The organism is Pelagibacterium sp. (assembly GCF_048264985.1).
GTDB lineage: Bacteria > Pseudomonadota > Alphaproteobacteria > Rhizobiales > Devosiaceae > Pelagibacterium.
This window is the reverse complement of record NZ_JBLXCL010000006.1, coordinates 57214-113807: the sequence shown is the minus strand read 5'-3', so window position 1 is coordinate 113807 and position 56594 is coordinate 57214. Positions and strand designations below refer to the sequence as shown.

The 56594-nt window shown below is 59.0% G+C and carries 56 protein-coding genes and 2 tRNA genes (2 of these 58 only partly in view); 28 read left to right on the top strand and 30 right to left on the bottom strand.

The window, feature by feature from the left end:
- Nucleotides 1-595, bottom strand: the start of a protein-coding gene (locus ACN0TA_RS15045) for a peroxidase family protein (RefSeq protein ID WP_417584377.1). 6521 nt of this gene lie to the left of the window's left edge; 595 of the gene's 7116 nt are visible here — the first part of the coding sequence; its start codon is at nt 593-595; its stop codon lies off the left edge, out of view.
- Nucleotides 596-890: 295 nt separating this feature from the next.
- Between ACN0TA_RS15045 and ACN0TA_RS15040 the strand changes: the two genes are divergently transcribed.
- Both ACN0TA_RS15040 and ACN0TA_RS15035 read left to right on the top strand, forming a co-directional pair.
- Nucleotides 891-2309 (top strand): sensor histidine kinase, encoded by a 1419-nt coding sequence (locus tag ACN0TA_RS15040; RefSeq protein ID WP_417584375.1) that lies wholly within the window; start codon nt 891-893, stop codon nt 2307-2309.
- Nucleotides 2302-2952, top strand: a complete 651-nt coding sequence (locus ACN0TA_RS15035; RefSeq protein ID WP_417584373.1) for a response regulator — start codon at nt 2302-2304, stop codon at nt 2950-2952. Before ACN0TA_RS15040 ends, ACN0TA_RS15035 begins: the two co-directional genes overlap by 8 nt.
- 263 nt (nt 2953-3215) lie before the next feature.
- Here ACN0TA_RS15035 and ACN0TA_RS15030 read toward each other — a convergent pair whose 3' ends face one another.
- Nucleotides 3216-3935: an alpha/beta fold hydrolase gene (locus ACN0TA_RS15030; RefSeq protein ID WP_417584407.1), complete on the bottom strand. Its 720-nt coding sequence runs from the start codon at nt 3933-3935 to the stop codon at nt 3216-3218.
- 107 nt (nt 3936-4042) lie between these two features.
- On the opposite strand from ACN0TA_RS15030, the gene ACN0TA_RS15025 reads away from it, so the two are divergent.
- A complete protein-coding gene (locus ACN0TA_RS15025; protein ID WP_417584371.1) occupies nt 4043-4837 on the top strand; it encodes a LysR family transcriptional regulator in 795 nt (264 codons plus the stop codon).
- A gap of 515 nt (nt 4838-5352) precedes the next feature.
- Complete coding sequence (locus ACN0TA_RS15020; RefSeq protein WP_417584369.1) at nt 5353-6927, top strand: methyl-accepting chemotaxis protein; 1575 nt, start codon at nt 5353-5355, stop codon at nt 6925-6927.
- A 1026-nt stretch (nt 6928-7953) separates the two neighbouring features.
- Here ACN0TA_RS15020 and ACN0TA_RS15015 read toward each other — a convergent pair.
- On the bottom strand, nt 7954-8325 hold the full coding sequence (locus ACN0TA_RS15015; RefSeq protein ID WP_417584367.1) for a hypothetical protein: 372 nt from the start codon (nt 8323-8325) through the stop codon (nt 7954-7956).
- A 600-nt stretch (nt 8326-8925) separates the two neighbouring features.
- On the opposite strand from ACN0TA_RS15015, the gene ACN0TA_RS15010 reads away from it, so the two are divergent.
- The gene (locus tag ACN0TA_RS15010) at nt 8926-9732 is read left to right on the top strand and encodes a hypothetical protein (RefSeq protein ID WP_417584365.1); all 807 of its coding nucleotides are present in this window, start codon (nt 8926-8928) and stop codon (nt 9730-9732) included.
- Between the two features lie 75 nt (nt 9733-9807).
- On the top strand, nt 9808-10035 hold the full coding sequence (locus ACN0TA_RS15005) for a hypothetical protein (protein ID WP_332715895.1): 228 nt from the start codon (nt 9808-9810) through the stop codon (nt 10033-10035).
- Nucleotides 10036-10066: 31 nt separating this feature from the next.
- Here ACN0TA_RS15005 and ACN0TA_RS15000 read toward each other — a convergent pair whose 3' ends face one another.
- Nucleotides 10067-10579, bottom strand: coding sequence for a hypothetical protein (locus ACN0TA_RS15000; protein ID WP_417584363.1), 513 nt, complete (start codon nt 10577-10579; stop codon nt 10067-10069).
- Nucleotides 10580-10953: 374 nt separating this feature from the next.
- On the opposite strand from ACN0TA_RS15000, the gene ACN0TA_RS14995 reads away from it, so the two are divergent.
- Entirely contained in the window at nt 10954-11256 is a 303-nt protein-coding gene (locus tag ACN0TA_RS14995; RefSeq protein WP_417584361.1) for a hypothetical protein, read from the top strand.
- Between the two features lie 12 nt (nt 11257-11268).
- Nucleotides 11269-11844, top strand: coding sequence for a metallophosphoesterase family protein (locus tag ACN0TA_RS14990; RefSeq protein WP_417584359.1), 576 nt, complete (start codon nt 11269-11271; stop codon nt 11842-11844).
- 386 nt (nt 11845-12230) lie between these two features.
- Here the strand turns inward: ACN0TA_RS14990 and ACN0TA_RS14985 are convergent, their stop codons facing one another.
- On the bottom strand, nt 12231-12353 hold the full coding sequence (locus tag ACN0TA_RS14985) for a hypothetical protein (RefSeq protein ID WP_417584357.1): 123 nt from the start codon (nt 12351-12353) through the stop codon (nt 12231-12233).
- A gap of 145 nt (nt 12354-12498) precedes the next feature.
- On the opposite strand from ACN0TA_RS14985, the gene ACN0TA_RS14980 reads away from it, so the two are divergent.
- On the top strand, nt 12499-12762 hold the full coding sequence (locus ACN0TA_RS14980; protein WP_417584355.1) for a hypothetical protein: 264 nt from the start codon (nt 12499-12501) through the stop codon (nt 12760-12762).
- Nucleotides 12763-12836: 74 nt separating this feature from the next.
- Here ACN0TA_RS14980 and ACN0TA_RS14975 read toward each other — a convergent pair whose 3' ends face one another.
- The 4 genes from ACN0TA_RS14975 to cpdR all read right to left on the bottom strand — a co-directional run bounded on the left by ACN0TA_RS14975 (nt 12837) and on the right by cpdR (nt 14546).
- Nucleotides 12837-13451 carry an endonuclease gene (locus ACN0TA_RS14975; RefSeq protein WP_417584353.1) on the bottom strand — a complete coding sequence of 205 codons (615 nt, stop codon included), beginning with the start codon at nt 13449-13451 and terminating at the stop codon, nt 12837-12839.
- Between the two features lie 223 nt (nt 13452-13674).
- Nucleotides 13675-13749: transfer RNA gene (locus tag ACN0TA_RS14970), tRNA-Val, on the bottom strand.
- 212 nt (nt 13750-13961) lie between these two features.
- A tRNA-Val gene (locus tag ACN0TA_RS14965) sits at nt 13962-14036 on the bottom strand.
- 138 nt (nt 14037-14174) lie between these two features.
- Nucleotides 14175-14546, bottom strand: a complete 372-nt coding sequence (gene cpdR / locus ACN0TA_RS14960) for a cell cycle two-component system response regulator CpdR (RefSeq protein WP_014131860.1) — start codon at nt 14544-14546, stop codon at nt 14175-14177.
- Between the two features lie 244 nt (nt 14547-14790).
- On the opposite strand from cpdR, the gene ACN0TA_RS14955 reads away from it, so the two are divergent.
- Nucleotides 14791-15711, top strand: a complete 921-nt coding sequence (locus ACN0TA_RS14955) for an N-formylglutamate amidohydrolase (protein WP_417584350.1) — start codon at nt 14791-14793, stop codon at nt 15709-15711.
- A 277-nt stretch (nt 15712-15988) separates the two neighbouring features.
- The gene (hisN, locus tag ACN0TA_RS14950) at nt 15989-16810 is read left to right on the top strand and encodes a histidinol-phosphatase (protein ID WP_417584348.1); all 822 of its coding nucleotides are present in this window, start codon (nt 15989-15991) and stop codon (nt 16808-16810) included.
- A gap of 91 nt (nt 16811-16901) precedes the next feature.
- Here hisN and ACN0TA_RS14945 read toward each other — a convergent pair whose 3' ends face one another.
- Nucleotides 16902-17870: an alpha/beta fold hydrolase gene (locus ACN0TA_RS14945; RefSeq protein WP_417584346.1), complete on the bottom strand. Its 969-nt coding sequence runs from the start codon at nt 17868-17870 to the stop codon at nt 16902-16904.
- Nucleotides 17871-18232: 362 nt separating this feature from the next.
- On the opposite strand from ACN0TA_RS14945, the gene ACN0TA_RS14940 reads away from it, so the two are divergent.
- From ACN0TA_RS14940 to ACN0TA_RS14925, 4 genes are all read left to right on the top strand, one after another.
- Complete coding sequence (locus ACN0TA_RS14940; protein WP_417584344.1) at nt 18233-18685, top strand: Hsp20 family protein; 453 nt, start codon at nt 18233-18235, stop codon at nt 18683-18685.
- Between the two features lie 124 nt (nt 18686-18809).
- On the top strand, nt 18810-19289 hold the full coding sequence (gene dps, locus ACN0TA_RS14935) for a DNA starvation/stationary phase protection protein Dps (protein WP_417584342.1): 480 nt from the start codon (nt 18810-18812) through the stop codon (nt 19287-19289).
- A 461-nt stretch (nt 19290-19750) separates the two neighbouring features.
- Nucleotides 19751-24460, top strand: a complete 4710-nt coding sequence (gene gltB, locus ACN0TA_RS14930; RefSeq protein WP_417584340.1) for a glutamate synthase large subunit — start codon at nt 19751-19753, stop codon at nt 24458-24460.
- 12 nt (nt 24461-24472) lie between these two features.
- Complete coding sequence (locus ACN0TA_RS14925) at nt 24473-25897, top strand: glutamate synthase subunit beta (RefSeq protein WP_417584338.1); 1425 nt, start codon at nt 24473-24475, stop codon at nt 25895-25897.
- 56 nt (nt 25898-25953) lie between these two features.
- Here ACN0TA_RS14925 and ACN0TA_RS14920 read toward each other — a convergent pair whose 3' ends face one another.
- From ACN0TA_RS14920 to galE, 3 genes are read right to left on the bottom strand one after another with little or no spacing between them, the layout of a single operon-like run.
- A complete protein-coding gene (locus tag ACN0TA_RS14920; RefSeq protein WP_417584336.1) occupies nt 25954-27126 on the bottom strand; it encodes a DUF459 domain-containing protein in 1173 nt (390 codons plus the stop codon).
- A gap of 48 nt (nt 27127-27174) precedes the next feature.
- On the bottom strand, nt 27175-28419 hold the full coding sequence (locus ACN0TA_RS14915) for a lytic murein transglycosylase (protein ID WP_417584334.1): 1245 nt from the start codon (nt 28417-28419) through the stop codon (nt 27175-27177).
- Nucleotides 28371-29369: a UDP-glucose 4-epimerase GalE gene (gene galE / locus ACN0TA_RS14910; protein WP_417584332.1), complete on the bottom strand. Its 999-nt coding sequence runs from the start codon at nt 29367-29369 to the stop codon at nt 28371-28373. Before galE ends, ACN0TA_RS14915 begins: the two co-directional genes overlap by 49 nt.
- Nucleotides 29370-29491: 122 nt before the next feature.
- Here galE and galU point away from each other — a divergent pair, with 122 nt between their 5' ends.
- Entirely contained in the window at nt 29492-30388 is an 897-nt protein-coding gene (gene galU / locus ACN0TA_RS14905; protein WP_417584330.1) for a UTP--glucose-1-phosphate uridylyltransferase GalU, read from the top strand.
- Here galU and ACN0TA_RS14900 read toward each other — a convergent pair.
- Nucleotides 30372-31754 (bottom strand): outer membrane beta-barrel protein, encoded by a 1383-nt coding sequence (locus ACN0TA_RS14900; RefSeq protein ID WP_417584328.1) that lies wholly within the window; start codon nt 31752-31754, stop codon nt 30372-30374. The genes galU and ACN0TA_RS14900 overlap by 17 nt on opposite strands.
- 245 nt (nt 31755-31999) lie before the next feature.
- On the opposite strand from ACN0TA_RS14900, the gene ACN0TA_RS14895 reads away from it, so the two are divergent.
- The gene (locus ACN0TA_RS14895) at nt 32000-32779 is read left to right on the top strand and encodes a motility protein A (RefSeq protein WP_417584326.1); all 780 of its coding nucleotides are present in this window, start codon (nt 32000-32002) and stop codon (nt 32777-32779) included.
- A gap of 2 nt (nt 32780-32781) precedes the next feature.
- The gene (locus ACN0TA_RS14890) at nt 32782-33651 is read left to right on the top strand and encodes a flagellar motor protein MotB (RefSeq protein ID WP_417584324.1); all 870 of its coding nucleotides are present in this window, start codon (nt 32782-32784) and stop codon (nt 33649-33651) included.
- A gap of 6 nt (nt 33652-33657) precedes the next feature.
- Here ACN0TA_RS14890 and ACN0TA_RS14885 read toward each other — a convergent pair whose 3' ends face one another.
- The 6 genes from ACN0TA_RS14885 to ACN0TA_RS14860 all read right to left on the bottom strand — a co-directional run bounded on the left by ACN0TA_RS14885 (nt 33658) and on the right by ACN0TA_RS14860 (nt 39662).
- Nucleotides 33658-34119, bottom strand: coding sequence for an NfeD family protein (locus ACN0TA_RS14885; protein WP_417584322.1), 462 nt, complete (start codon nt 34117-34119; stop codon nt 33658-33660).
- A gap of 10 nt (nt 34120-34129) precedes the next feature.
- Nucleotides 34130-35098, bottom strand: coding sequence for an SPFH domain-containing protein (locus tag ACN0TA_RS14880; RefSeq protein ID WP_417584320.1), 969 nt, complete (start codon nt 35096-35098; stop codon nt 34130-34132).
- Between the two features lie 81 nt (nt 35099-35179).
- Nucleotides 35180-36202 carry a ferrochelatase gene (hemH, locus tag ACN0TA_RS14875; RefSeq protein WP_417584318.1) on the bottom strand — a complete coding sequence of 341 codons (1023 nt, stop codon included), beginning with the start codon at nt 36200-36202 and terminating at the stop codon, nt 35180-35182.
- A gap of 133 nt (nt 36203-36335) precedes the next feature.
- Nucleotides 36336-37952 (bottom strand): DUF1007 family protein, encoded by a 1617-nt coding sequence (locus tag ACN0TA_RS14870; protein ID WP_417584316.1) that lies wholly within the window; start codon nt 37950-37952, stop codon nt 36336-36338.
- A gap of 4 nt (nt 37953-37956) precedes the next feature.
- Nucleotides 37957-38859: a LysR family transcriptional regulator gene (locus tag ACN0TA_RS14865; RefSeq protein ID WP_417584314.1), complete on the bottom strand. Its 903-nt coding sequence runs from the start codon at nt 38857-38859 to the stop codon at nt 37957-37959.
- Nucleotides 38856-39662: a creatininase family protein gene (locus ACN0TA_RS14860; protein ID WP_417584312.1), complete on the bottom strand. Its 807-nt coding sequence runs from the start codon at nt 39660-39662 to the stop codon at nt 38856-38858. The genes ACN0TA_RS14865 and ACN0TA_RS14860 overlap by 4 nt, the downstream gene beginning before the upstream one ends.
- A gap of 178 nt (nt 39663-39840) precedes the next feature.
- Here ACN0TA_RS14860 and ACN0TA_RS14855 point away from each other — a divergent pair, with 178 nt between their 5' ends.
- The gene (locus ACN0TA_RS14855; RefSeq protein WP_417584310.1) at nt 39841-40266 is read left to right on the top strand and encodes a hypothetical protein; all 426 of its coding nucleotides are present in this window, start codon (nt 39841-39843) and stop codon (nt 40264-40266) included.
- On the opposite strand, the gene ACN0TA_RS14850 is transcribed toward ACN0TA_RS14855, so the two are convergent.
- Together ACN0TA_RS14850 and nadA are read right to left on the bottom strand one after the other, a co-directional pair.
- Nucleotides 40267-41856 (bottom strand): L-aspartate oxidase, encoded by a 1590-nt coding sequence (locus ACN0TA_RS14850; RefSeq protein WP_417584308.1) that lies wholly within the window; start codon nt 41854-41856, stop codon nt 40267-40269.
- Between the two features lie 36 nt (nt 41857-41892).
- Nucleotides 41893-42960, bottom strand: a complete 1068-nt coding sequence (gene nadA, locus ACN0TA_RS14845; RefSeq protein WP_417584306.1) for a quinolinate synthase NadA — start codon at nt 42958-42960, stop codon at nt 41893-41895.
- 138 nt (nt 42961-43098) lie between these two features.
- Here nadA and eda point away from each other — a divergent pair, with 138 nt between their 5' ends.
- The 4 genes from eda to modB all read left to right on the top strand — a co-directional run bounded on the left by eda (nt 43099) and on the right by modB (nt 45589).
- The gene (eda, locus tag ACN0TA_RS14840; RefSeq protein ID WP_417584304.1) at nt 43099-43734 is read left to right on the top strand and encodes a bifunctional 4-hydroxy-2-oxoglutarate aldolase/2-dehydro-3-deoxy-phosphogluconate aldolase; all 636 of its coding nucleotides are present in this window, start codon (nt 43099-43101) and stop codon (nt 43732-43734) included.
- Nucleotides 43735-44109 (top strand): winged helix-turn-helix domain-containing protein, encoded by a 375-nt coding sequence (locus ACN0TA_RS14835; RefSeq protein ID WP_417584302.1) that lies wholly within the window; start codon nt 43735-43737, stop codon nt 44107-44109.
- A 65-nt stretch (nt 44110-44174) separates the two neighbouring features.
- Entirely contained in the window at nt 44175-44909 is a 735-nt protein-coding gene (modA, locus tag ACN0TA_RS14830) for a molybdate ABC transporter substrate-binding protein (RefSeq protein WP_417584300.1), read from the top strand.
- Complete coding sequence (gene modB / locus ACN0TA_RS14825; protein ID WP_417584298.1) at nt 44906-45589, top strand: molybdate ABC transporter permease subunit; 684 nt, start codon at nt 44906-44908, stop codon at nt 45587-45589. The genes modA and modB overlap by 4 nt, the downstream gene beginning before the upstream one ends.
- A 4-nt stretch (nt 45590-45593) precedes the next feature.
- Here modB and ACN0TA_RS14820 read toward each other — a convergent pair whose 3' ends face one another.
- The 3 genes from ACN0TA_RS14820 to ACN0TA_RS14810 all read right to left on the bottom strand — a co-directional run bounded on the left by ACN0TA_RS14820 (nt 45594) and on the right by ACN0TA_RS14810 (nt 48703).
- Nucleotides 45594-46934 carry an MFS transporter gene (locus ACN0TA_RS14820; protein ID WP_417584296.1) on the bottom strand — a complete coding sequence of 447 codons (1341 nt, stop codon included), beginning with the start codon at nt 46932-46934 and terminating at the stop codon, nt 45594-45596.
- A gap of 174 nt (nt 46935-47108) precedes the next feature.
- Nucleotides 47109-47678 (bottom strand): hypothetical protein, encoded by a 570-nt coding sequence (locus ACN0TA_RS14815; RefSeq protein ID WP_417584294.1) that lies wholly within the window; start codon nt 47676-47678, stop codon nt 47109-47111.
- 68 nt (nt 47679-47746) lie between these two features.
- Nucleotides 47747-48703: a carbohydrate kinase family protein gene (locus ACN0TA_RS14810; RefSeq protein ID WP_417584292.1), complete on the bottom strand. Its 957-nt coding sequence runs from the start codon at nt 48701-48703 to the stop codon at nt 47747-47749.
- A gap of 187 nt (nt 48704-48890) precedes the next feature.
- Here ACN0TA_RS14810 and ACN0TA_RS14805 point away from each other — a divergent pair, with 187 nt between their 5' ends.
- Nucleotides 48891-49283 carry a GNAT family N-acetyltransferase gene (locus ACN0TA_RS14805; RefSeq protein WP_417584290.1) on the top strand — a complete coding sequence of 131 codons (393 nt, stop codon included), beginning with the start codon at nt 48891-48893 and terminating at the stop codon, nt 49281-49283.
- A 13-nt stretch (nt 49284-49296) separates the two neighbouring features.
- A complete protein-coding gene (locus ACN0TA_RS14800) occupies nt 49297-49509 on the top strand; it encodes a SlyX family protein (RefSeq protein ID WP_417584288.1) in 213 nt (70 codons plus the stop codon).
- Nucleotides 49510-49559: 50 nt separating this feature from the next.
- Here ACN0TA_RS14800 and ACN0TA_RS14795 read toward each other — a convergent pair whose 3' ends face one another.
- Nucleotides 49560-50042: a thermonuclease family protein gene (locus ACN0TA_RS14795; protein WP_417584286.1), complete on the bottom strand. Its 483-nt coding sequence runs from the start codon at nt 50040-50042 to the stop codon at nt 49560-49562.
- A gap of 149 nt (nt 50043-50191) precedes the next feature.
- Entirely contained in the window at nt 50192-51667 is a 1476-nt protein-coding gene (locus tag ACN0TA_RS14790) for an NAD-dependent succinate-semialdehyde dehydrogenase (RefSeq protein ID WP_417584284.1), read from the bottom strand.
- A gap of 145 nt (nt 51668-51812) precedes the next feature.
- Here ACN0TA_RS14790 and ACN0TA_RS14785 point away from each other — a divergent pair, with 145 nt between their 5' ends.
- Together ACN0TA_RS14785 and ACN0TA_RS14780 are read left to right on the top strand one after the other, a co-directional pair.
- A complete protein-coding gene (locus ACN0TA_RS14785; protein WP_417584282.1) occupies nt 51813-52595 on the top strand; it encodes a GntR family transcriptional regulator in 783 nt (260 codons plus the stop codon).
- A gap of 77 nt (nt 52596-52672) precedes the next feature.
- Nucleotides 52673-53581 (top strand): VOC family protein, encoded by a 909-nt coding sequence (locus ACN0TA_RS14780; protein WP_417584280.1) that lies wholly within the window; start codon nt 52673-52675, stop codon nt 53579-53581.
- A gap of 47 nt (nt 53582-53628) precedes the next feature.
- Here the strand turns inward: ACN0TA_RS14780 and ACN0TA_RS14775 are convergent, their stop codons facing one another.
- Nucleotides 53629-54006, bottom strand: a complete 378-nt coding sequence (locus tag ACN0TA_RS14775; protein WP_417584405.1) for a RidA family protein — start codon at nt 54004-54006, stop codon at nt 53629-53631.
- Nucleotides 54007-54135: 129 nt separating this feature from the next.
- On the opposite strand from ACN0TA_RS14775, the gene ACN0TA_RS14770 reads away from it, so the two are divergent.
- Nucleotides 54136-54429 (top strand): GNAT family N-acetyltransferase, encoded by a 294-nt coding sequence (locus ACN0TA_RS14770; RefSeq protein WP_417584278.1) that lies wholly within the window; start codon nt 54136-54138, stop codon nt 54427-54429.
- Nucleotides 54430-54459: 30 nt separating this feature from the next.
- Here ACN0TA_RS14770 and ACN0TA_RS14765 read toward each other — a convergent pair whose 3' ends face one another.
- Both ACN0TA_RS14765 and ACN0TA_RS14760 read right to left on the bottom strand, forming a co-directional pair.
- A complete protein-coding gene (locus ACN0TA_RS14765) occupies nt 54460-56253 on the bottom strand; it encodes a GGDEF domain-containing protein (protein ID WP_417584276.1) in 1794 nt (597 codons plus the stop codon).
- Between the two features lie 82 nt (nt 56254-56335).
- On the bottom strand, nt 56336-56594 hold the final stretch of the coding sequence (locus tag ACN0TA_RS14760) for an alpha/beta hydrolase (RefSeq protein ID WP_417584274.1). The gene runs 350 nt beyond the window's last position; only the last 259 of its 609 coding nucleotides appear in the window; the start codon falls outside the window, past its right edge — the gene reads right to left on this strand; it ends in the stop codon at nt 56336-56338.

Below are 56594 nucleotides of genomic sequence, written 5' to 3'. Positions count from 1 at the left end.
AGGCGAGGGCTAGATCATGAGCCGACTGCGCGTTGACCTGGGTCTCAAGCGCGGCAGTGAGGGCGGTGTCTGCCGCATCGAAGGCAGTTTGCGCATCGATCTGTGCATCGTCGATGGCGGCGCGCAGCGAGAGGGCCTCCGCGCGTAGCGCCATGACCGCACCGGTGATTTCCAGGGCCTGGGTGCCGGTGATGCCGACCGAGGCGAGCGCTGCGGCGATGGCGGCGGGGTTGTCGATCGACTGATCGGCAATGAGGTTGGAAATGATGCGCGGCTGACTGTCATAGACCGAGCCGTCGAACTGTTCGTAGCTGGTGGGCTGGCCGGTGCGCGGATTGGCTTCGGCAGGACTGTAATCGGGCGTCAGCAGCCGTGTCATGGCTTCGTCGCCCGCACCGAAGTGAATCATGTCAGGCTGGAAATTGTTGAAGCTGCCATCAACCGTGCGTAGTCCGAAGGGGAGCAACGGGCTGGAGATCAGTTGCTCAAGAGCTTCACGCGGATCGACACCTTGTGCGATCAGCGCCGAATGTTCTTCCGCGAGCTTGATTTGCTTAAGAATGAAGTCGAGGTCGTTCCGATCGAGCTTAGCCATTTCAGTTCCCTGTCCTTAGTCGTGGTTGCACCACGCCCAAATTGTCCATCTTGGACTGGATGTTCGCTGAAATGGCCGCTGCTGGTAATGACAGATGGTCTGATGAGTTTGGGGGGCTTAGGTCCGAAATAATACTGGACCTTGGTCTAGCGAGCCGGGTTTCACTTGCGCTTTGTCAAGTAATGTTTGCCTGTGGCGGCAAAACTGAAGTAATTCTGCAACTGGAGGATGCGCCATTCAGACGGCATCGAGCGGCCTGCCGGGAGTGGGGGAGAATATGGGCCAGGTACAAAGATTGGCGAGACCGCCGGGCTCTTGGCACCGGCTTTGGCTAGGTTTGTGGGGCCGCCGCAGTCTGATCGAGCAGTTCAGCCTGGCGGGCGGCGCGGTAATGATCGTGGTCATGATCGTCACCGGAACGGTCATTTCGAACTTCGTGCGCTCAAACGCGCTCTATCATCGGGCAGTGGCGACTGCTTTGTTTGTCGATAGTTCCATTGTCAGTCATCTGGGGGCGTTGCGGAGCGGGGGAGACATTACTGACGAGGCGCATGTCCAATTGGACAGCCTATTCGACACTAGCGCATTTGCCGACCGAGTTCCCTATCTTGACATATGGCGCGCCGACGGGACGGTTCTCTACTCCAATTCCGAAGGTCTAATCGGCGAGCAGTTCGAATTGCCGCCCGGAGCCGTTCGGGCCTTCAATGGCATGGTTGTGGCGCTTGAGACCGACCTCTCAGCGCTAGAGCATATCTCGCGCGGGTTCCAGCGAACGTATACTGAAATCTATACGCCAATTCATGGAGCGGATGGAGAGATCATTGCCGTGTCGGAAGTCCACGAAGCCTCCAGTGACATTGGAGAGGCCCTAGTTGCCGCTTCGATCCGCAGCTGGGTTGCTGTTGGCCTTGCTTGTCTTGTCTTCTATCTAGCGCTGTTTGCCCTGGTCTGGCGCGCGTCGCAAAAGCTTGAGCGGCAGGAAAAATCCCTGTCTACGCAATTGTTGCAGACCCAGATTCTCGCCGACCGCAATAGTGCCCTGCGCGAACAAGCCCTTTCAGCCTCTCGACTGCTGACAGAACACAATGACCATTTCCTCAGCACCCTCGGGGCCGATCTTCACGATGGGCCCAGCCAGTTGATCAGCTACGCGGTACTAAAGGTCGAAATGGCACGACGAGCAAAAAGCGTGGCCGCACTTCATTCAGAACTAGGTGAAATCGAAACGAATTTGACATCTGCCCTCAACGATGTGCGCAACATTGCGCATGGTCTTGTGTTGCCACAGATCGAGGAAGGATCATTAACGGATGCAATTGCCCATGCGGTTCATATTCACAAGGACAGGACGGGCATGACCATAGATGCCGATCTGGCACTGGGCAATGCGCGGTTGGATCGATCGATCCGGTCGATCAATATCTGCGTATTTCGATTTGTTCAGGAGGGTCTCAACAATGCCTATCGTCATAGCGCAAGCGATAACGCAAGGGTAGAAGCGACTCTGGACTCCAAGGAAATGTTGGATATCCGGGTAATTTCGTATGGGCGGAAAACAATGTCAGGATCGGCTCCCTCGCCAGGCATCGGACTTGAAGGGCTAAAGGCTCGAATCAATGCGCTTGGCGGTGAACTGCACTTTTCGCGACTGGATGAGGTCAGTGTGCTCGAAATGTCGCTCAATTTGCACGAACAGGCGGCCCATGTCTAAGCAACGAATTGTCATCGTAGACGATCATCCTATTTTTCGGTCCGGCTTGACACAGACGCTTGAGCTTGAGCCGGATTTTGACGTGGTTGCCCAGGGAGAAAGTGGCACGGAGGCCATCGTACTCGCTGGGCGCCATCGGCCCGATATGCTGTTGCTGGACGTGGCGATGGCGACCGGTGGCGTTGATGTGATCCCCGACGTGCTCAAGGTCAGCCCCAACACGCTCGTTGTAATGCTTACGGCGTCGACGAAGGTCAATGACGTTTCGCGCTCACTTGATCTAGGGGCCGTCAGCTATTTGCTCAAGGGCACAACCGCGCGCGAGCTGCTCAATGCCGTCAAGGAGATTTTTGATGGCCGGGTGCAAATATCGCCGCGGCTGCTTGGGGACCTGATCAGCCAGCAACAGATCCATTCCCTCTCACCTGAACAAGAAGCGATTGCCAAACTCACCGATCAGGAGGCGCGGGTTCTACGACTTGTCAGTCAGGGGTTCAGCAACGCTGAAATCGGTAGAACCCTTGAAGTGCAGGAAAAGACGGTCAAGTTCCATCTCTCGAACATTTTCGAAAAGCTCGCAGTTCGCAATCGCGTGGAGGCGGCGCTGCTAGCCCAACGCGTTTGGCGCGACGCCGGTGGGTAATAGCGCCGCCACAAAGTCCCGACTCACAGTCCGGCGTCATCGCAGCGCAAGGAGACCATCTACGCCCGATCCGGTGTGGAGCTCGATCATTCGCTTCTGGAGCAGTGGATGGGCGAGGTCGGGTTCGAACTCGAACGGCTGGCTAATTCATACGAGTTCGTACCAAGGCCGGTGCTGCCGGCTGCCCGTGAAGAAATGCCGTGGCAGCTGTCGCACATGCCGAACATTCACATTTTCGGAGAAGAGCCCGCAACTTTTGCAGGCTACTGCGCAGCCATCAGGATGGCTCCCGCCGCTGCGGCAGGGTTGCTAAAGCAAACCTCATGACTGCCTGACGCCTGCACCAGGCGAAATAGACCGAGTTTTTCCGATAGGCGGGGATGCCACGGCATCGAGTGCGGCATCCCGGTGTCTTCGGTGAAGTTGATATAAGATTTTGGAACAGCGAACGCTGCCGGGGGGAGGGATAACGAAATCTTATCCGTAAAGGTGCGATAGGGTTGCGGGACGAGCTTTGCATAAGCCGCAGTTGACCTCTCGTCGGTCATGTCGTTGGTCAAAGCTTCCCTCCAGATTGGGAATGGCATCATGACCGAGCCGCCGCTTTCGGCCATCTTGTCAAAAAGATCGAGGAAGAAGGGTGGGACCAAGTCGTTAAGACATTCGCCATCGTTTGGAACGAACGCGCTCCAATATACTAGGCGGCGAATTGTGCCGGCTGGCATGCGGTCGGCCACCCCCGTGATGAGCATGCCACCATAGCTGTGCCCAACCAGAACAAAATCAGTCAGCGCCTCGCTCTCGATAAACTCAACGATCGACTGAATCGCTTCTTCCAGGCTCGTGTCAGCACTATCGCCAAGACGATTTCCGGCCGCTGTGGGCGTGTGAACCACGTGACCTCGAGATGCGATATGTTCGGCTACCGCCACCATCAGATCGCCGGTGTGCCACGCTCCGTGAACCAGAACAAAAGTCATAATTGGTTTTCTCCCATGCAGCGCTGTCTGTTGTTGCAGGCTTGGCTTGAGAATACTCGGGCACTCCTTCATGATGGAAATCCAATGATGGTATCGGGCCGATCCATGCCATGAATATTGCTTCGCTGGATCTCAATCTGCTGCGCGTGTTCAATGCCCTCATGCAGGAGCGCAGCGTTACGCGCGCCGGCGAGCGAATCGGCCTAAGTCAACCGGCGGTCAGCGCCGCCCTCAACCGTTTGCGACACCTTGTGGGAGATCAGCTCTTCGTGCGTGAGGGCAATACCATGGTCCCAACACCAAGAGCCATCACCCTTAGTGGAGCCGTCAGCGATGCGATGACCAGTATCGACGCCGTGTTCTCCGAGAACTCGACTTTCGACGCATCGACCGCACACAGGAACTTTCGGATCCTGGGTTCGGACTATTTTTCGACCATGTTGATGCCCGAGCTCTCCCATCGCGTGCGTGCGCAGGCGCCGAAGGTGCTCTTACAGTTCCTGGACGGCGGGCCTCGCGCCATGCCCCATGTATTGTCACAGGGAACAATCGACCTTGCGCTTTCACCCCCTGTCGATATTCCTGACTGGGCAGCATTCCAATTCCTCTTCAAGTCACGCCTTGTGATGGTCTCCAAGAAGGGAAATCCGACTTTCGCAGACGCTGGCATCCATGCAGGCGATATTGTGCCTCTGGACATCTTTTGTACGCTACCACACGCCATATGCTCGACAGACGGCGGGCTCTCCACCGCAACCGATGCAGCGCTGGCAGAAAATGGCCGTAAGCGAAACCTGTTTCTAACAATGCCCCACTTCCATGCGCTCGCACTGGCAGTTGCCAAGGGTCACGTCGTGGCGTCGTTGCCCGTGCAGTTTGCCGAAATCACCGCACAATCCCCTTGACCTGGAGCTCTTTGAATTGCCAGTGGGCGGCCAAGAGATGGAAATGGGCATGTATTGGCATCGACGATATGATCGCGATAGCGCTCATGTTTGGCTCCGTGAGCAGGTGCAGTCAGTTCTCGGGGAGCAAACACACGCACTTCGAGACAGGTGAAGGCGCAGTTCCCCATTACGGTCATTTGGTCGGAGAGACGCAGGGCCCGAAAGCGAACTTAGGTCACCTTCCGGCCCCGTTGCGGTCAGAACAACCTGCTTAAATACACATTTCGCCGAACGGCAGAGCTAAATGCGGACCGACCCTAAGCTATTCTGGAGCACAGGGCTGGGCCGCCGACCTGAAAAGACACCGAGCCGCTGCCCGCTCCAACCTTACGGGAAAACTGATTACCCCCACACGCGATAACCGATCCTTTACCAAGATTGTCCATGTTCACCAAGGACTGTGATCCAGATCAAGATTTGGGAATCTCGATTGGCATAGAACGTCACAGACGCCAATCTGGAAGCCTCTCGCCATGACCTCCGATACCGCCGATCTTCTCCAGTCCCGTCTCGACTTTATCGGTCTTGATGATGTTGCGCGAGACAGCATGGCCCGCGCCCAGCCGCTGATCGAGGCTCATCTCGAACCGGCCCTGACCCGGTTTTACGCCAAGATCGCCGAGATCCCGGCCGTAGCCCGCTTTTTTGATGGCACGCCACAGATGGATCGGGCCAAGTCCAAGCAGCTAGGCCATTGGTCGGCTATTGCGACGGGGCAGTTGGACCAAGCCTATATGGAGGCCAGCAGCAAGGTGGGGCTCCGCCATGCCAAGATCGAGCTGGAGCCGCGCTGGCATATCGGCGGTTATGGCCTGATCATGGAAACACTGGTGCGCGGGCTGGTGCACGACACCATGGCGGCAGCGCTCGAGCCGGAAAGAGGCCGCTTCGGCCGTTCCGTGCCGCGCACGTCCGAAGCCGTGCTGGCTGATGCCGATGCCATGGCAGACATGCTGGTGGCGGTGCTCAAATCCATGCTGCTCGATGTCGACATTGGCGTCTCCGCTTATTTCAACAAGCTGACGACCGATGCCCGAGAGGCCGATGACGCCGCGCGCGCAAAAATCGACAAGGCCGTCGCCGCGACCGGGGCGGTGCTCCGTGATGTGGCCCAGGGCAATCTCACCAGCCGGGTGACAGAGGCCCTCGACCCCGAATTCGACCAGATCAAGAAGGACACCAATGCGGTGGCGGAACGGCTCACCGAGATCGTCGGGCAATTGCAGCAGACTTCCCGCTCACTCAAGACGGCGACCGGAGAAATTCTGGCCGGCGCCAATGATCTGGCCGACCGCACCACGCGGCAGGCGGCGACAATTGAGCAAACCTCTGCATCGGTTGAACAGCTTTCCACGGCGGTGGTGGAAAATGCCAAACGGGCGGCAACCGCCAGCGACACGGCTCGCCAATTGTCCCGCAGCGCGACCGAAGGCGGCGCGGTGATGGGCGAAGCCAATCAGGCCATGAGCGCCATCGAAACCTCCTCGGCCAAGATCTCCAATATTATCGGCATGATCGACGACATCGCCTTCCAAACCAATCTGCTGGCGCTCAATGCTTCTGTGGAAGCGGCGCGCGCCGGCGAAGCCGGCAAGGGCTTTGCCGTGGTGGCAGTGGAAGTGCGACGCCTGGCGCAAAACGCGGCCCAGGCCTCCAGCGAGGTCAAGCAGTTGATCGACGCCAGCGCGGGCGAGGTGCGCAACGGCACCCAGTTGGTTGCGCGCGCAGCCGAGACCTTGCTCGATATCCAGACCCGTGCCGAGGAAAGCGCGGGGCTAATCGATGCCATTGCCAAGGCCAATGGCGAGCAGTCGCAGGCGCTTGAAGAGGTGAACGTGGCGGCGCGGACCATGGACGAGATGACCCAGCACAATGCAGCACTGGTGGAAGAAACCAATGCCGCCATCGAGCAGACCGAAGCCCAGGCAATCGAACTCGATCAGATTGTGGCGGTGTTCCGGCTGAACGGTCCCGAACAATCGGTGCCGCAGTTGCAGAAGTTGGCCAAACCCACCGGATATTCGACCCGCATCGCAGGTATCGGGTAATACCGCGCTCGCCGCGGATTGGGAGCAATTCTAGTCTATCCTCGTTATCCTCCTGCAGGAACCCCTTTACCGCTGCGACGGTGACGGTTGACGCCGCTGTGCACAGGGCCTCGCAGTTCTCGCGGTGGGACTGCAGCTGCTCCATGGAAGATCGGACCGAATTCGCCATTTTTTGCCAAGCTCGGTCGCACTCCTGGAAATGAACACCTGGAACGGGCGGGAACCGAAATCGCCAATGGGGCCCGAGAGAATGGCGACTAGCGCGACCTCACTCACCGATATTAAGTAAATGCCGAGTCGTGAGAGAAGGTGCCTTCCTCGGGCGGTATGACGACGATCTCGTAGACGAAGGCGCTGCCGAAGAGTTCTTGATTGTGACCTCGGCAATCCGGCTTGCATTCTCCGCGGTCCCGACGAACGTCCACAGCGATAGAACATGCCTGGGCAACTTATGATGGATAGGCGTTGCCCCTCTTTACGGTCCTGCATGCTCCCCCAGGCGCACTGCAAAAGACCACCGCTTGGCCAAAGCCCAGATGGCTACGCCGCCGCCCTTCCCATCTAGGCGAGTGTCCGCCTTTAGCTTTTCGACGCGGGATGGGGAACAGCCGGAACGGGGCGCGAAGCGGACCAGGAACCTGCTCGACGAATGGCCAGTTCTACGGTGTCGCCGTAAAACTGCAAATTGCCGGCATGGGGGTGGCATACTGATTGTCACCATTCTGAGCTTCGTCGGCGGAGGCAGACTGACTGGGTCCGGCAATACTCACGACTCTTTGTCTCCATTCCCAGTTTGAGAAAGGGGTTCTGCGCTGTAAGCTCATGGGAAAAGGTGGGCCGCCGAGGCTTGCACCCCTCAGCGGCCAATGTCGTGCGAAAGCACTACAGGACGGGGTCAAATATATGCTTTCCGCAAGCACGACACAATACCTTTGGCTGCGCGGAAAGTGTTTCTGGATTTCCGTTACCCGTCTGGAGGCGTCCTGAGGAGGTAACGGGGGTGAACACAGTGCCGATGACGACGCGTCACGATGCCGGGGCACCCGTGCGATATCGAGATGAACCGTCGGGCGACACACTGGGGATGTGGCCAGCAAGACGATGTGCATCGCGTGGAGCGAGGATATCGCGGACGGCCTTCCGGGTCTCGATTCCATTGTAGCCGCCGCGCTTCGAGAGAATGTCGACAGCGACAGCGATGATGAGGGCGGCGTTGATGGGTACGTTGCCGGGCTGGATGGATTTCCGGTCCAGGGTCAGAATCGCGAAGGAAAATGCTTCTGTAACCGCGTTCTGGACCGCCGAGGGCTCAGGGATGCCAGACGCGCGCCGACGCTCACGCTCCAGGCGCTTGCGGTCGCGGTCTTCTCGGCGGCGCTGGGCTGTTGTCTTGCTCATGTTCGCGAAGATGTGGCCAGGCGATGCAAGGGACAAGTCACGGAAAATGATGGGACGTGTCGGATGGAAACGTCCGTCACGAAGCCCGCTGAGGCCGCCGGATTTGGATGGATGAAGAACGGGACGCGGAAGCCTCCCGATGTGCCTCCAGCCTCACGCAAGCGGATCATGTGACGAAGGGAGAGGCGAGGCAGACGACCGGGGCCGAGGCAAAAGACTCTAACCACAGCTCCGCATTGAATGGGGGCTCACCGTTGCCCTTCCGGGATTCCGGATTCATCGCGCAGCAGAGCTGCGCAATATACGCGCGTCAGCGCGGGCGGCTCCTATTCTAAAACAATCGAGCCTCTGGATCGTCAGCGCATTGTTTTCAACGAACGGGATTTGGGAGACCAGACCCGATTCTCGATAAGCGAAGCGCGCCTCCCGCGCGCGGAGCATATGCGTTTGTTGCAACCGTAGGGGAAAGAAGGGATCCCCTATAAGGTAACCCAAGGGGTCAGACATTTATCACAACATGTCCCGAGAAAACCAGCGCTTGACATCAGCATCAGGCGGCCCCCATCTTCTGCCTAATGGATAATTTCACGGGTCTAAATCATGCGTAGCAGCCGTTTTCAGCCGACCGATGCGGTCATCGACATCCCTTTGCCGCTTGCGCAGACTTTGTATCCGTCAGGCCTTTCGGCTCCTCAGATGCGCGCCATGATCGTGCTGCTGTCGCGTGTGAATGCCGACGGCTATTTCGAGATCCTAAAGCCTCAGCTCGAAGAAGCCGCCGATCTGCGCATCGACAACGCGACGCGCTTTTTGATGCCTCTATTCGAATCCCTCGTCGGCAATATCGCCGAACCAGACCTCTGGTTCGATGACTTGCAGTACATTCCCGGCATCCGACGGACGACCGCAGGGGTCATTAAAGGAAAGCTATCGCCTGCAGGGGGCTATCACATGCAGCTTGATCGCGGCTTTGTCCCGATCCGCGTTGAAGAGTTCCGCTCGTATTCATCCGTGCACGCAATCCTGCTTCGGCTGCGCCTTGGCGCGTGGTTTCATCTCAACCCGGGGATGAAGCAAATGAAGATACGGATGACGGCCGAGGACGTGCACGACATGTTCGGCGACTATTGTCGCGCTGCCCGTCGGGAGCGACCAGATGGTGATTACGAAATCACGCTGGGCCGGTTGCTTGCTTCAGTCCTCACGCCGGGCGCAGAGCAGATCAACGCGATTTCGGACGAGTTTTCCGTCGGGCTGTCGGCGAAACGAAAGGCATCTGGCGCCGTCGGTCGCGCGCTCGAGTTCGTCGAGATATCTGCGAACCGGCTCGAAGACCGCGCAACGCTCAAGGACCTCGTGAAAGCGACCCGTTATCGGGAGCGGATGCAACGGCACCGAAGGGCCTGATAGCCGGCATTTTACCAATCGATTTCACCCAATTTTCGAGGATTCGTGCTATAAGCCGTAGACAAGGAGAAACACATGTTTTCAGGAGATAATACCGACTTCGTACTCGCGATGAACATGGCCACACGCGCGAAGAATGCCGAAACCGCACGCCGTCGCGCAGCCGCCGGTCAGGCCCGCCTTTCATCGGCACTGTCGGCATTGCAGCGCCGTGTCGCCGAGCTTGAGCAAGAGCTCGCCCGCGAGCGCGGTCTTCGCCTGCAGCTCGAGCTTGTTGCCAAGCGCCGCCGTCTGTTTTCCTGAAACGAAGAAGGCGGGATCGTTCCCGCCCATCTCACGCATACAGCTTGTCGAGGAATGCATCCGTCACCGGCCTTCGCCGCGTCCGCTGCTCCCGCTCACGTTCGATCGCGCGATCCTGTTCGACTGCTTGCTCGTACGCTGCAATGCTCTCATGATCGTACGCCAACAGCCCCCGGATCGAGCGCGTCTGACGCATATGCGCTGACAGCTGCTCATCGGACGCTTGCACGACGAGCGTCAGCATCGAGGCCGGCATCGCACTCAGCCATTTGACGTTATCCGACCCGATCGCATCCAAGACCTCAGCGTGGGGCACACGCCCCCGTGACAGCAGGTCTGCTGCCAGGCGCAGCTGATCGTATCCCCGGTCGGGGGCGACGCCGCGATCTTGCGCGACCTCGTCCTGAATTGTCGGCATCGGGGTCATGGGCATGCCACCGCCGACAAGCTTCATGACGAGCTTGCCGGTCTCATCCCGCACCCACCGCACTGCACTCATGATCGCCGCAAACATCGCGGCAAACGCTCTGAAAATCGCTCGCATCTTGGACCTCCTTGGCTGCGATCGATTCGTTATCCGTCGGATCGATGAAAGCGACCAGATCGGCCCTCAGAATGACACGCTCACGAACTTGTGATTAAGGGGTGAACGGGGCTACGATGCCGCCAGCCGTGAAATACGAAATCGAACGTTTCGATTTTCGAAGGGTTTCTAGGGGTCAACTAGAATCAATTACTAGCGTTCCGCATCGCGTCAGATGACGATTTTGATACGCAAGGATTCTGATCTTCGAGCATCCGCGCTTAACTCGGTAGCTGCAATGCAATCAAGCCCCCATATATAAAGAGCAACTGATTGCGTGTGACTTTCATCCCCCCAGGGCATCCTCCCTCCATCGTCACCAATGGAGAATATCGATGCCCCGCACTCATGCCGAAACCATGCAAATCGCCGCGCTTGCAGAGAGCATCGGCTACGCGCACCCAGCCGCCGAACTCGAGCCCGCTGGCCGCATGTACGAAGACGCGGCTTGGAACGATCTCGTCGATTGGTTTCGCGAGAATACCGACTCTTGGTCGGATGCCGTACGCGTGTATTGCGCGACCAGATTCGGCCAGTCGATCGAGGAGGTGAGCATCGCCGCCGAAGGATGGATCGTGAGCACGGCGAAGCGACTGGAGCGCGAAGACGAACCCGATGCCGTCGTGTGGTTCAATTGAGGGGATCGATTGATGTCGAGTACCTTTTTCACCGCAGACACCCATTTCGGTCACCGCTCGGTCTTGTCGATGTGCAACCGCCCCTTCGCTAACATCGATGATCACGACCGTGTCATGATCGAAAACTGGAACGCCGTCGTGCGACCGGGCGACACCATCTATCACCTTGGCGATTTCGCGTACCGGTGTGGTCCCCAACAGACGCGGACGGTTTTCGACCAGCTCAACGGCGAGAAGCACTTGGTTGTCGGAAATCATGACTTCAGGAACGAGACCCAGCACCTGCCATGGGCCAGCATCAACGAGCTGATCGAGGTTGAGGTCGAGGGCACGACGTTCGTCTTGTGTCATTATGGCCTGCGCAGCTGGCGGAACATGCGCCGGGGTGCCGTAAACCTCTTTGGGCATTCTCACGGACGGCTGCCGGGTACGAACCAGTGCATCGACGTTGGCGTCGACAATGTCGGCTACGTGCCTGTCGACGCCCAAACGATCCGTGCGCGGCTCGCAGAATTGCCGCAGCTTATCTTTCTCGACTATACCGACGACGAGCCCGCAATGATGCTGCCGACCAGCGCAAATGTATGATTTCGTACCCTTCCGCTGGTTTACCCACCGGGGCGTTGAATCGGGCTTGAGCGGCAAAACGGGGTTTACCCAGCTTTCCGCTTTTTTCCACCCTCGATGACAATTAATGCTCCGACTGCAGGCGGTAGATCCGGTGGCCTGGGGGCACCCTCGAGATCCGGAAAATAGAGGCCGCACCCCTTGCGATATTTTTGCGGCTTGAAATGCTCGCCGGCCCACGGACAATCGCCCGCGAGCAGCAATCTCATGCGCTCGACACCACATTCCGCGCCGTATTTCTCCGCGATGCGAGCAAGCCGGAATGCGCCGCGGCGACTGCAGTATGAGCAACTGACGCGGACAATTATCCACGGCCAATCGACGATGAATTCCGGCTTCGGACGCATTCATTTCGGCTGCTGAAAGATGATCGTATCGTCATCTGAGCGCCGAACCATTTCGTATGGAATGGAAAGCCGATACTCACCGTTTTCGCCGTAGATCGAGAACTCGAATCCCAGCTCAAACATCGCCCACGCTTCCTCCGCACTCAGTTTCACATCGGCTGGATCGCGACCTTCCAAACGTGTCGAAAAGCGGACTATGACGAATCTTCTTGCTCAATGTTCCGCTTTTGTTCTTATATGACTGAGGTGAGAATGGAGTCCAGATGGCATGGAAAAACGTGAACAGCTGAGCAAAGGGCCGCAAAAACTGATTGTGGCTTGGGCATTTCAGATCGATGACGATGGAGAGCTACAACCCGCATTCGATCCTCGAGAAATGAGATCAGAAGAGCAAGCTATCACTGCTGCGGCAGGGTATTTTGGCTCATACGATGGCGCGATTGCATGGGTCAGAGATGCCCAACCCGACATCGGCGAATACGGAGAAGCAAGGGTCATTTTCCAGGCTGGATTGGTCCCGGACCTAGAGTAGAGCTGAGAGTGAAAGGCCCAGTGAGAGCGCGAGACCGATGACACCGCACGCGAGCAATATGCGAACGGTCCAGCTCACGGGCAATCGAGCCACGAATTGATCGTGCCCTGCAGCTCGAGTATGACTGCTGCACGCGCACACTCGAGTTCAGTCGTCGGATACCTTTGATGCCAGTCCAGCGCCGTTTCGAGCTGCGTGATCGGAAGCTGGCCCCCATAGGTGTCCCGGACATGGAGTAGCGTCCGTGCGATCATCCCTTTGACTTCGTCTCGGGGTTCGACGAGTCCGTCCAGAGCGATGTCGCCCATGATCTGCTCGCCGCGTGACCGGAATGCGCATTCGCCACCGCGCCAGTCGTCGGCGGCCACGAGATCGGCGAACGCGCGATTGCCCCGTGCCGAATTCACGCTGTGTTCCGCCGGCCATAGATTGTGGAGGTCGTTATCGAAGACCCGATAAGCTGGATCGTTGTCGCAGTCCTCGCAACCCAGCGTCGTTCTCATCCAGCTTGAGGGGTACACGTGCTCGACCGAGTACGTGTCCGTCTCCAGCAGCTCGGCCACATCTGCCTCACAGTAAAGCGAGGGGCCTAAGGGAGCGAGGGTCGACCAGAATGCCGATTTCACCGCAGGATCGACGGCAAACGCCGGTGTCGAGAGCAGGACGAAAATGAGTGTGAGGATGCGCATGGGGCAACTATGCTGCATTCGCCGTCGGACGCAAGGATCGCAACCTTGATTCCGCGCCCGGCGTCCCAACGGCGTCCCAGCGCCCAGAATTGACTGGGACGCCCAGACAGGCGATTCCAAAACTTCCGCATTTCCGGGGGTTTGGATGGTGCCGGCAGCAGGACTTGAACCCGCGACCCTCTGATTACAAATCAGATGCATGCAACAGAGCGAGACTGGAGGATGGTGGGAGTAACTGGGATTGAACCAGTGACCCTTCGCGTGTGAAGCGAATGCTCTCCCGCTGAGCTATACTCCCATCCGGCGCTCTATTCGTACCAAAGTTCGTACCAGGTCGAAGCAAACCTGTTTATTTTCAATGTCTTAGCACACTACCAGCATTGCCGTGTGAAGGCAGTGCTCTCCCGCTGAGCTATACACCCGCTTGGCCTATCCGTCCCAAACATGCGACGGTGCCCGAAAATACGCCTTGTCATATAAGGCTGTCCCGGCTGGCCGGGGGAGAAAGAATGGTGGGCGTAACTGGGATTGAACCAGTGACCCCTACGATGTCAACGTAGTGCTCTCCCGCTGAGCTATACGCCCACTCTTTCTTTAAGCAGCGTTCCGCCAATGGCGAAGCGCAGGGCGGATACACCACAAAACGCCGGTGGTGGTCAATAGGTTTTTGCCGTTATTTGAAGCTCTTGTGACGCAACCTGCCTGCCAGAAACAAACGCGGCGCTAGGCCGCCAGCAACCGCTCCACTTCTCCTACCAGCTCGCGCAGATGGAAAGGCTTGGAAAGCACCGATGCACCCTTGGGCGCTTCACTGTCGGGGTTGAGCGCCACGGCGGCAAACCCGGTAATGAACATCACTTTGAGATCCGGGTCGAGTTCGGTGGCGCGCCGTGCCAGCTCGATCCCGTCCATTTCCGGCATCACGATATCGGACAGCAACAGCGTGAAAGGCTCCTCACGCAACCGCTCGTAAGCCGACTTGCCATTGTCGAACGCAACGACATCATAGCCGGCATTCTTGAGGGCACGGGTGAGAAACCGACGCATATCGGCGTCGTCCTCGGCCAGCAAAATCCGGTTCAACGATTGGCTCATGAAAGGTCCCAGTATCTTTTTCCCAGCTGCAGCTGGCGTGATTCGCATGTTTTACGAAAGCTTGGCCCCGTGCAACAGTCACATTCACCTCATCCCGGTTCCCTTTTGTGGACAAGTGCGCGCCGGCGTTGCAAACTTAAGCTTAAAGGTGCGTTCGGACCGGCAGTTGTTTGCTTGCAGGTCCGGATGCACCTTAGAGTGAAATCGATTTCGATCGCGTCCTTGATGGAGAACGCGGGAAAGCTTGAGCGGCGGGATCGGTCGTGCCATCGAGAGGTTGGGCGTGCAATCAGACTATTTCGATAGACCCGCTTTTGAAACCGTCCGCCCCCGGCGCCAGGTGGCGCCCATAATCGTCAATTCCTCTCATTCGGGCCGCGATTATCCAAAGCGCTTTCTCAAGCTGTCCCGCCTCAATGAAATGGCGATCCGTCAGTCCGAGGACGCCTGGGTCGACGAAATCTTCACGCGCGCGCCCCATATGGGCCTGCCGCTGCTGCGCGCCAATTTCCCGCGCGCCTATCTCGACGTCAATCGCGAGCCGTATGAGCTGGACCCCAAAATGTTTCGCGAGCGACTGCCCGAACACTTCAATACGAGCTCGCCCCGCATTGCCGCAGGCCTGGGCACAATCGCGCGCATCGTCTCAGAAAATCGCCCGATCTATCGCGAGCCGCTGGCGCTTGAAGACGCACTGATGCGGATCGAGGGCATCTACAAGCCGTACCACAAGACCTTGCAGTCCCTTCTGAGCGAAACGCTTGGGCATTTCGGGGTGGCAGTGCTTGTCGACTGCCATTCAATGCCGCGCCTCAGTCGCGGCAATGATCGCACATCACCAGATGTCGTCTTGGGCGATCGCTATGGCACCACCTGCGCGCCGGTGCTTATCGACACTGTAGAAGCCGTGTTTGCCGGAGCCGGCCTGAAGGTAGCGCGAAATCGCCCTTATGCGGGTGGTCACACGACAAGAGCATACGGCCGACCGCAATATGGTATTCATGCCATTCAGATAGAGTTTTCGCGCCACCTCTATATGCATGAATTGACCCTGCAAAAGCATCGGGGCTTTTCGGTCATGCAAAAGCTGGCAGAAACGCTCCTTGCAACACTTGTGCGGTTCGACGCGGTCTCTTTGGCGCGCACGCAACTGGCCGCCGAATAAATCAACAAATCTCTGGGGAGGAAAAGAGTGGGCCGCGCTGGGCGGCCCAAGTCAAGGGAGGAAACATTGGCAGTTCATTGAAATCGGCCGGGCCGAAAGAACTACCAATCCATCATGCAATATTGTGATTGAACCTTTTTTCACCGAAGCGCAAGTGTTCCGGGCCGTTTGTGTATGCAATCGGCAAGCGCTGTTGCAAAAAGGAATCACTTCTGTAAACCCCTTGTTAACAAAGCCAACTCCGGGCAATCGCCCTGCCATTCCCGCAAGATTTTGGATGTCCATGACAATTTCGCCATCAGTCGGCCTGACCAATCGCGCCATTGCCGAAACCCTGATCGCCGGCGCGGACGCCGCGCGTCCTTCGACCCTGGGGCGCTTCCGCACGCAACTTGCTGTGGATAACAAGTTCGAGGTGGGCTTTGATCCGGTCACCGAAGCAGACCGGGAGGCCGAAACACGTATTCGCGAGATCATAGCCCGGAGTTTCCCCGATCATGGCATCATCGGAGAGGAATGGGACGCCAAGGCCACAGCAACAGCGTTCAATTGGATTATCGATCCCATCGACGGCACCCGGGCGTTTATTTCCGGCGTACCGGTCTGGGGAACCCTGATCGGGCTGACCCACGAGGGCAAAGCCATCGCCGGGCTGATGGAGCAGCCGTTTTCAGGTGAGCGCTGGCTGGCTGTTGGCGGCAATCTCGAACATACCCGTAACGGCACACCCCAGCCCGCAGCGGCAAGCACCGTCACAATGCTCTCGCAAGCACGCACCAGCACCACCAGCCCGGATATGTTTCGCGGGCCCCACCTTTCCGCCTGGACAGCCCTGAGCAATCGCGTGCTTCAGGTCCGATACGGGCTCGATTGCTACGCCTATTGTCTATTGGCATCGGGTCATATCGACCTGGTGGTCGAAGCAGGTCTCAAGGACGTCGATATCGCGCCCCTCATCCCCATAATTGAAGCCTCTGGCGGCGTGGTTACCACCTGGGATGGGAGACGCGCCGAACAGGGCGGCACCTGCGTGGCAGCCGCAACTCCAGAGTTGCACGAAGCGGCCCTGCGGACCTTACGAGAGGCGATGACGGACTGACCGCAGGCTTCGTATAGATCCATGCCGATTTCAGCGCCGCTGCCCCTGAAACCGCTACGGGGTAGCGCCACGTTCTGACGCGGCGCACTGACTAACCCGTCTGTTCGGTTACGAACGCATCGAACGCGGCGAAGATCTGGGCGCGGATCGCGTCGCTCTCCATGAACAGTTCATGACGCGCACCCGGTATAATTACGTGATGCCCGGCACGCATCCGCAGCCCAAGCGCTTCAGTGGCGCTCGTGTCAACAATCTGATCGAGAGCCGCTGCACAGATAAACACTGGGATCTTGAGCTGGGCCGGAAAATTGTCCCCGTTGGCTTGGCGCATTGCTGCAAGCGACGAACCGACCCAACCCACAGTGGGTAAACCGATGACCAGATCGGGTCGCGCCCTGAGGAGTTCGACGCTGCGCATGTAGCGCGCCTTATCCGAGGTCAATGGGTTGCTTTCGAATCCCGCGTCTGTCTGCGCCTTGTCCTCGCTGCGCCCCAGCGGCACTGCGGACAACCCCATAAACCGCGCTGCATCGACAAGCCGAGATGACCATTTGAGCGAAAATGGCAATCCGGGCAGGCTGACCATTGGCGAGGACAGAAACACTCTGTCGAACATCAGCCGGTCGCGGGTCGCTGCCAATAGCCCCACCAGCCCACCGGTTGAATGACCGACGAGATAATAGGGCGGCGGGCAATCGGGCAGAACGATCATCCTGTGAAAATCGTGGAGATCAGTCCAGTAATCGTCAAAATTTTCGACATGGCCGAGGCTGTGGTTGCCGATCAGCCTGTCCGATCCGCCCTGTCCGCGCAGATCGAACGTTGCAACCGTAAAGCCGCGCTTCTGGAAGTCGGCGACAGTCTCGAAGTACTTTTCGATGAATTCGGTCCGCCCCTGCACCAGAACGACAGTGCCGCGCGATGCTTCACCCTGTTTGGGAAAGATGCCGTATCGCAAACGGACATTGTCGCTTGTCGAGAAAAAGCCCGACCGCGCGCCAGAAGGTATGGGATTTGTATCGAGATGGACAAAATCATGTCCGTTGGATGTCGCGTCCATATGCACCGGTTGCCTGCTGATGGTGGGCTGCACAATAGCGATGCGTGTCAAATGAGGCGAGAAGAATGCGCAGACGCCGTTGCGGGGGGCGGTGAACGGCGCCTGCGCTTCTGTAATGACACCGTCTCCGGCATCACATGCGCCCTTCTAGCTCACCCCACCTGAACGCACTCCGAGTAGCCCGTTCATATTCAATTCAGGCACCCGTTGACCCACCTCTTGAACAGCAAAATGCCTGTTCCTATCTCTGTGCTGTCCGCCGGATGACCCGGGGACGCCGCTGGAATCCGCTCGCCTCTATAGGGAGCCTCGAGCCGGCAGCACTGCGCAACGTTCTTGCTACACTCAGGAGAACACCGAAAATGCAACGTCTTGATTTTTCACCATTCTACCGCTCCACAGTTGGCTTTGACCGCCTGTTTTCGCGTCTCGATACCTTGGTCGCTGAAGATGCCAAGACCTATCCGCCCTACAACATAGAGCGCACAGGTGACGACACATATCGCGTGACCATTGCGGTTGCTGGCTTTTCGTCGGGCGACATTGCCATCGAAACCAAGGAAAACAGCCTGCAGATTAAAGGCTCACGCGCTTCGGGCTCTGCCGAAAAGCGCGAATTCTTGCATCGCGGCATTGCAGAGCGCGCCTTCGAGCTGCGCTTCCAGCTTGCCGACCATGTCGAGGTTTCGGGCGCTTCGCTCGAAAACGGCTTGCTCCATATCGATCTCAAGCGTGAATTGCCCGAGTCCAAGCGACCACGCCAGATCGAAATTTCAGGCGCGAACCAGACCATCGAAGACAAGACCGTCAACTAATAGACGCTTTTGCCGATACTGATGGAGGCGCGACTGCGGTCGCGCCTTTGTTTTGAACTGCGGAACTTCACCGGTGCTATCGGTGTTGAACCGGCACCAGTTTTCAGCTGAAGGATTTTCAAACATGGCTACTCCCTCAATTTCTCTTGGGAAGGATGGCAACGCGCGCAAGGTTGTTATCGATATTCTCAATGCTCGTCTCGCCGATGCCATCGATTTGGCTCTGATCACCAAGCAGGCTCACTGGAATCTCAAGGGTCCCGATTTTATCGCAGTCCATGAAATGCTCGACCCGATGCGCGCCAGCATCGACACCCATGTCGATGTCATTGCCGAACGCATCGCCCAGCTCGATGGTGTCGCACTTGGCACATCCCGGATCGTTGCCGAGCAGACATTGCTCGATGCCTACCCGACCGACATTTCCAAGACCAGGGACCACCTGACCGAGCTGGCCAAGCGCTATGCAAAGCTCGCCAACCAGGTGCGCGAGGACATCGATGCCACAGACGAAGCGGGCGATGCCGACGCAGCGGACATTCTCACAGCCTTTTCGCGTGACCTCGATAAGAACCTTTGGTTTATCAAATCCCACCTCGAATAGGTCCGGCTCACAATCGGAGAGAATCGGGCGCTCCAATAAGGAGCGCCCTTTTCATTTTAGGCTGCCCATCCTAAATTCAGCGCTGTGCGCTTGCCGCTGCGCAAAAAATCTGCCAGTGTCGCGCAAATTTTAGGGCAGCATTGCTGTCCATTATTGACAAATGACAGGCGATCCTTCACACACTGTTTGTGCTAAGGACACACCTGGCATAAATTCCGCAGCATCATCCGTCTCCCGGACAGATCTGCATCGCCGGTCAAAGCCCGCCCGTCAAAGAGGAGGAGCGGCCCGGCGGAACCCAACAGGGGTTCATTTGAGCGGCCATTTGGATGCAGCGCCGCTCCATTGTAAACAACCGGTCTGCTCACCCGAGCCGTACATTGATCCTTGTACGACCCGCACGAGCGACCTGCACGGACGGTGAATGGCAACTTTCCGTTAACTTTGGCGAGGACCAGACTATGGGCGAATTGGACAAGCATTTGATCGCAGCTCCAGCACTTCCCGATACCCCTGCGACCAAACGCAATGCCGCCCAGGGCCTTTATGATCCGGCCAATGAGCATGACGCCTGCGGCATCGGCATGATTGCCAACATCAAGAACGCCAAGAGCCATGAGGTCGTGCAGAAGGGTCTCGAAATTCTCGAGAATCTGGAACATCGCGGCGCGGTCGGCGCCGACCCGCTCATGGGCGACGGTGCCGGTATTCTGGTTCAAATTCCGCACGCATTCTTCGACAAGGTTACCGACTTCGACCTGCCCGGCGCCGGCCAGTACGCGCCGATCATGATCTTTTATCCCAATGACGGATTGCGCGACCGCTGCGCCGATCTGGTGCGCAAGACGATCGCTGCCGAAGGACTGGAGATTCTTGGCGAGCGTGTGGTTCCGTTCGACAATTCGGCGCTGTCCGAGGGCGTGATCGACACCCAGCCCATAATCGAACAGATGTTTGTCGCCCGCCCAGCCGCGCTTGACGATATCGACGCATTCGAGCGCAAACTGCTGATCACCCGCAAAGTGATCTCCAACACAATCTATGGCGAAATCCCCGAAGTTCAGGGCGATAACGGCTTTTACATCGTCTCGATGTCAGCGCGGACCATCGTTTACAAAGGCATGTTCCTGGCCGATCAGCTCGGCAAGTTCTATCCCGATCTTCATGACGAGCAGTTCGAAAGCGCCATCGCACTCGTTCACCAGCGCTTCTCAACAAACACCTTCCCGTCCTGGAAGCTGGCCCATCCGTATCGGATGACAATCCACAATGGCGAGATCAACACGATCCGCGGCAACGTCAACTGGATGGCGGCGCGTCAGGCCTCGGTGGCCTCACCCAAGTTCGGCGAGGACATCACCAAGATCTGGCCGATCTCCTATGAGGGTCAGTCCGATACTGCGTGTTTCGACAACGCCCTCGAATTCCTTGTGCGTGGCGGCTATTCGCTGCCCCATGCAGCGATGATGCTTATCCCTGAAGCCTGGGCAGGCAATTCGCTTATGGATGAGGAGCGTCGCGCATTTTACGAATACCACGCAGCGCTGATGGAACCCTGGGACGGCCCCGCGGCGATGTCGCTGTCCGATGGCCGCTATGTGGTGGCAACACTGGACCGGAACGGCCTGCGCCCTGCACGTTATCTCGTGACCAAGGAAGGCCACGTGGTCCTCGCTTCAGAATCGGGTGTTCTGGACATTCCCGACGAAGACGTCGTCGAACGCTGGCGCCTGCAGCCGGGCCGTATGCTGTTTATCGATCTCGAAGAAGGTCGCATCGTTTCCGACGATGAGATCAAGAAGGCACTGTCGGGCAAGAACCCATACGCCTCTTGGCTGGCAAAAACCCAGATCGTTCTCGAAGACCTGCCCGAAGCCGAGCCCAAGGCGCCGGCAACGACCGAGAGCCTTCTCGATCGCCTGCAGGCCTTCGGCTACACCCAGGAAGACATCAAGATCCTCATGGCCCCCATGGCGACTACGGGCCAGGAAGCCGTCGGTTCAATGGGCACCGATACGCCGCTTTCGGCGCTCTCGGACAAGCCCAAGCTCCTTTACACCTATTTCAAGCAGAACTTTGCGCAGGTCACCAATCCGCCCATCGATCCGATCCGCGAAGAATCGGTGATGAGCCTGGTTTCATTCATCGGCCCGCGCCCGAATCTCTTCGATCTTGAAGGTCTTTCGACAACCAAGCGGCTCGAAGTGCGCCAGCCCGTACTGACCAACGAGGATCTCGAAAAGATCCGCGCGCTTGGCGACATGGCAGACAACCAGTTTCATACCGCGACCCTCGACATCACCTACGATGCCGCCAAGGGTACCGCGGGCATGGAAGCGGCACTCGATGCGCTTTGCGAGCGCGCAGAAGCCGCTGTCCGCAACGGCTACAACATCATCATCCTCTCAGATCGTCTGGTCGCAGCGAACCGCATCGACATCCCGGCGCTGCTAGCCACCGCCGCCGTGCATCATCATCTGATCCGCAAGGGCCTGCGCACCTCCTCGGGCCTGGTCGTCGAAACCGGTGAGGCCCGCGAAGTTCATCACTTTGCCGTTCTGGCCGGTTATGGTGCCGAAGCGATCAACCCCTACCTTGCCTTCGAGGCGCTCGCCGCACTTCATGCCGAAGGCGAGTTCCCCGCCGAAGTCGATGCCAGCGAAGTCATCTACCGCTACATCAAATCGGTTGGTAAGGGCTTGCTCAAGATCATGTCCAAGATGGGCATCTCGACATATCAATCGTATTGCGGCGCGCAGATCTTTGACGCCGTTGGCCTTTCGAGCGAGTTCGTGAAACGCTTCTTCTTTGGGACGGCGACGTCAATTGAAGGTGTCGGACTTGCGGAAGTAGCCGAGGAAACCCTGCGCCGTCACACGCTTGCCTTCTCCGACGATGCAGTGTTGCGCAAAAGCCTGGAAGTGGGCGGCGAATACGCCTACCGCATGCGCGGCGAAGCTCACGCCTGGGGTCCCAATACCATTGCCGATCTCCAGCATGCAGTGCGGACCAGGGACGAAACGCCTGAGGGCGCACAAGCGCGCTACGAAGCTTTTGCCCGTTCAGCAAATGGCGAGAATGCCGAGCATCTGACCATCCGTTCGCTGTTCGAAATCAAGCCACTGGGCGAGGCCATAGATGTTTCCGAGGTTGAGCCGGCCGAAGCCATAGTCCAGCGTTTTGCAACCGGCGCCATGAGCTTTGGCTCGATCTCGCGCGAGGCCCACACAACGCTTGCCATGGCCATGAACAAGATCGGCGGCAAGTCCAACACCGGTGAAGGCGGGGAAGATCCCGAACGCTTCAAGCCCCTGCCCGACGGGGCGATGAACCCGCAACGCTCTGCCATCAAGCAGATCGCTTCGGGCCGGTTTGGCGTCACGACCGAGTATCTGGTCAACGCCGACATGCTCCAGATCAAGGTTGCCCAGGGCGCCAAGCCCGGCGAGGGCGGCCAGCTCCCCGGCCATAAGGTCGATTGGGTCGTCGCCAAAACGCGCCATTCAACCCCCGGCGTTGGCCTGATTTCCCCTCCACCGCACCATGACATCTATTCGATCGAAGATCTGGCCCAGCTCATCTACGATCTGAAGAACGTCAATCCTGAAGCCGACGTGTCCGTCAAGCTCGTCTCCGAAGTCGGCGTGGGCACAGTTGCCGCCGGCGTTGCCAAGGCGCGGGCCGACCACATTACGATTTCAGGATATGATGGGGGTACAGGCGCCGCACCTTTGACCTCGCTAAAGCACGCGGGCGGCCCCTGGGAAATCGGCCTTGCCGAGACCCACCAGACCCTCGTTCTCAATCGCCTGCGCTCGCGGGTGGCTTTGCAGGTTGATGGCGGCTTCCGCACCGGTCGTGACGTCCTGATCGGCGCCCTTCTCGGTGCCGATGAATACGGGTTTGCCACAGCGCCGCTGATCGCTGCGGGCTGCATCATGATGCGCAAATGTCACCTCAATACATGCCCGGTCGGAATCGCGACCCAGGATCCCGTCCTGCGTAAGCGCTTCAAGGGCACGCCCGAGCACGTCATCAACTATTTCTTCTTTGTCGCCGAAGAGCTGCGCAAGCTGCTCGCCCAAATGGGTGCACGCACGCTCAACGAGGTTATCGGGCGCTCCGACCTGCTCGATCAGACACGGCTTGACGACCACTGGAAGGCCAGGGGCCTCGACTTTGCAAAGCTGTTCTACAAGCCCGAGCCCGCGGGTGGGGATTCGATCCATCATACCGAATTCCAGAACCATCACCTCGAAGCCGTTCTCGACCGAGAATTGATCGCCAAGGCCCGTACGGCCATCGATACCAAAGAGCCGGTCCAGTTCGAAATGCCGATCCGCTCGCTCAATCGATCTGCGGGCGCCATGCTCTCGGGCGAAGTCGCCAAGGCCCATGGCCACAAGGGTCTGGCCGAAGACACCATCTCGGTCACCCTGCGCGGCACTGCCGGCCAGAGCTTTGGCGCGTTTCTGGCCAAGGGCATCAGCTTCGATCTGATCGGGGATGCCAACGATTATGTCGGCAAGGGCCTTTCCGGCGGCCGCATTGTCATCCGCCCCTCAGAAAAGGCTACGATCGTGCCCGAGGAATCGATGATCGTAGGCAACACAGTGCTCTACGGGGCAATCGAGGGCGAGTGCTACTTCCGCGGCGTGGCCGGCGAACGCTTCGCCGTCCGCAATTCGGGCGCCATCGCGGTTGTCGAAGGCACCGGCGATCACGGCTGCGAATACATGACCGGCGGTGTCGTCGTCGTCATCGGCAAGACTGGGCGCAACTTTGCCGCCGGCATGTCCGGTGGCGTGGCTTACGTGCTCGACGATGACGAAACCTTCCGCTCACGCTGCAACCTCGCCATGGTCGATCTCGAGCCGGTGGTTGAGGAAGAAGAGCTCATGCGCAAGATCCATCACCATGGTGGCGACCTCGAATGGCACGGCCGCGTCGACGTTTCCGGCGACATGACACGCCATGACGACGAACGCCTGTTCCAGCTCATTTCCAATCACCTGCACTACACAGGTTCATCGCGCGCCAAGCTGATCCTGGACAATTGGGAGGAATACCGTCCCAAATTCGTCAAGATCATGCCTGTCGAATACCGCCGGGCGATGCAGGAAATGGAAGATTTGCGCACGGGTCGCGCGCGCCCCACAGCAGCACAATGAAGGAGAAAGCCCATGGGTAAGGTAACAGGCTTTCTTGAAATAGATCGCCAGGAACAGCGCTACGAGCCCGCCTCGGATCGCGTCAGGCACCATCACGAGTTCACAATCCCGCTCACCGAGCCGGAAGTTAAAAACCAGGCAGCGCGCTGCATGGATTGCGGCATCCCCTATTGCCACGGCGATACGGGCTGCCCCGTCCACAATCAGATCCCGGACTGGAATGACCTTGTTTACCAGGACGATTGGGAAGAAGCTTCACGCAACCTCCATTCGACCAACAATTTCCCCGAGTTTACCGGCCGGATCTGCCCCGCCCCGTGCGAGGAAGCCTGCACCCTCAATCTCGAGGACACCCCTGTTGCCATCAAGACTGTCGAACAGGCGATTGCCGACAAGGCTATCCGTGGTGGATGGGTTCGCCCTCAGATCGCCGACAAGAAGACCGGCAAGAAGATCGCCATCGTCGGCGCTGGTCCTGCCGGTCTGGCTGCTGCACAGCAGCTTGCCCGTGTCGGCCACGAAGTTCACCTTTTCGAGCGTGAACCCAAGCCCGGCGGCCTGCTGCGCTACGGCATTCCCGACTTCAAGATGGAAAAGGGCCATATCGACTTCCGTCAGGCCCAGATGGAGGCCGAAGGCGTTATCTTCCATTTCGGCGAGAACATCGGCGTCACCCGCCAAATGGCCGAATTGCGGGCCGACCATGACGCAGTGCTGCTCTGCGGCGGCTCGGAGTTCCCGCGCCATCCCGGCTGCGAAGGCACCGAATTTGCTGGCGTTCACTACGCAATGCCCTATCTCGTGCAGCAGAACCGCCGCAATGGCGGCGAAGCAGTCACCGACGAGCCCATCCTCGCCGCCGGCAAGAATGTTGTGGTGATCGGTGGCGGCGATACGGCTTCAGATTGCGTGGGCACGGCTTTTCGTCAGGGTGCGGTCTCTGTCACCCAGCTCGATATTCGCCCGCGTCCGCCCGAAAAGGAAGACAAGCTCACCTCATGGCCCAACTGGGCCGTCAAGATGCGCACATCGTCCTCGCAGGCCGAAGGCGCCAATCGCGAGTTCCAGGCCGGGACCGTCGAGATCGTTTCGGACGAACGCGGTCACGTTTTCGGCGTGAAATGCGCCCGTGTCGGCACCGACCGCAAGCCGATCGAAGGCAGCGACTTCATTCTGCCAGCCGAACTGGTGCTGATGGCCATTGGATTTGCCCATCCCATCCACGAGGGCATGCTCGAACAGCTCGGCGCCAAGTTCGACAAGCGCGGCAATTTGTTTGCCGATACATTCAGTTACAAGACCACTGTCGATGGGGTTTACGCCGCCGGCGACATGCGTCGCGGACAGTCTCTTGTCGTCTGGGCCATCCGCGAAGGCCGGCAGGCAGCCCGCGCCATCGATCTCGACCTCATGGGCGAAACCGCACTTCCCCGCTAGGCTGTCGATGCGCCAAATTTTTGAGTAAAGCCCCGGTCTCGCACCGGGGCTTTGGTTTATCGCCCGCCGGGATTTTCGACCCCGCCCTTGCCCAGCCCGAACGCATCCACTCTACCGACAGGCGCTTCGAGCATATCCTCGATATCAAAGCTGCGGGTTCCGGCTGTCGCTGCCCCGGCGAAAATGAGATCGCTTGCCCGCTCGGCTGCGCCGCTGAGGTCCTGCACGAAGCTCGCCATTTCAAGCAAACGCATCTGTTCCAGCCCCTGATAGGGCGGCCGGATCATCTGCGCGGCATCGGTCCCTGCCAAAAGGTCAGCCACTTCAGATGTACTGCCCGACATGCTGACCCGTCCGCCAGTGGTGCCGCCCAGCGCTCGGTCGATATAGAAGGCCAGCTTGTCGGCCCCTGCTGCCGAGAAATGGATGCCATCGCCCTTGCGCATTTCGACGATATTGCCGTTGAGATCAGGCCCATCCGCACTATAGGTGCCATCCTCTCCCAGATAGCGGTCATAGGTCTCGACCCAAACCCCACTCGCAGCGCCGACTGCGGCCTTGTGGATCGAGGAAATCTGCGCCATTGCAGCGCCATAACTTGGTTGCTGCATCGGGGGCAGTTCGAGCCAGATGACCTGCTTGCCCGCTGCGCCCAGATCGGCGAGAAACGCATCGAGCCGCGCGCGGTACGCAGTGCGCCAAGGGTCCGAGAGCGCATCGGCGCCATTGAGCGCCTGGCGGTCGTTGATCCCGATTGCCACAACTGCAACATCGAAACTGTCGGCGATCACCTCGTCCTCGATCGCCGCGTTCCAGTCATAGAAATCGTTACGCACGAACCCCGAAGAGCCTACAGCCTGTTCGTCAACGACGACCTCGGGATTTTCAGCATAGAGCCGCTCAAGCGCCCGGGCGAGATCGACAGCAAGCGAATCTCCGAACACGGCCACCCGGCGAGCGTTTTGCGATTTTTCCACCTCGGGTTCTGCGGCGGCTGGTGCAGGCTGCGGCTGAGTGCGGGGTGCGGGCTGGGCCTGGGGGCGTGGCTGGGACGTCACCGGTGCCGTTGGCTGAGCCGGGGGCTGTGCCTGCTGGTTGTCATCGCCCGAGCCGAAGAGCACTTCAAACAGCGTACGGGTGCTGCGCTCCTGCGCGAAAGCGCTGCCAATCGGCAGCGCCAACGCGCACCCCAACGCCAAACTCACAATTATCGCGCGCCACACAGTCATTGTTGGATTCTAGTCCAAAATGGTGCGCCCTCAAAGCGCCACCAAAAGCTATTGAACAGCATCGGCCAGCAGTCCATGCGCATCGCGCGTGACAAACCCGTCAGCCACCAGTCCGGCCCCCGCCTGAAAGCGGGCATAGGCACTCTGGGTCACCGGCCCAATATTGCCGTCAATAACGCCGCGATAATACCCAAGGCGTGCAAGCATCGTCTGGATGTCGATGCGTTGCTGACGATTGGGAAACTGCGCGCCGAGCGGCCACGGTGTCACAAATGGTCCGCTCCCCTTGAGCCTGTCAGTGAGATGAGCGACGGCCATAGCGTAGGAATCGGAAAAATTGTAGCCCTTGAACACAAGATAGTTCCGCGTCATCAGGAATTTCGGCCCACCCGCCCCGGCCGGAACATAGAGAAACACTTCGGTTTCCATATCGGAGAAATCCCGTCCGGCAACGCGCACGACGCCCCGTTCGGCAAAAAACCGTATGGGGCGAAATGTCTCCCTGTCGGCCAACAGATAGTCGAAACCATCGGGAACGTGAACCTCAAATCCCCAATCGAGACCTGGGCGATAGCCAAGTCCGCGCAAATAGTTCGCCGATGATGCCAACGCATCGGCAAGCGACGCATGGGGGTCGACAACGCCATCCCCATCGCCGTCCTGGCCGTATTGGAGGTAGGCTGTGGGGATGAGTTGCAAATGTCCCAATGCCCCCGCCCAGGAGCCAACGAGACCGTCTGCCGAGCCGCGCGATTGCGCGATGCGGAGGGCCGCGATCAGCTCAGCTTCGTCCTCGGCAACCCGGCCACGTCGCTGGTGAGCCAAACTCGCAAGCGACGGAATGACAGGCTTGATGAGCGCGCCATTGGACAGCACCGCACCGTAATCGGATTCCATGCCCCAGATCGCAGCAAGAACATAGGGATCGACGCCATAAGCTTGTCCGATCGCGCTCAGCAATCCGCTGTTGGCCGACACTGCCGATTGTCCTCGAGCAATCCGGTTCGATCCGATACGGGTATCGAGATAGTCCCAGATCGGGGTCACGAATTCGGGTTGCCCTGAGATCAGCGACGCAATCGATGGGTCGGGCTGTACCGGACCCATAACAGCACGGTAAAAATCGCGCTGCACGCCACTGGTGACGGCGACAGTTTCCATCCGGTCCTTGAAGGCAGCAAAACTTTCGATCGGCTGCGCCGCTGCCAAACCGGCAAAACCGAACCAGACGCAAAGCCCGCCAATCAGAGAATGGATGGCCGATCGTTGCGTGTGTCGAGGTATTTTTCCCATTTGTAGGCCATCTCCACGATTCCGGCGAGGTCGTCATGCCTGGGCACCCAGCCCAGCGCCTTGATCCTGTCCGCACCCGCCACGATCGAAGCCGGATCGCCGGCCCGACGCGGGCCATGCTCAATAGGAAAATCGATGCCTGTAACCGATTTGACAGTTGAAATTACCTCATCGACCGAAAATCCACGTCCATAGCCGCAATTGACGGTCGTGCTTTCCCCGCCTCCACGCAGGTGGTCAAGCAACAGACCGTGCGCGGCAACAAGATCGGCCACATGGATGTAATCGCGAACGCAGGTTCCGTCCGGCGTCGCATAGTCATCGCCAAACACGCTCATTTTTTCCCGGTGTCCTAGCGCTGTCTGTACCGCAACCTTGATCAGATGGGTGGCCCCGGCGGTGGACTGCCCCGAGCGCATCTGCGGGTCTGCGCCCGCGACATTGAAATAGCGCAATACGCCATATGTCATGGGATGTGCAGCGGCGACATCGGCCAGCATCCATTCGCTCATCAGCTTCGAGCGGCCATAGGGCGAGACGGGCGACAGGATCGCATCCTCACCGACCGGTTCAAGCCCCACCATGCCATAGACTGCCGCAGTCGAAGAGAAGATGAAATGCTTGACCCCGCCGGCCACGGCGGACTCGATCAGGTCGCGGGTGCAAGCTGTGTTGTTCTTGTAGTACTTCAGCGGATTCTCGACGGATTCCGGCACAACGATCGAACCGGCGAAATGGATAATTGCGTCGATGTCGTTTTCGGCAATGACCCTTGCGACCAGCGCCGCATCGGCGACATTGCCTTCGACAAGTTTCACCCGGTGATCAACAAGCCAGGGGAAACCCGTGGTCAGATTGTCGATGACAATGACGTCTTCGCCAGCATCTGCTAGATGGAGCACCATGTGCGACCCGATATAGCCCGCACCGCCCGTGACCAGAATAGCCATAATTTTCCTTAATCCGATATTCGTCCCCGCATGCGCGCGAGCATGCAACTGTAACCGCAATCTTGCATTAAGACATTCAAACTGTCTTAGTTTATGTCAAAGCAATTTCGATGGAGTATGAAGTGGTCCAGAGAGTCCGTACAGCCGTCTTCCCCGTAGCAGGCCTTGGAACAAGGTTTCTTCCCGCCACCAAAGCCATGCCCAAAGAGATGCTGACGGTCGTCGATAAACCGGTCATTCAATACGCTGTCGACGAAGCCCGCGAAGCGGGAATTGAGCATTTCGTTTTCGTCACCGGCCGCAACAAAGGTGTCATCGAGGATCATTTCGACCGCCAGTTCGAGCTTGAAGCGACCCTCGAAGCCCGCGGCAAGACTGCAGCGCTGGAGCAGCTTCGCCACGATCTGCCCAAGGCCGGACAGTCCAGCTTTACCCGGCAACAGGAACCGCTGGGTCTCGGTCATGCCGTATGGTGCGCCCGCGACATCGTCGGCCGCGAGCCGTTTGCTCTGCTTTTACCCGATATGATCTTCAAATCCTCACCCGGCGTTCTCAAACAGATGATGGACACCTATGAAGAGTCGGGCGGCAACATTATCGCCGTCGAGGAATGCGCGCCCGAAGATGTGTCCTCATATGGGGTCATCGGTCGCGGCGAGGGTCCCGATCAGGGCTTCGCCATCACCGGCATGGTCGAAAAACCAAAGCCCGAAGACGCACCTTCCAACCTGATCATTTCGGGACGCTACATTCTGCAGCCTGAGATCTTCTCGCTCTTAGGCGAACAAACAGTGGGCGCCGGTGGCGAAATCCAGATCACCGACGCTATGCGCTATCTCATGGACCGCCAGCCCTTCATCGGCGTGAAATATGATGGTCAGGTGTTCGATTGCGGTTCAAAGATCGGCTTTCTCACGGCCAATGTGGCCTTCGCCCTCGACCGCCCCGATATTGCCGACGCGTTCCTCAGCGAGTTGAAAAAACTCACAGCGGACACTCCGATCAATATTGAAGACTGATCCCACCGCTGATCCGGTGCTCGTCGCGGCTGACATTCGCCGCGGCGGGGTCTTCGCGTAACCCATACTCATAGTCGAGCGTTGCCGTGGTGCGCTGGCCCACCGTCACATCGGCCCCCAGCCCCGCTGAATAGGTCCGTGTCGTTGGTGAGTTATCGTCAGGCACATCCCATTGCGCGCCCACAGCGGCGCGCAGTGCAAGCCATGAATTCGCCCGGTGTCGCGCCTCCAGCTCCAACCCATAAAGCGCACCCGCGCCCGAACTGCCTTCACCCGCAGTCAACTCGGTATCAAAACTTGCGATCAGTTCGGTAGTTGTTGTCGGGCGGTAGCCCAGCGAAAGCCCGTAGAGCCAGCTCTGGGCTTCGGAAATCGCGGCGTCGTCGAACTGCCGCCAGCCTGACCCCAGCGACGCTTCCAGCGTCACGACGTCCTGCCAGTTTGCTGCAATCCCGCCCCGAAGTTCGAAATCATTGCCAGTGCGACTCGCGCCGAGATCGGGGTCGACACCATCAAATTCAGACCGTCCGGCCCCACCTTGTCCGAAAACCGAAACGACAGGCGTCAGCTCATAGCCAATTCTGAGGTTCCCGCCATAGCTGGTCACCTGCTCATGGCTGTTGTCGGCAGAAGTCCCGTCAATACGTTCGGAATTGCCAACCCACTCGCGACCGAGATCGGCCCCGCCGGTAACAGCAAATTGGCCAAACCGCTGGGTATAGGCAAGCCCGGCAGCGCCCGACACGCGAACCGGCGCACGCGCAAGTCCGGTTTGGTCTGTGCTCAGCCCATCCGGCGCGTCCTGCGATAGCGCCAGATCCGCATTAAATGCCAGCCCCGCTGAAGGCGAAAGTCGATGGACGCCACGCGCCGAAACATTGGCAGCGCCGATTCGCAAATCGTCAGATTGCGGCAGCACCAGCGTCGCTGATGCGCCAAGTTCGAGATCTGTCGCGCTGCCCGAGCGAGAAAACGACACTGATGGAATCGCGAGCAATTCAAAACGCTCTGTCGTCCCGCTGCGCACATAAGCGCCGCGCAGCGCCACTCCATAACCGAGCACGCCCCAATCAGCCGTATCCGCATGCATCGGCGCAGCACTCACTGCCGCCACCGGCGCCGACGCATGATCCACCAATGCAGGAGGCGTCGGGGTCACCGGTGATATCGGGGCCGAAGACGTAAGGGGCGGCGCCGAATGTAGGGGCACGGCAATGGGCCCGGCCATTGGCGCTGCAAGGTCGGCAGCGGGAAACTGACACAACGTCCCCGGTCGACATCCAACCCCGAGAGAGCCACGCAGCAAATCGGGATTGTCGGTCCCCGACCCTTCTCCTTGCCCAAGCGCCATCGAGGCGCCGGCCAAGGCGCCGGCTCCCCCAAGAACCAGGATCAATAAGTTTCGCGCGCTAAAGTCCAATGTTTCGAATCCGGCCGTTATGGTCGGAGGCTGGCAACTTATGGTTAACAAAACTTTACCGGCAGCACTTTTTCCGGTCAGGCATTCAAACAAATTGCGCGCGGTTAAGGCCTTGGTATGACCTGCTTCCTATAGTGCCCTTAAATTTGAACCTTCGCGAACTGGCCCTCCGAGCCACGGAGTTCTCTGGCATGGATCTCGCCACGATTATTGGCATCATTGCGGGTGCCGCCGTTATTGCTTTTGCTATCTTCATGGGCGGCTCTTTTGGCGCCTTTGTTGATATCCCTTCTATCTTCATCGTTATCGGTGGCGGTTTTGCCGCGACACTTATCCGGTTTCCACTAGCCGGCGTTGGTCAGGCCCTGGTCACCGGCGGTCGCGTAGCTTTCACGCACAAGAAGGTCGAACCACGTTCGCTGATCGAAAAGATCGCCGAGATGGGGGAGATCGCTAGGCGGCAAGGCCCTCTGGGCCTTGAAGGCATGGACTTCGACGAAGCCAATCTACGCAAGGGCGCCCAGTATATTGCCGACGGCTATGATGCTGATTTCATTCGTGAATCCATGGAGCTCGAGCGCGATCAGTATCTGTCGCGTCTGAGCGAAGGCCAACGTGTTTTCAAATCCCTCGGCGATGCGGCGCCTGCATTCGGGATGATCGGCACCCTTGTGGGGCTGGTCCAGATGCTGGGCAGCATGGACGACCCGTCTGCCATTGGCCCGGCCATGGCCGTTGCCCTGTTGACCACACTGTACGGGGCAATCATTGCCAACCTTGTGTGCTTGCCCATCTCCGACAAATTGCTCGCCAAATTCAGTGTCGAGGAAATCAATCAAACACTCATCATCGATGGCATCATGTCGATCCGCGATGGCAAGAGCCCCAACCTGATTCGCGAAATGCTTGTCGCCTATCTGCCTGAACAGCAGCGTGAGGCCGACCAGACCCAACTCAGGGCTGCGGCCTGACCATGGCGCGCTCCGCCGCTCCGTCCAAAAAGAAGAACGACAAGTCCGAGGTCCCCGAATGGTTGGTGACCTTTGCGGATCTGATGTCGATTCTTGTCTGCTTTTTCGTGCTCATCATTTCATTCTCGATCCAGGATGAGCAGAAATTGCAGATCGTGGCCGGCTCGATGCGCGATGCCTTCGGCTTTTCCGAAACGGTGGCCCGCGCTGGAGTGATAGAGCGCGAGGGCAATCCCCAGCGCGATTTTGTACGAATGGTCACCCAGGACGACGATCAGCTCGAAACACAGTTCGAAACCGAAGACCATAACGAAGCCACACGACAAGGCCCCGAGGTTCAGACATTTGAACTTGAGCGTGCCGAGATCGAGAACCCCAAGCGCTTCTCGCTGGCCGCTGCCAGCATCGAGCAGGCCTGGCGCGAAAACCCCGTCATCACGACCATCAGCGACAATCTTATTCTTGAGGAGACCGAAGAAGGTCTCAATATCCTGATCGCCGATCAGGAAGGGCGACCGATGTTTGCCGAAGGCTCGAAATACCCCTACGAGGCAACCCGGCAGGCACTGGCCAGCCTGGCCCCTGCCCTGCAGCGCCTGCCCAACCAGATCCGTATTTCCGGCCACACGGCAGCGGGCGTTGCCTATGCCGATCCGGCGTACGGGGCTTGGGAGTTGTCCTTTGATCGCGCCAATACGTCCCGGCAGATCCTTGAAGAGTTCGGATTGTCCGGCTCGCGCATCGAGGCCGTCGCCGGTCGGGCGGACACCGACCCCTATTTTGCAAACGATCCCTACCTTGCCGCCAATCAGCGGATCAAGATCACGGTGCTTAACAACGAGCCGCCAGTTCCCGTCGAATGGGCGCCCTGACCGCGTTTATCCAACAGCTTCGACGTCGAGCAATCCGCCCCGCGCTCCCGTGATGCGCACATGCGATCCAGCCGGAAGTTCGGGACCGGTAACCCGCCAGAGCGTATCGTCGATACGCACACGTCCGACACCATCGCTGATCGGGTCGACCAGCACGGTCTCTCGCCCAAGCAGCCGCGCCGTCCTGGCATTGATGAGTGGATCGTCACTTGGTGGAGCGCCCCCGTGACGCCGCTTGGAATAGGCGAGCCAGCCGACAACCAACGCCACTGACAAGACGCCGAACACCCCCCATTGGACCGGCCACCCGATCCCGGCCTGAAACACAGTCAAGCCGGTCAGAAGTGCTGCCCCGCCCAGCCAGACCATGAAGACACCAGGCGCCACGAGCTCGATCCCGAGTAGAACCAGCCCAAATATCAGCCAGGCCCAGCCTGCATTTTCAGCGATTACCGAGATGACATCCATTGCTGTAATCCTAGCTTTCGCTCCGCGTCGAAGGCGGGCGCCCTGGCGCATTGCGTCTTGGTGCATCGCCACCGAATGCTTCGCGGGCGATTTCGGCAACGCCGCCCAGGGCACCAATCACATTGGCAGCCTCAAGCGGCAGCATCAGCACTTTCTGATTGGGCGCCGAGGCGATCTTTTCGAGGGCTTTGACATAATTGTTGGCGACGAAATAGTTGATCGCCTGCACATCGCCCTTGGCGATGGCTTCCGATACCATTTCGGTCGCCTTGGCCTCAGCTTCCGCCGACCGCTCGCGCGCTTCGGCGTCGCGAAATGCGGCTTCCCGCCGGCCTTCGGCTTCGAGAACCTGTGCCTGTTTTTCGCCTTCGGCCTTGAGAATTTGTGCCTGGCGTTGCCCCTCGGCTTCCAGGATCACTGCGCGCCGGTCGCGTTCTGCCTTCATTTGCCGACCCATCGCATCGACAAGGTCGCGCGGCGGTTCGATGTCCTTGATCTCGATGCGGGTGATCTTGACGCCCCAAGGCGATACGGCTGCATCGACGACCCGAAGCACCCGCGAGTTGATTTCGTCGCGATTGGACAGCAATTCATCGAGATCGAGCGACCCCATGACCGAGCGGATATTGGTCATCGTCAGGTTGAGAACGCCCTGTTCGAGATTGGAAATCTCATAAGCTGCCTGCGCGGCGTCGAGGATCTGGTAGAACGTCACCCCATCGGCAGTGATCGAGGCGTTGTCCTTGGTGATCACCTCCTGATGGGGCACATCGAGCACCTGTTCCATCATGTTGAGCTTGCGCCCGACCCCGTCGATAAACGGAACGATGATGTTCAGGCCGGGCTTGAGCGTGCGTGTGTAGCGCCCGAACCGCTCAACCGTATAATTGTGCCCCTGCGGGACCGTTTTGACCCCCGCAAGCAGCACCATGACTGCCAGAATGCCAACCACGATTAGAACGATCGAAAACCCATCCATAGTTCTGCCTTCCCTCTTGCCCGACTCGGGGCTGGTCCCAAGGGAAAGACTTTACGGACGGGTCCGAGTGCTGACAATCACCTAGAGCCAACCAGAAAGTTCCCGGCGCACAACACTTTCAAGCATGGCTATGCCATCGGGCGTATCGTTGAGGCAGGGGATATAGGCGTAACGCTCCCCGCCAGCGTGCATGAACTCCTCTTCACCGCCGATGGCGATCTCTTCGAGGGTTTCGATGCAATCTGCCGAAAACGCCGGCGCAAGGATCGCAACCTTCTTGATTCCCTTGCCCGGAAGGCTCTTGAGCGTTTCATCGGTATAGGGCTGCAGCCATTCGGTCGGCCCGAAACGGCTTTGGAAGGTCAGCATGATTTTGTCTTTGGACCAGCCCAGCTTCTCGCGAACGAGCCGTGTCGTCTTGTAGCACTGGCAGTGGTAGGGGTCGCCCTTGTCGAGATAGGATTTGGGCATGCCGTGATATGAAGTGATCACCAGATCAGGCTCGAAATCGAGTTTTTCGACGCCTTGTTTGATCGATCGCGCCAGCGTTTCGACATAAATTTCATCTTCAAAATAGGCGGGCACAGTACGGACCGCCGGCTGCCAGCGCATACCGGCAAGCGCGCGAAACGCCTGATCGTTGGCCGTTGCCGTCGTCGTCGCAGAATACTGCGGATAAAGCGGGAACAGCAGGATCTTGTCGCATCCCTGCGCATGCAGTTTTTCGATGGCGCTCTGGGTCGATGGATTCCCGTAACGCATGCCGTACTCGACGACGACGCCGTCCGCCGCCATCGCTTCCTGCAGCTTTTCGGCCTGGCCGCGCGTTACAACGCGCAGCGGGCTTTCATTGGTGCGCTTGTCCCAGACCTTTGCATAATTCGCACCGGTCTTCTGCGGCCGGAACGTCAGGATACCCAGATTGAGAATGGGCCACCAAAGCCATTTCGGTGTCTCGATAACGCGCGGATCGGAGAGGAATTCCTTGAGATATTTTCGCACGTTCCAATAGTCGGTGCCGTCAGGCGTGCCCAGATTGAGCAGCAGAACCCCGACTTTGCGCGTTTTTACGGGCGGGTGATCGGGCGGAAGGTGGGCGTTCATCGGTTTCCTGAAGAATGCTGGACTGTGAAGTCATTGTCTTGTTGGCGCGCACAATAGCGCCAAAGCCTGCCAGGGCAACACTTTGGCGATCCGATGCGGCCATTTGCCCGCTCAATACGATGATTCGCGCCGATCAGATCGCTGCGAACAAAAGGATCATGCCAAACGCCATCACGAGGAGCGCTCCGGCCAGTTCCAGCCACCAGACGAGCACCACCCCGGCGCGTCCATCGCCTGCCAGGCGCAAGGCGCCGCCCTTGAGATAAACTGCAAATGTTGCCAGCGCCGCAACGGTAATCGCCGTGCCAAGTCCCATCAGAAATGTCGCAACGATCCCGGCGGCAAGAACCCCCTGGCTCAGCGCAAAGACAAGCACCACAAGCGCGCCCGAGCATGGACGCATCCCCACCGAAACAATAACGCCAAGCGATTCCTTCCAGCCCCCACGCACCTTCTGCGGGGTCACATGATGCACGCAGGTATGGTCGTGAACATGATCGTGACTGTGATCAGCGCCGTGATGATGATCATGCTCAAGTCCATGAGCGTCATCATGCCCATGGTGGTGATGCCGATCGGGAAAAACCAGCTTGCGCGCCGCCAGCCAAGCCCCCAACAGCGCCACCATGCCGTAGGAAATGACTTCCATCCACCACGCTGCCCGGCTCATTGCGATCGAAGTCAATTGCAATATGCCCGCGGCAACCAGAACGAACGCCACGGCCACCGCCGATTGCATCATGGCTGAAAGAAAGCTCAACACGATTCCACGCCGCAACTGGCGTTCATTGGCCAGCACATAGGATGAAATCACAACCTTGCCATGGCCGGGACCGGCTGCGTGGAACATGCCATAAAGAAAACTCAGCCCGCCCAGCAGCCAGAACGCCTTGCCATCGGTCCGCAAAGCGCCAAGCGCTGAGGTCATCGTGCCGTAAAAGCGCCGCTGCTGATCGCTGACCCAGCCGAAAAACCCACCACGTGTCGGAACCAGCGATGTCTCCGACGGTGGCGCAGCAAACGGTGTTGGTGGCCGCTGAACCGTAGCCTCCCCGATCGCCTCGAGCGCATTTGCCGGCACTCGGTTGGGGCACGTGACTGTAACGAGATTGGCCAGCGCACGCGCAGCTTCCCGCAAATCTTCGGGCAATTCGGTAACGTCCGGCCCCAACATCCAAAGGCGCTCTTCGAGTTCCGGCGAGATTGGCTGTGGCTCCTTGGAAACCACGCTGCATCCAGCCGGCGCGCCCTCCAGCGTTACCGAATTATCTTCGGGAAATGTGAAGGCGGCATAATATTCAGGATCGCCCACCTCGATATCATAGATGCGTCCCACCGGCTGAGGCTCGCTAAACGTCATCGTAAAGCTCAGCGTCACACGCCCATCTTCATGAACCATCGAGGGATCGCTGGCCCCGGCGACCGGCGCATGACCGCTAAGCCCTTCGGGGTCGCCAAATGTATAAAATGAATAGTAGTCGAGCCCTTCGATATTCTCCTCGGCCAGCGGCTGAAGTTCCTCGCTGGTCAAAAGGCCGTCCCCATCGGCATCGAGCCCCTGGATGGCCCAGGCCGAGAAATACTCGTCAAATGTCCAATGGTGCCGCATGCCCACGATGGCGCCATCTTCAAACAGCACTTCGCCGGCGGCGTCGATCCAGACATGGGGATGGGCCTGTGCAGTGGCGACACAGCCAACCAGCGCGACAAGGCAGCCAGCGCCTATTTTCCGCAAAAATCTTGCAAACATGAGATCAGGAATTGACCGGGTGGGTTTCGAACCAGGCGACAAGATAATCGATGAGCGCACGCACCTTGCCCGATAAATGCCTGCGATGCGGATAGACCGCCTGCAGGAACGGACGTTGCGGCAGATATTCGCTGAGCACCGGCACCAAATCCCCCTTCTCGATAGCCGAATCGGCAAGAAAGCTGGGCAATAGCGCGAAACCGAGGCCCTTTTGTGCAGCGACAAGCGCTCCGGCGGGAGAATTGACCCGAACCGGACCGTCAACATGAATGGCGATCGTTCTGCCCTCCTCAACGAACTGCCAATTGGCTTGCCCAGTCATGTTCGTATCCACTATGCACGGCACGCCTTTGAGCGCCTCGGGCGTCTGGGGCACCCCATATGCCTTGATGACATCGGGCGTCGCGCAGACCGAAACAGAAGTCTCGGCAATCTTGCGCGCAATCAGGGAGGTGTCCGACATGCGCGAAATGCGTAGCGCCACATCGATCCCCTCTTCGACAAGATCGACCATGCGATCTTCGAGCCGCAGGTCGAGCGTGACGTCTGGATGGGCGCGGGTGAACTCGAACAACGGCTCGAGAAGCGTCGACTCTCCGAAATTGCGCGGGGCCGAAACCCGCAATATGCCGCGCGGCTCCGCAGTCTGCTCGGTTATGGTGGCGTCCAGATCGTCAAGCTGGGACAAGATCTCCCGCACTTCGCGATAATAGGCCTCGCCGGCTTCGGTCAGGCTCAGTTTGCGCGTCGTGCGATTCATCAGCCGCGCCCCGAGATAATCCTCGAGATCGGTGACATATTTCGAAAGCAGCGCCTTGGAGCGCCCGTGGATGCGGGCCGCAGCCGAAAAACCGCCAGCGTCGAAAACTTGAACGAACGCCCGTATGCGGGCCAGATCCTGGCTCATTGACGTTCCTCTCGCGAATCCTTGAGCCAAGAAAGGTCGAACCGGGCGACATCGTCAAGCAATTGTGCAAATCCACTAAGAATGTGATCGGCAAGTGCGGCCCCCTTGGCAGCGCTCGCCATCCTCGCATCGCCGACCACGCCGTGCCGATTGAGGTCCGAACTCAGCCATCCGAACCGGTGTCGCCCATACGCTGACAGATGGGTCATCTCGGCCTCTATGGTCCTGAGCGCCGAAGCAAATGCCTCAGCTTTTTCCATTGCCACCCTTTCGGGAAAATAATGCAGCATCAATGCGGTTTCGATGGCCCCGCCGTGAATGCCCAATTTGCGTTCTTCATCATCGAACAAACCCACCGGCATGCCGAACCGCAACCAGGCGGTGCTGACGGCAAGAAGATTCAGCTCGGCCCGCGCTTTGAGGATAACGCTTTCCACAACCGGCGTGTTGCCACCATGGCTCGAAACGATCACCAGCCTTCGCCCGCCTGCTGCTGCCCATTTTTCGGCGATGGCAAACCAGGCGCCAATCAGCGCGCCTTCTTCTCGGCTTTGTGTTGTTTCCGCCCATAAATGCTCGCGCGAGGCCCCTATGCGCTCAATGGGCAGCGCCACTGCGTCGATAGGGCTGGAGAGGTATGGCTCCAGAGCGCTAAGATGCCCTTGGGCGATATCGCAATCGGTAGTGGCTGGCAGGTGCGGCCCATGTGCCTCGGTTGCCGCCACCGGAAGAATGGCAATCGTGTCCGACCCGATTGGCCCTCGATCAAGCGCCTCGAGATCGTTCACAAAGGCTAGCGGCACGAGGCGTCTCCAGGATACCTGCGGTCTGAATGGCCCGGCGGGGGAACATCGGGACACAAGAAAAATTGAAAATCGACCCTATAGCGCACCAGGAGCGCGAACAAGCATGCGGCCCCTGATTAACTTTCCTTCCAAAGGCGATTCGACGGGAGCCCCGGTTTTGGCTAGATCAATATCCATGTCCAAATCTGCCGCCGGATCGACACTTTACCGTCTTATCGAAGCGGGCCATCTGGCCCGGCAGGCTCTGCTTGCGCCATTGGTGGCGCGCGGACTTGAGGCCGGCGACGACGCAATCCTGCTTGGCCTCGCCGACCCTTCGGGCACCACAACCCAGGCGCTGCTCGAATTTACCGGGCTCGCAGCCGATCAGCTCGACGCGCGACTGGCCCGGCTCGAAAGCCGCGATCTGCTGCTGCGCCTCGCTGTCGGGCCGGAAATGGAACCCGGCGCCCGGCTCTCCCAGCAAGGCCACGCAATGCGTCAGTCTATCGAGGACCACTGGGCCTACCTCGAACAAACCCTTGCGCAAGATCTTGGCGACAAGCGCCAGAAGCACCTGCGCAAGGCTCTCAAACGCATCATCGAAGTGCTGCGGTTCTGATCAGCACCCTGCCCTGATCGCCCGCGCCTCGGCCAGCGTCATTTCGGTATGACGCTGCCAGCCATCGTTTACGTCCGGGAAATCGGTGCGAAAATGCCCGCCACGGCTTTCGGTGCGCTTGAGGGCTGCAGCGGCAACCAGCGTTGCCGAGGTCACCATGTTCAAATAGGCGCGCGTTACTTGCTGCGCGGTTTCCTCAAGGTCCAAAAGCCCCCGCAATGCGCGCTTTAGCCCCGCAGCGTCGCGCTCCACGCCAACATCATTGCTCATGATCGCCCGCAAATCCTTGACCGCCTTGAGATTGCGAAGCACATGCTCGGCTTTCGCGCCCTTCTCGGGATCCCAGGCAATGCCTCCGAATTCGGGCAAGGGTTGCCGCTGGGGCTCGAGGCCCGAAAGATCGTCTGCAATGCGTGCACCATAGACAATGGCTTCAAGCAGCGAATTGGAGGCCAGCCGGTTGGCGCCGTGCAATCCCGTGCAAGACGCCTCACCGCACACCCAAAGTCCCGGCAACGAGGAGCGACCATCCTCGTCCACCTTGACCCCGCCCATATGATAGTGTGCCGCCGGCGTCACCGGGATCGGATCGGCAACCGGATCGATGCCCGCCGTCCGGCAATATTGTGCAACCGTGGGATAAGCCGTCAAAATCTTGTCTCCCAACGCCGCCCGCGTATCGAGAAACACAGCGCGCCCCGCCTTGATCTGGCGGAAATTGGCGCGCGCCACGACATCGCGGGGCGCCAGTTCGGCGTCGGGATGAATGTCGGGCATGAAGCGCTCGCCAAGATCATTGATCAGGGTCGCGCCCTCGCCGCGCAACGCCTCGGTCGCAAGTGGCGCCGGATCGCGCCCGGTCAGAATTGCCGTCGGGTGAAACTGGACAAATTCGGGATCGGCGATCACGGCCCCGGCCCGCGCCGCCATGCCCATTGCGTGCCCACGCACCGAAGGCGGATTGGTGGTCACAGCATAAAGTCCGCCCAGTCCCCCCGCCGCCAGAACTGTCGCCCGCGCCCTGATGAACACCGGCTCGACATAGCGATCACCTAGCCGTCGCCCGAATACGCCGACGATCCGGCCATCGGCATGAGCAAGATCGACGGCAGTGATGCCTTCAACAACGCGGATCGACGGTGTAGCGCGCACCTTGGCGATAATCGCCTGCATGATGGCGTGACCAGCCCTGTCGCCTGAAACCCTGACAACGCGATTGGCCGAATGAGCGGCTTCACGCGACAGGATGAACTGCCCCAGCGCATCGCGATCGAAAGGGGTTCCCCAACTCGCCAGATCCTCGATCCGCGCTGCCGCTTCCCCGGTCACCGATTCGGCAACCCCGTGGTCGACGATCCCCGCTCCGGCCATTTCGGTGTCCGCAGCATGGGCAAGCGCGCTATCGCCCGCCCCGACCGCCGCCGCCACCCCGCCCTGCGCCCAGGACGATGACGCCCCCGAGCCCAACGGCATGGGCGAAAGCACGGTTACCGGCCGCGGCGCCAGCTTGAGCGCACAAAACAGCCCCGCCAGCCCCGCGCCCACAATCACCACGCCTTCGGCGTTAAAGACGTTGTCAAAAATATCCACGGATCCCTCCCCCCGGACCGATGCCAAAGGCGATTACTAGGTCTTGGGCCGCGAGAATTCGATCATTCGTTCAACCGCCGCCCGCGCCGGCGCCATAAGGTCTTCGGCGATGGTCACTTCCTCGGTGCCTGTGTGCAGGCTCCAGAGGATGTTTTCGAGGTTGATGCGCTTCATGTGCGGGCAGATGTTGCAGCCACGCAGGAAGGCGACACCCTCGGTTTCGGCGGCAACGTTGTCGCTCATCGAGCATTCGGTCACCATCACGACCTTGGGGGGCCTTTCGGTCTTGACCCAGTCGATCATTCCCGAGGTCGACCCGGCGAAATCGACGACGTCGATCACTTCGGGCGGGCATTCGGGATGCGCGATGATCTTGGCGCCCGGATAGGCAGCCCGCAACTCGGCGATGTCGGCAGCAGTAAAGGTTTCATGGACCTCGCAGGCGCCCGCCCAGGTGACGATCTTCTTCTTCGTCTTTTTTGCAGTGTTCTGGGCCAGGTACTGGTCCGGGATCATGATCACGGTGTCGCCCTCGACAGCGTCGACGATATCGAGCGCATTCGACGACGTACAACACACATCGGTCACGGCTTTGACCGCTGCCGAGGAGTTCACATAGGTCACCACCGGCACCCCCGGATACTGCGCCCGCATGGCCAGGACGTCGTCAGCAGTGATCGAAGATGCCAGCGAGCACCCTGCCCGGCTGTCCGGGATCAGCACCCGCTTTGTCGGATTGAGCAGTTTTGACGTCTCGGCCATAAAATGAACGCCGCACTGCACGATCGTATCGGCTTCGACCTTCGTGGCCTCGATGGCCAATTGCAGACTGTCGCCCACAATATCGGCAACACCGAAAAAGATCTGCGGCGTCTGATAATTATGCGCCAGGATCACGGCGTTCTGTTCGCGCTTGAGCTTATTGATCTGGAAGATCAGCGGAGCATAAAACGGCCATTCGATCTCGGGGATACGGTCTTTGACCTTTTCAAAGATCGGACGGGTTTCTGTTTCGATCGCCTTTGAAAACTTCAGATCGAAGTCGGCAGCCAGAACGGCCCGCGCTTCTTCGATCGGTGTCAGGGCGTTGATCTGCTGGATCATGTTCGGGCTCCCCGGCCGACTGGACACTGGCCGCGCGCGACCTTCAAGCCTGGATGATCTAGGGAGTTTTCGTTCCCAATTCAATAAAGCCCGTGCTAGAGCACCGATATTGCATACGACTTTGGTTGGAGATCGCCCATGGCACAGGACGCAGCAACGCTCAAATCCATCCTCTCGGCAGCGCCTGTGGTGCCCGTCATTATCCATGACGATGTCACAACGGCGCGCAATCTTGCCGAGGCCCTGGTGGCCGGCGGATTGCCAAATCTCGAAATCACCCTGCGCACTCCTAATGCCCTTAAAGTCATGGAAGAAATGGCAAAGGTCGATGGCGCCGTGGTCGGCTCGGGCACTGTGCGCCGCAAAAAAGATATGGAAGCATCGCGCGATGCCGGGTGCCAGTTCATGGTTTCCCCCGGCGCCCCTGTTGCCCTGCTTGAAGCTGCCGAAGATATTTCCATTCCGCTTTTGCCCGGCATCGCTTCGCCGTCAGAAGCGATGGCTGCATCACTGATGGGCTATTCCTACCTCAAGTTCTTCCCCGCGGAAGCCATGGGCGGCGCCCCCGTCCTCAAGGCATTCGCGTCTCCCCTGCCCGACATCACCTTCTGCCCCACCGGGGGCATAGATATCGAAAAAGCCAAGATCTATCTCGGCCTGTCCAATGTCATTTGCGTTGGCGGCTCGTGGGTTATTCCAGCCGATGCGATAGCCGACGGCGATTTTGACAGGATCGAAACCCTCGCCCGGCAAGCAGCCAGCCTCGCGTCATAGATGAAACGGCCCGTTCCCGCCTCCGGTCTGGGCCATCTGCGGATCGTGCTCGATGAAGATTTCTACATCGGACCCGGCCGCGCCGATCTGCTTGAATATATAGCGCAAACCGGCTCGATCAGTGCCGCCGGCAAACGCATGGGCATGAGCTACAAGCGTGCCTGGAATCTCGTCCAGGCTCTCAATGCGGGGATCGGCATCGCGCTGGTGGAAACCAGCAGGGGCGGCACGGCACAGGGGGGCGCGCACCTGACAGAAACCGGGCGTGAAGTTCTCGCCCGCTATCGCGCCATCGAAAGCAAGACAAGCAATGCGATAGCCTCCGACATCGCGGCCCTCCGCCAGATCAAGGTCAACGGCCCGTCCCAAACATAGCGTTTGCGTTGGTCGCGCGCTTCATGCCAGAAACGATATGTCCTTATATACATATCGATGAACTCATGTTGCGCGTCGTTGTTTTTGCCTTCTTGATCTTGGTTCCGGCCGGTTCGGCCACCGCCCAGCATGCCCAGATTGCTGTCGCTGCCAATTTCAACGCAGCGGCAGAAGAGCTTGGTGCCGCGTTTACAGCCCAAACCGGCGATACGATAGCCTTTTCCTTTGGCGCCACCGGACAGCTCTATGCCCAGATCACCCAGGGCGCGCCCTTCGATGCCTTTTTGTCCGCCGATGCCGCGACCCCTGCGCGTCTGCGCGACGAGGGCTATGGCGACGCCGCGAGTACATTTACCTATGCTGTGGGCAAGCTTGTTCTGTTTTCCACCCTGCCCGACCTCGTCACCGGCCCGGAAAGCCTTGATGCCGATTTCACCCATATTGCCATTGCCGAACCGGCCGCCGCGCCATATGGCACCGCTGCAATCGAAGTCATTGCGGCGCTTGGTCAAAGCGCGGTGCTCGCCGACAGGCTTGTCATTGGGCAGAACATTTCCCAGACCTATCAGTTCGTTGATACAGCCAATGCCGAGCTTGGCTTCGTCGCGCTGTCCCAGGTGGCTGCACGCCAGGATGGTTCGCGCTGGATTGTCGACGAGGATCTTTATGGCCCGATCACTCAAGACGCCCTGCTGCTCAACGGTGATAACCCGACAGCAATTGCCTTTCTCGATTTCCTTTCGAGCGAGGCAGCCCACACCATTATTACATCCTATGGCTATGGGCTGATCGACCGGTGACACTGTTTTGGGAAATCTGGCCAGCGATCAGGCTCACGCTTTCACTGGCGCTCGTAACAACCCTCATCTTGCTGGTTATCGGCACGCCGATTGCTTGGTGGTTGGCCCGCTCCAAATCGCGCTGGACCATTATCGTCAATGCGTTGATCGCCCTGCCACTGGTGTTGCCGCCCACTGTTCTGGGCTTTTACATGCTCATCTTGTTGGGCACCGGCGGCCCTGGGGGCTGGTTGGCGCCGATTTGGGGTGGACGCAGCCTTGCCTTCACCTTCCCCGGCCTCGTTATCGGCTCGGTGCTTTATTCCCTTCCCTTTGTCGTCCAACCCTTACGCAACAGCTTTGCGGCCATAGGCCCCGGTCCGCTCGAGGCGGCCTATTCGCTCGGCTTCGACTTCCGCAAAGCATTTGCTCTTGTCATCCTCCCCCTGGCCCGACCGGGCTACCTCACGGCAACGGTGCTGGGGTTTTCCCATACAGTTGGCGAATTTGGTGTGGTGATGATGATCGGCGGCAATATTCCGGGCCAGACCAAAGTGCTCTCAATTGCCATCTTCGATTATGTCGAACAGCTCCGCTGGACCGAGGCGCATATCATCGCCTTTGCAATGCTGATCTTTGCCTTTGTGGCGCTGGCCCTCACAATGAGCGTCGACCGCAGAATTGCACGCATTCAGCCCTGACTGCTCAGGCCGGCTTGGTGTCCTCGGCGAGGTCCGTTGCGTCCGGCGTTCCCGAATAAAACGCCGAAAGCTGCTTGTAGGGTCGGGAGTTGAGCGCCAAGATCGTTACAAGAACGCCGATCAGCCCCGCCACAGTAAAGACCAGAGCAATGCCCCGGTCCGCTCCTGTACCAAACCACCCCCCGATGGTTTGCGCGCCCGGCCCGTCGGTCATGAACGGGATCACGACGAACTGGGTGTAGGGCCCGATCAGGAATGCGGTTAGCGGCGACGCCGCCTGCTCAATCGATTGGGCAAACCCGAATACGCGCCCCTGTCGCTCCAGCGGCACCACCTTTTGCAGTGTCGTATGCTCTGCGGCTTCGGCAAAAGGCGCCATGAACATCCAGACGAAACATCCAGCCATCAAGAGCCAGATCGAGGGCTGAACCGTAAACACGCAGCACACAGACCAGGTTATCAGATTGACCAGTAACAGGGTGCGCAGTGGGTTCTTGCCCAGCCCGATACGCGAAATCAGCAAGCCGCTGGCGATAAACGCCGTAGAGAGCACGCCGAACAGCAGCCCCCAGACTTCGACCGAAACCAGCGACAGCCCATAGGCGTCAAGCAGCGCCATGAAAATGCCGCCGAGGAAATTGTTGAAGGTCGCGAAAAAGATCAGTGCAAACAGCCCCGGCACCGCCGCAATCACGGCAATGGTGCCCGCGATATCGACCGTACGCGGCGGCTGCACTTCACCTTCAGTGGGAACCGGGCGGCCCTCATTTACCCGGAGCAAGCCCAGATGGGCAAACACCAGCAGGGTCGTCGCCAGCGCCAGGATAAGCACCAGCCACATGCCGCCCCAGGCGACAAGAAACCCTGAGATCACCGACGTCGTCAAAAACCCGACCCCCGTCACCATACCCACAAGCCCGTTTGCCTTGTCGCGCTCATCCTCGGGGATCATGATCGTCACCAGCGTCGGTAGCGCAATCGAGCGGATATTTCCCGCGATCACCCCGAGCATGACCAGCAGCACGAACCCCCAAAGATAGGGCGAAAAGGGATCGCCAAACGCCCCCTCGGGTTCGGCCAGCAACATGCCCAGCGCGGCAACATAGAACAGGAACGAGACAAGGCTCGACCCCATCATCGATATTCGTTTGGAATTGTGGTCGACGATCGCTCCGAGCCAGAACCCGAACGCCGCGGTGAACACCAGATAGATTCCGGCGATCATGCCCGTCGCGAAAACCGACTGGGTCTCGATAAAGATCCAGAAGGTTATCGCGAACCACACAGTAAAGTTCGTGATGTTGGCAACAAGGTTGTTGCCCAAGATCTGATGAAAGGGGTTCATGGCACCGTCCGGACCGCTCAGGATGAGAGTTTACGTCCAGCTTCTGCCATCGACAATCGCCAAACGTTCACCAAGGACGCCTGGCGTGCCCCAAACCCGACATCTTACCCAAAAAAGATCTTGCGACCGGACGCGAGCCATACCCTCGCCAGTCGTCCGGCTTACGGGACGGTCTTAGCGTTCTCCGACGATGTCGCCAATGCCATCTTCGATCGTGGGTGCGGTAGAGCCACACTTAAACCCGTCAACCAATTGGTCGGCCAACTGCCGGGCCCGCCCATTGGCGCCTTCGGTATTGGCCACATACGCCATCGCACACGCACCACCGCCATCGGGCTGCCCCACCTTGGAAACCACGAGGAGCTGCCGCGTCCAATCGCCCATTTCATCGGCAATGAACCAGCGCTGGATCGCTGCGACGGGGCGCTCGGTGTCCCGGTCCAGCCGCACCCGCCATTCGACAGTGTCATTGGCGTAATTGAACGGCGCAAACGTCGCCATCCCTGAATCTGTTGCAAACCCGTATGTTACGCTGTCGCGCCCATCGGAGGAGCGCAATACGAACGGATAACCGGCATGGCCTGTGCAAACGAAATCAGCCCATTCGCCTTCATTGTCCGGAGCCCGCGCGATCATGTTGCAATCGGCATCCAGATCATAGCGTGTGTATTCGCTGATCGCTTGCGCCAGGACCGGCGTACCACCGAGCGACACAAGAGCGAGAGCGGCCAACAGCATTTTCATTGCAACGATCCTCATTACACTTTTCAGGGCCGAAACTCGTCCAACAATCTGGCGGCAATGTGCCAAAATCAGCTCTTGAGCACAGCGTCTACGTCATCGCGGCTGGGCGGATTGCAGCCCACGAAACCGCAATTGAGCCCTGCAGTCACCGCACCGAACCTGAGCACTTCGCCCAAATCCTGAGCATCAAGGCCGCCCAACCGGTCGACCGTCAACGCTTCGCGTTCGGCAAGCGCCGTCAGAACGCCCGCCATCAGGCTGTCTCCGGCGCCAACGGTGTCGCCGAACACTGCCGGCCGATGGACCGCGGCGTGTGCTTCGCCCGACGCTGTGAAGGCCCGCGACCCCGCATCGCCCATGGTAACCACAACAAGTTTGACATTGGGCCTAGCCAGCAGGAGCTGTGCGTGCGCCTCGATGCTCAGCGTGTCGTCAAGCGCTGAAAGATCCTCGTCGGAAACTTTGACGATATGAGCAAGATCGAGAAAGCCGTCCAGCCGCGCTTTGTAGCCTGCGAAATCGTCGATAAGCGACGGTCGCACGTTCGGGTCGATCGAAAGAACTGCACCCCGCGCCGCCACCTGTTTGACCACATCAAGCCAGATCTCCGCATCCTCGGGCTCGATGGGCAGGAAACCACCGATCTGAAAGACATCGATTGTTTTGGGCAGAGCCGCCATCAACTTTTCGCGCGAAATATCGCGCTCGGCTGTGCCCTTGCGATAAAAAGCATAGGCGGGCAGACCTTTGGCGTTCCGTGTCACCACCGCCAGCGTCGTGTTGCAGTTTGAGCGCTCGGCGATCAATGGGACCACGCCGGCCGCCGCGAGTGGCCCCATAAGGCGGTCGCCGAATGTGTCCTTGGAAATCGGGCACAAGAAACCCGATGCCTGTCCCAAACGCGCCAGCGCTATGGCGCAATTATAGGGTGACCCTCCCTCATGGGCGCTCATGTCCATGGCGCCGCCGGAAACCTGCGGGCGCGCAACGAGATCGATGAGGCTTTCCCCCGCAACAACAAACATCGCTTCCTCCTGAGCCAAGGGCCCGGTCTGTCTACACGATCACGCGGGCATTCGCCAAGCGCATGGGCAGATGTTTACGCAACTAAAGTCACCGCCAGGCTCCATTCAGTTTCCGGGCTGCAACCTTTGAGAGAGAGACGCATTGTGCCCGTGACGTTTTTTTTCATTTAATCACGAGGGAATTGCTATGGACGTCGTTGACGTAAGGATAGACCCGTTTCCGAGCCAGCGCGAACTTTCCGATCTGTGGCGAGCAACATGGGAGGTTGACGGCGTTTCCGACTTTCAGTCGATCCTGACACGTAGCCTGACCCATGTCGGCGCCTATCTTGGAGACCGCATCATCGGGTTTACCAACATGGCCTGGGATGGCGGCGTTCACGGCTTTCTTGTCGATGCCTGTGTCCATCCCGAGTTTCGCGACCACGGCATTGGGCAATCGATGGTTGAAGCTGCGCTACAGGTCGCCCGCAAGCGTGGATTACGCAAAGTCCATGTAGACTTCGATCCACATCTGCGCGACTTCTACCTGTCTTGCGGCTTCAAGCCCACCGACGCCGGGGTTTTAAACATCGACTAGAAAGAACCAGCACATGGCCGACACTGACGACACCCGGTTCACAGCTCTCGAAGAGCGCCTGGCCCATCAGGACCAGACGATTGAGGAACTGAGCAGCGTAATTGCCGGCCAGTGGCGCGAAATCGATAGGCTCAAACGACAGCTTGCCATGATCGACGATCAGATCGCCGCCGTCGAGCAACTCGCCCGTACCGGCAAGGCAGAACCGCCACCGCCCCATTATTAGCGCCTAACGGGCGTCCGCGGATGGCATGCCGACCAGGAGCGGACGTCGGCTCAGCACCAGTCCCGACGCGCTCCGTCCCACGGACGGGCGAGCCCTTCAGCCACCAATATCATACCCAGAGATTGTCCGTCGCGCTCCAGTACCCGCAGCTTGCGGCCATACCTGTCCTCGTCACGATGGTCCCAGAACCGCATGGAAAACCTCCCCTGGTTGACCAACTCAAGCATCCGCGCCGTCGCACGGTCGCCCAACGCTTTTTCCTGTGCGCAGCCATAATTTCGCACTTCGGGCGTATCGATATCTGCAATCCGTACCGATTGTCCGTCGATGCGGATCGTGTCGCCATCAATAACGCAGGTGCCACCGCCTACAGCACACAGCGAAAAGCGCTGGGTTACAACATCGGGGGTGGCCCCGGTGGTGATCGCCGGCAGCTCCAAACCGGGAACGCTGACATATCCACGATCGATGGCCACCCAGCCCAGCGCGGCAACTGCAATAAACGCAACCACCGGCTCAACCAAACGTGGCACGCGCCGTCTTGGCCGGGCGGCAAAACGCGCCCGCCCAAATATGGTTCTCGCCCGCATAGCCGAATCGCCTCCATGCCCAAAAGGGCAGACGATAGGCAACCCGTCCTAACGGGTGGTAAGCGCCAAGCTCGACGAATTACCGTGCGGAATTATACGGCCAGGCAGAGATATTTGATATTGAGATAGTCCTCGATCCCATACTTGCTGCCTTCACGGCCGAAGCCGGACTGCTTGACCCCGCCGAACGGGGCCACTTCGGTGGAGATCATGCCTGTATTGATACCGACAATCCCGTATTCCAATGCCTCGGCCACCTTTGTAACCTTCGAGATATCCTTGCCGAAGAAATAGGCCGCCAGCCCGAACTCTGTCGCATTGGCCAATGCGATGGCGTCCTCGACGGTCTCGAATTTGAAGACCGGCGCGACGGGGCCAAAAATCTCCTCGCGCGACAAGCGCATATCCTTGGTCGCGCCCACCAGCAACGTGGGCGGATAAAAGGTGCGCTCCCCGGTCGGCGCACCACCCATGATGATCTCTGCCCCCTTGTCTCGAGCATCCCCGACAAGCTCTTCGACCTTTTCGACGGCCTTTTCGGTGATCAATGGGCCGAGTTCGACCCCCTCTTCCATACCATTGCCAACCTTGAGCTCAGCCATCCTGTCTCTCAGACGGGAAACGAAAGCGTCATGGATGCCCGCCTGGACATAAAGTCGGTTCGCACAAACGCAGGTCTGGCCGGCATTGCGGAACTTGGATGCAATTGCGCCCTCGACTGCAGCATCGATATCGGCGTCATCGAACACGATAAACGGCGCATTGCCGCCCAGCTCCATGCTCATCCGCTTGATCCCGTCGGCGCATTGGCGCATCAGGATTTTGCCCACATTCGTTGAACCGGTGAAACTGATCTTGGCAACTTTGGGGTTTGCGCACAGCTCTTGGCCGATAGCGGCAGAATCGGTGCCGGGAACGATGTTGAGAACGCCCGGCGGAAAGCCTGCCCACTCCATGAGGCGGGCAATCGCCAGTGCCGAGAGCGGGGTTTCCGAAGCGGGCTTGGACACAACAGTGCAGCCCGCCGCCAAAGCCGGGGCCAGCTTGCGCGCCAGCATTGCGTTAGGAAAATTCCAGGGCGTGATCACCCCGACAACGCCCACCGGCTGTTTGATGACACTTATCCGGGTGTTGGCAGTGTGACCGGGGATCGTGTCGCCATAGACGCGCCTTGCCTCTTCGGCGAACCACTCGATAAAGCTCGCGCCATACAGAATTTCCCCGCGCGCTTCCTTCCAGGGTTTACCCATTTCCAGCGTCAGCACCGTAGCCAGATCGTCGGCGTTTTCGACCATCAGCCGGTGGAGTTTTTTCATCAGATCGGCACGTTCCTTGGCCGATTTTGCTGCCCAAACCGGTTGCGCCGCATGGGCGGCATCGATGGCCTCGCGCGTTGCATGGGTCGAAAGGTCGGGGATCTGTGCCAACACCGCCCCGGTTGCCGGATTGGCAACCCGGAAGACCTTGCCCCGTGACGATACTGTGCTCCATTTGCCGTTGATATAGCCCCCGGCAGCAATCAGGCGTGGTTCCTTGAGCCGGTCGGTGAGCGCTGACGTTAGGGTCATTTAGCGAGCCTCCTTGGAGTGTTTTTACGATTGAACGCCTCAAATTGCCCTATGGCAACAGGCGCGCGGCCGGGTTGCAGTTTTACTGGCGAGTTTGTTCAAAACTGCTATATTTAGGGCCTGCGCCGATATGATGACGGGCCGAATGCACACAGCCGAAACGACTTATTCGTTCCTTTCCAGCTCTGCTGAAATGCAGCGTGGTTCAATGGCTGCCAGAGTGGCGGCCCAATTGCGTAACGCGATTATCGAGCTCAGGTTGCCCCCGGGTACCATGCTGGACAAATCCCAGATCTGTGCGCGGCTCGGTGTATCGCGCTCACCGGTTGCCGAAGCTTTCGCACGGCTGCAGTCGGAAGGTCTGCTCGATATCCTACCCCAACGGGGCACCGTAGTATCCTTCCTCTCGCTCGGCGCGATCAAGGAATACATCTTCATCCGCAAGGCGCTGGAGGGCGAAGCTGTCCGCATGCTGGCAACCCACCATCCCTCTGGTCTTACAGAGCGGCTGGAAGCCAATATCGAGGCCCAACGCAAAAGCGCCGATAATGAAGATCGCGAAACATTTCATGGCCTGGATCTTCAATTTCACGACGAAATATTGAACGCTCTTGGCTATCGCCGCATGAAGGCGGTCGTCGATACGGCCCGCAACAATCTCGACAGGGCCCGGCAGATGACCAATTCCATTCGCCGCATCGCCGTCGGCATTGAGGAACATGCAACGATTCTCGCCGAAATCCGGGCTGGAAAGGCCGACCGGGCAGCGCGCGCCATGCATGTCCATCTCGACGGCATGATCAGCGAGACAGAGGCGCTGGCAAACCGCCATCCCGAGCTTTTCGTGCCGGGTGCTGCCTATCGCAGCAATCCGCAATCGGAGGTCATTCGCGATTTGGCAACAATCCGTCGCGTTCCGTCCACTTAATCAGAACGCTCATCGACGCTATCTTCGTGGCAACTCAATAGCCCATGCGGGCCAACGCCCGCCACGGAGATACATATATGCTGGAAACCCAACCTACAGTCACAACGCCCCTTCTGGTGCCCACGGCCACCCGACTTGGTCAGATTCATATCGCAGTGACCGATGCTGATAAGGCGCTGTCGATCTGGCGCGACGTTGTCGGACTCACCCTCATAAACAGCACGCCGGACCGGCTCGAACTTGGCGCTGGCGACGATGTGCTTGTGGTCCTCGAAACCGGCGCAAATGGACCAGTGGCGCCCCATACTGTCGGGCTCTATCACGTTGCCATCCATGTCCCAACGCGCCGTGATTTTGCGCGCACCCTGAATCGGGCCATCGCTGCCAGAGTGCGCATTTCGCCCACCGATCACCTTGTATCCGAAGCGCTCTATCTCTGGGATCTTGATGGAAACGGCATCGAAATCACCTTTGAGACGCCGTGGCGCGGCCGGTTTGTCGAAAACGACGAACTCATGGCGATTACCCCGGACGGCCAACCTCATTCCGGCCGCGAACCAATTGATGTCGCTGGCCTGATGAGCGAGCTCGATGGCGACCAGACACCGTTTGCTTCGATGCCAAAGGGCACGCGCATCGGGCATGTCCATGTTCATGTGGACGATCTCGATACAGCAATGGCGTTTTACCGCGACCAGATCGGTTTTGCAGGCCAGTTGCTCTCGCGCCGCTACGGCATGGGCGATGTCAATCTCGATTACGCGCCCCATATCCTTGCGTTCAACATCTGGGCCGGTCGCAATCCCTCGACGCCCCCCGCCGGCGTCGCAGGTCTGCGCTGGTTCGAGATCATTGTGCCCGACCGAACCACCCTCTCGGAAATCCAAGCGCGGCTGGTCGCTGCTAACGCCGATATCAGTGAGGTCGAAATCGGCATCGAAACACGCGACCCTGCCGGCAATCGCCTCAAGATCCTCATCGGCTAAAAATTCTGGCCGATGAGATCGGAGCTGGCCCGGATATCAAGCGCTGCTTAATCGGGCCTGCGCGCGATCAGATCGATCTCGACCAGGGCACCCACTGCCAACCCGGTCACGCCGATTGTTGTCCGGGCGGGTAGTTTGCCAGCCTCGAAATAGGTTTGGTAGGTCGCGTTCATCTGCGCGTAGTCGCGGTCGAACGCCCTGAGATAGATACGGATCATTGTGACGTTCTCCAATGTCAGCCCGACACCGCCCAGCACGATCCCGAGATTGTCCATAACCCGGCGCGTCTGCGCCTCGATCCCGTTGGGCAGCGGCGCGTCGGGCGCGTCAGGGTCGGTCGGCATCTGTCCGGTGAGAAAAACCCAGCCATCGGCCTCAACGGCATGGGAAAACGGGGCGACGGGCCGCGGGCCGCGCTCGATCATATGATGGATGGGCAGGCTCATGGGAACTCCTTTATGTCGCCCAAAGAGTGCAAAGCCTTGTCCTTGCAGTCAACCACAACCATGTCTGGCGCGTTAGGCTTACAACCAGGCTCTCGCAAGGAACACACAATGACACCCGATCTCGACATCGAACACACCCTGGACGGCGACCAAGGGCGCTATTGGGCCGAGCTTGGCGAGGGTGCCCAGGCCGAGATGACCTATCTGCGGCGCCCTGACAACGCGATAATCATCACCCACACGGGCGTTCCGCCCGCCTTTGAGGGAAGGGGCATTGCGCTAAAACTCGTCAAACGCGCAGTGGCCGACGCCCGTGAGCACAATTTCAAGATCGTGCCGCAATGTCCCTATGTGGCGGTCCAGTTCCGCCGTCATCCCGATTGGGACGAGCTGCTTGCCTGATCTGCGCGTGGAGCCTTGAAGGGCCGGGACCTACGCCTCTTCGCTGTCGCGCGCATCGACTTCGCGCGCCTCAGCTGCCTCCGAAGTCAAAACATCGGCGCGCTCGAAGACAACGACCCGGTCGCGCCCCTCGGCTTTGGCCCGATAAAGTGCGGCGTCGGCCATTTCGGTAGCAAGTTCGAGGCTGTCTTCGGCCATGACCAGCGTTGCCCCGACACTGATTGTCACCGAAAGGCGCTCGCCGTCCGAAACCGTGACAGGCATTTGCCGCATCATCTCGTTGAGGGCTTCGCCGATCTGGATCAACCCTTGCGCAGAGCAATCGCGCACTAATACGATGAATTCATCTCCGCCCCACCGCGCGCAGACATCGACACGGCGCAATGCGGCTTTGAGCCGTCGCGCCACTTCGATAACCACCTGATCGCCCGCCGAATGCCCGGCCGTATCGTTGACCGTCTTGAAGTTGTCGATGTCGATCAGCAACAGCCCGTTGACATGTTTGGCATCGGCTCCGCGCCGACGCTGCACTATGAATTTTTCCTCGAACCCGCGCCGGTTGTAGATCTTGGTCAGCGCATCGAGGTTGACGAGCGATTGAAGCTGTTCGGTGCGTTCGCGCACCTGGCTCTCAAGGCTCAACCTGGCCTCGGTAATCGTGTCAGACATTTCGATCAGCGTGCGCGAGAGCCTGCCGATTTCATCGGGGCTGCGATCGGGTTTCATTACGGCCCGCTTGCCTTCACGCAGGGAGACGAGCCCGGCTTCGACCTTTTCAATCCGATTGAGTACCACGATGCGGAAAATCCAGCTCAACACCAGCCCCACAGCCAGCAGGATCGCAATTGCGGCCAGGCCGACGGGCAGGAAAACGCGGCGGTCGATAATGGTTTCAACATCCATCACAGTGATGTTGTACCAGCCGATGTGACCGAGATAGCCAACTCCCACCAGCTTGGGCAGGCCCGACATGGTGAGCATGGCTGTCCGAATTTCGTCGGGCGCTTCGAGGGCACCGTTCATCATGGCGCGCAACAGAGCCATGTCGGCAACATCGTCGACCAGCGAAAACACCGTGGTCTTTTCGGCAATATCCTTGGTGATCGAACGAAAATCGACGAGCGATGCGTCCCTGTGCGCCTGAACCGCGCCGCCCTGGTCGACAAATATCGATTCAACGCCGGGTTCGGACACATCGACGACATCCTGGATAAAACTGGAAAGATCGAGCCCGGTGCCCACCATCCCCAGCACTTCCCCGTTGCGGCTGACGAGGCAGTTCATCCACACCTTGGTGACTTTGAGAACGTCATCAACATTAACGTTGAGGTGACACCCCTCGCGCCGCCCCCGTGTCGCGTAATACCAGGAGTCGCGCTCAAGCGTCGGACGCAACGTGTACCTGTAAGGATCGTCGCCATAACTGTTGAGGGCGTCGTTGAAATAGTAATGGCCAGAGCCATTGATGACCAGAAACACGCTCTTGTCGGTAAACGCGTTACGATAATGCTCCATTTCGGCCAGACCGCGGGCCTTGAGCTCTTCATCATTTTCGTTGGCGAACCAGTCGAGAATGGCCGGTGAACGGCTCAGGGTTTCGGCAAGTGAAAGTTCCTGCCCCAGCGCGGCCATGCCGCGATAGCGATCATACTGGACCTGCCGCTCTGCAATCATGGTGCCGAACTGGAACGTCAGAGACTCGATGATACGGTTGATGGCCAGCCAGCCCGCAAGGCCTACAAGAACCAATGCTGCCAGCACCAGCCAGAGCACGCGCGTGCGCAAACTCGGCCCTGCCAGTCGGCCAAAAAGCGATTTCATCATCGCCCGGTTCGTCCCCCAATAAACACCGGCGCAGTCATGCGCCGGTCCATGAAGCGATAGCGAATCAGTGGTTTAAGTCCTGTTAACCGTCAGGGTATTCACCAAGAAATCCCGCGATAGCTGTCAGTTCGTCCTGCACGATCTCGTGTCCACCCTCATGCCAGACAATCTCGGTATCGGCCCCTTGCGCCCCAAACCAGTCGCCAAGTGCCTGTGTGCGCTCAGCCGGACAGATCGGGTCCCGCCGCCCGGCGGTGATCAGCACACGCCGGCCTGCGAGTGCCTGCGCTGGCTCAGGCGACCACGGGATCAGCGGATGCATCAGCACGCCGGCATCGATC

Coding starts and splice junctions, on each gene's coding strand:
- ACN0TA_RS14980 (WP_417584355.1), top strand. CDS start 12,499: ATGGAAAAACGTGAACAGCTGAGCAAAGGGCCGCAAAAACTGATTGTG.
- hisN (WP_417584348.1), top strand. CDS start 15,989: ATGTCCATGACAATTTCGCCATCAGTCGGCCTGACCAATCGCGCCATT.
- ACN0TA_RS14780 (WP_417584280.1), top strand. CDS start 52,673: ATGCTGGAAACCCAACCTACAGTCACAACGCCCCTTCTGGTGCCCACG.
- ACN0TA_RS14940 (WP_417584344.1), top strand. CDS start 18,233: ATGCAACGTCTTGATTTTTCACCATTCTACCGCTCCACAGTTGGCTTT.
- ACN0TA_RS14770 (WP_417584278.1), top strand. CDS start 54,136: ATGACACCCGATCTCGACATCGAACACACCCTGGACGGCGACCAAGGG.
- eda (WP_417584304.1), top strand. CDS start 43,099: ATGGCACAGGACGCAGCAACGCTCAAATCCATCCTCTCGGCAGCGCCT.
- ACN0TA_RS14810 (WP_417584292.1), bottom strand. CDS start 48,703: ATGTTTGTTGTTGCGGGGGAAAGCCTCATCGATCTCGTTGCGCGCCCG.
- ACN0TA_RS14765 (WP_417584276.1), bottom strand. CDS start 56,253: ATGATGAAATCGCTTTTTGGCCGACTGGCAGGGCCGAGTTTGCGCACG.
- nadA (WP_417584306.1), bottom strand. CDS start 42,960: ATGATCCAGCAGATCAACGCCCTGACACCGATCGAAGAAGCGCGGGCC.
- ACN0TA_RS15000 (WP_417584363.1), bottom strand. CDS start 10,579: ATGCGAGCGATTTTCAGAGCGTTTGCCGCGATGTTTGCGGCGATCATG.
- modA (WP_417584300.1), top strand. CDS start 44,175: ATGTTGCGCGTCGTTGTTTTTGCCTTCTTGATCTTGGTTCCGGCCGGT.
- ACN0TA_RS15020 (WP_417584369.1), top strand. CDS start 5,353: ATGACCTCCGATACCGCCGATCTTCTCCAGTCCCGTCTCGACTTTATC.
- ACN0TA_RS14775 (WP_417584405.1), bottom strand. CDS start 54,006: ATGATCGAGCGCGGCCCGCGGCCCGTCGCCCCGTTTTCCCATGCCGTT.
- ACN0TA_RS14975 (WP_417584353.1), bottom strand. CDS start 13,451: ATGCGCATCCTCACACTCATTTTCGTCCTGCTCTCGACACCGGCGTTT.
- ACN0TA_RS14790 (WP_417584284.1), bottom strand. CDS start 51,667: ATGACCCTAACGTCAGCGCTCACCGACCGGCTCAAGGAACCACGCCTG.
- ACN0TA_RS14835 (WP_417584302.1), top strand. CDS start 43,735: ATGAAACGGCCCGTTCCCGCCTCCGGTCTGGGCCATCTGCGGATCGTG.
- gltB (WP_417584340.1), top strand. CDS start 19,751: ATGGGCGAATTGGACAAGCATTTGATCGCAGCTCCAGCACTTCCCGAT.
- ACN0TA_RS14995 (WP_417584361.1), top strand. CDS start 10,954: ATGCCCCGCACTCATGCCGAAACCATGCAAATCGCCGCGCTTGCAGAG.
- ACN0TA_RS14915 (WP_417584334.1), bottom strand. CDS start 28,419: ATGGGAAAAATACCTCGACACACGCAACGATCGGCCATCCATTCTCTG.
- ACN0TA_RS15005 (WP_332715895.1), top strand. CDS start 9,808: ATGTTTTCAGGAGATAATACCGACTTCGTACTCGCGATGAACATGGCC.
- ACN0TA_RS14820 (WP_417584296.1), bottom strand. CDS start 46,934: ATGAACCCCTTTCATCAGATCTTGGGCAACAACCTTGTTGCCAACATC.
- galE (WP_417584332.1), bottom strand. CDS start 29,369: ATGGCTATTCTGGTCACGGGCGGTGCGGGCTATATCGGGTCGCACATG.
- ACN0TA_RS15035 (WP_417584373.1), top strand. CDS start 2,302: ATGTCTAAGCAACGAATTGTCATCGTAGACGATCATCCTATTTTTCGG.
- ACN0TA_RS14985 (WP_417584357.1), bottom strand. CDS start 12,353: ATGTTTGAGCTGGGATTCGAGTTCTCGATCTACGGCGAAAACGGTGAG.
- ACN0TA_RS14785 (WP_417584282.1), top strand. CDS start 51,813: ATGCACACAGCCGAAACGACTTATTCGTTCCTTTCCAGCTCTGCTGAA.
- ACN0TA_RS14890 (WP_417584324.1), top strand. CDS start 32,782: ATGGCGCGCTCCGCCGCTCCGTCCAAAAAGAAGAACGACAAGTCCGAG.
- cpdR (WP_014131860.1), bottom strand. CDS start 14,546: ATGAGCCAATCGTTGAACCGGATTTTGCTGGCCGAGGACGACGCCGAT.
- ACN0TA_RS14885 (WP_417584322.1), bottom strand. CDS start 34,119: ATGGATGTCATCTCGGTAATCGCTGAAAATGCAGGCTGGGCCTGGCTG.
- ACN0TA_RS14990 (WP_417584359.1), top strand. CDS start 11,269: ATGTCGAGTACCTTTTTCACCGCAGACACCCATTTCGGTCACCGCTCG.
- ACN0TA_RS15025 (WP_417584371.1), top strand. CDS start 4,043: ATGAATATTGCTTCGCTGGATCTCAATCTGCTGCGCGTGTTCAATGCC.
- ACN0TA_RS14895 (WP_417584326.1), top strand. CDS start 32,000: ATGGATCTCGCCACGATTATTGGCATCATTGCGGGTGCCGCCGTTATT.
- ACN0TA_RS14925 (WP_417584338.1), top strand. CDS start 24,473: ATGGGTAAGGTAACAGGCTTTCTTGAAATAGATCGCCAGGAACAGCGC.
- hemH (WP_417584318.1), bottom strand. CDS start 36,202: ATGAACGCCCACCTTCCGCCCGATCACCCGCCCGTAAAAACGCGCAAA.
- ACN0TA_RS14855 (WP_417584310.1), top strand. CDS start 39,841: ATGTCCAAATCTGCCGCCGGATCGACACTTTACCGTCTTATCGAAGCG.
- ACN0TA_RS14815 (WP_417584294.1), bottom strand. CDS start 47,678: ATGAAAATGCTGTTGGCCGCTCTCGCTCTTGTGTCGCTCGGTGGTACG.
- ACN0TA_RS14870 (WP_417584316.1), bottom strand. CDS start 37,952: ATGTTTGCAAGATTTTTGCGGAAAATAGGCGCTGGCTGCCTTGTCGCG.
- ACN0TA_RS15015 (WP_417584367.1), bottom strand. CDS start 8,325: ATGAGCAAGACAACAGCCCAGCGCCGCCGAGAAGACCGCGACCGCAAG.
- ACN0TA_RS14920 (WP_417584336.1), bottom strand. CDS start 27,126: ATGACTGTGTGGCGCGCGATAATTGTGAGTTTGGCGTTGGGGTGCGCG.
- ACN0TA_RS14945 (WP_417584346.1), bottom strand. CDS start 17,870: ATGGACGCGACATCCAACGGACATGATTTTGTCCATCTCGATACAAAT.
- ACN0TA_RS14865 (WP_417584314.1), bottom strand. CDS start 38,859: ATGAGCCAGGATCTGGCCCGCATACGGGCGTTCGTTCAAGTTTTCGAC.
- ACN0TA_RS14805 (WP_417584290.1), top strand. CDS start 48,891: ATGGACGTCGTTGACGTAAGGATAGACCCGTTTCCGAGCCAGCGCGAA.
- ACN0TA_RS14800 (WP_417584288.1), top strand. CDS start 49,297: ATGGCCGACACTGACGACACCCGGTTCACAGCTCTCGAAGAGCGCCTG.
- ACN0TA_RS14880 (WP_417584320.1), bottom strand. CDS start 35,098: ATGGATGGGTTTTCGATCGTTCTAATCGTGGTTGGCATTCTGGCAGTC.
- dps (WP_417584342.1), top strand. CDS start 18,810: ATGGCTACTCCCTCAATTTCTCTTGGGAAGGATGGCAACGCGCGCAAG.
- ACN0TA_RS15010 (WP_417584365.1), top strand. CDS start 8,926: ATGCGTAGCAGCCGTTTTCAGCCGACCGATGCGGTCATCGACATCCCT.